The 55,327-nt window shown below is 60.2% G+C and carries 56 protein-coding genes, 2 pseudogenes and 2 riboswitches (2 of these 60 only partly in view); of the genes and pseudogenes, 31 read left to right on the forward strand and 27 right to left on the reverse strand.

What is annotated here, in order from left to right:
* From AC097N_RS07690 to AC097N_RS07730, 9 genes are all read right to left on the reverse strand, one after another.
* On the reverse strand, positions 1-376 hold the 5' end (the start) of the coding sequence (locus AC097N_RS07690; RefSeq protein WP_479580306.1) for a beta-ketoacyl-[acyl-carrier-protein] synthase family protein. 857 nt of this gene lie to the left of the window's left edge; only the first 376 of its 1,233 coding nucleotides appear in the window; its start codon is at positions 374-376; its stop codon lies beyond the left edge, outside the window.
* A complete protein-coding gene (locus AC097N_RS07695) occupies positions 373-663 on the reverse strand; it encodes an acyl carrier protein (protein ID WP_479580307.1) in 291 nt (96 codons plus the stop codon). The genes AC097N_RS07690 and AC097N_RS07695 overlap by 4 nt, the downstream gene beginning before the upstream one ends.
* 21 nt (positions 664-684) lie before the next feature.
* Positions 685-1,926, reverse strand: coding sequence for an NAD(P)/FAD-dependent oxidoreductase (locus AC097N_RS07700; RefSeq protein ID WP_479580308.1), 1,242 nt, complete (start codon positions 1,924-1,926; stop codon positions 685-687).
* Positions 1,926-2,666: a class I SAM-dependent methyltransferase gene (locus tag AC097N_RS07705; RefSeq protein ID WP_479580309.1), complete on the reverse strand. Its 741-nt coding sequence runs from the start codon at positions 2,664-2,666 to the stop codon at positions 1,926-1,928. The genes AC097N_RS07700 and AC097N_RS07705 overlap by 1 nt, the downstream gene beginning before the upstream one ends.
* Positions 2,663-3,721, reverse strand: a complete 1,059-nt coding sequence (locus AC097N_RS07710) for a type III polyketide synthase (RefSeq protein WP_479580310.1) — start codon at positions 3,719-3,721, stop codon at positions 2,663-2,665. Before AC097N_RS07710 ends, AC097N_RS07705 begins: the two co-directional genes overlap by 4 nt.
* A gap of 2 nt (positions 3,722-3,723) precedes the next feature.
* Positions 3,724-4,137 (reverse strand): hypothetical protein, encoded by a 414-nt coding sequence (locus AC097N_RS07715; protein ID WP_479580311.1) that lies wholly within the window; start codon positions 4,135-4,137, stop codon positions 3,724-3,726.
* Positions 4,138-4,238: 101 nt separating this feature from the next.
* The gene (locus AC097N_RS07720) at positions 4,239-4,760 is read right to left on the reverse strand and encodes a hypothetical protein (protein WP_479580312.1); all 522 of its coding nucleotides are present in this window, start codon (positions 4,758-4,760) and stop codon (positions 4,239-4,241) included.
* 36 nt (positions 4,761-4,796) lie between these two features.
* Entirely contained in the window at positions 4,797-5,894 is a 1,098-nt protein-coding gene (locus tag AC097N_RS07725) for a flavodoxin family protein (RefSeq protein ID WP_479580313.1), read from the reverse strand.
* Positions 5,891-6,769, reverse strand: a complete 879-nt coding sequence (locus tag AC097N_RS07730; protein WP_479580314.1) for a YihY/virulence factor BrkB family protein — start codon at positions 6,767-6,769, stop codon at positions 5,891-5,893. The genes AC097N_RS07725 and AC097N_RS07730 overlap by 4 nt, the downstream gene beginning before the upstream one ends.
* A gap of 184 nt (positions 6,770-6,953) precedes the next feature.
* Between AC097N_RS07730 and AC097N_RS07735 the strand changes: the two genes are divergently transcribed.
* The 8 genes from AC097N_RS07735 (at position 6,954) to AC097N_RS07770 (ending at position 13,468) form a co-directional block, all read left to right on the forward strand.
* Positions 6,954-7,775, forward strand: coding sequence for an alpha/beta fold hydrolase (locus AC097N_RS07735; RefSeq protein WP_479580315.1), 822 nt, complete (start codon positions 6,954-6,956; stop codon positions 7,773-7,775).
* 34 nt (positions 7,776-7,809) lie between these two features.
* On the forward strand, positions 7,810-8,136 hold the full coding sequence (locus AC097N_RS07740; RefSeq protein WP_479580316.1) for a hypothetical protein: 327 nt from the start codon (positions 7,810-7,812) through the stop codon (positions 8,134-8,136).
* Between the two features lie 30 nt (positions 8,137-8,166).
* Complete coding sequence (fumC, locus tag AC097N_RS07745) at positions 8,167-9,561, forward strand: class II fumarate hydratase (RefSeq protein ID WP_479580317.1); 1,395 nt, start codon at positions 8,167-8,169, stop codon at positions 9,559-9,561.
* Positions 9,562-9,723: 162 nt separating this feature from the next.
* A complete protein-coding gene (locus AC097N_RS07750; RefSeq protein WP_479580318.1) occupies positions 9,724-9,987 on the forward strand; it encodes a hypothetical protein in 264 nt (87 codons plus the stop codon).
* Between the two features lie 31 nt (positions 9,988-10,018).
* On the forward strand, positions 10,019-10,177 hold the full coding sequence (locus AC097N_RS07755) for a DUF3309 family protein (RefSeq protein ID WP_479580319.1): 159 nt from the start codon (positions 10,019-10,021) through the stop codon (positions 10,175-10,177).
* 13 nt (positions 10,178-10,190) lie between these two features.
* Positions 10,191-11,501, forward strand: a complete 1,311-nt coding sequence (locus tag AC097N_RS07760; protein ID WP_479580320.1) for a PQQ-dependent sugar dehydrogenase — start codon at positions 10,191-10,193, stop codon at positions 11,499-11,501.
* A gap of 122 nt (positions 11,502-11,623) precedes the next feature.
* A complete protein-coding gene (locus AC097N_RS07765) occupies positions 11,624-12,175 on the forward strand; it encodes a hypothetical protein (RefSeq protein WP_479580321.1) in 552 nt (183 codons plus the stop codon).
* 195 nt (positions 12,176-12,370) lie between these two features.
* Complete coding sequence (locus AC097N_RS07770; RefSeq protein ID WP_479580322.1) at positions 12,371-13,468, forward strand: NAD(P)-dependent alcohol dehydrogenase; 1,098 nt, start codon at positions 12,371-12,373, stop codon at positions 13,466-13,468.
* Between the two features lie 25 nt (positions 13,469-13,493).
* On the opposite strand, the gene AC097N_RS07775 is transcribed toward AC097N_RS07770, so the two are convergent.
* The gene (locus tag AC097N_RS07775; RefSeq protein ID WP_479580323.1) at positions 13,494-14,474 is read right to left on the reverse strand and encodes an SPOR domain-containing protein; all 981 of its coding nucleotides are present in this window, start codon (positions 14,472-14,474) and stop codon (positions 13,494-13,496) included.
* A 47-nt stretch (positions 14,475-14,521) separates the two neighbouring features.
* On the opposite strand from AC097N_RS07775, the gene AC097N_RS07780 reads away from it, so the two are divergent.
* The 4 genes from AC097N_RS07780 (at position 14,522) to AC097N_RS07795 (ending at position 18,939) form a co-directional block, all read left to right on the forward strand.
* Positions 14,522-14,740 carry a SlyX family protein gene (locus tag AC097N_RS07780; protein ID WP_479580324.1) on the forward strand — a complete coding sequence of 73 codons (219 nt, stop codon included), beginning with the start codon at positions 14,522-14,524 and terminating at the stop codon, positions 14,738-14,740.
* Positions 14,741-14,805: 65 nt separating this feature from the next.
* Complete coding sequence (locus tag AC097N_RS07785) at positions 14,806-16,305, forward strand: ATP-binding protein (RefSeq protein ID WP_479580325.1); 1,500 nt, start codon at positions 14,806-14,808, stop codon at positions 16,303-16,305.
* Entirely contained in the window at positions 16,302-16,988 is a 687-nt protein-coding gene (locus AC097N_RS07790) for a response regulator (RefSeq protein ID WP_479580326.1), read from the forward strand. The genes AC097N_RS07785 and AC097N_RS07790 overlap by 4 nt, the downstream gene beginning before the upstream one ends.
* A 73-nt stretch (positions 16,989-17,061) precedes the next feature.
* Positions 17,062-18,939, forward strand: a complete 1,878-nt coding sequence (locus AC097N_RS07795) for a potassium transporter Kup (protein WP_479580327.1) — start codon at positions 17,062-17,064, stop codon at positions 18,937-18,939.
* A gap of 221 nt (positions 18,940-19,160) precedes the next feature.
* Here the strand turns inward: AC097N_RS07795 and AC097N_RS07800 are convergent, their stop codons facing one another.
* Genes AC097N_RS07800 through AC097N_RS07820 form a run of 5 tightly spaced genes read right to left on the reverse strand, consistent with a single transcriptional unit; the run spans position 19,161 to position 23,643 of the window.
* Entirely contained in the window at positions 19,161-20,276 is a 1,116-nt protein-coding gene (locus tag AC097N_RS07800) for a sulfate/molybdate ABC transporter ATP-binding protein (RefSeq protein WP_479580328.1), read from the reverse strand.
* 12 nt (positions 20,277-20,288) lie between these two features.
* Entirely contained in the window at positions 20,289-21,176 is an 888-nt protein-coding gene (cysW, locus tag AC097N_RS07805; RefSeq protein ID WP_479580329.1) for a sulfate ABC transporter permease subunit CysW, read from the reverse strand.
* Positions 21,173-22,054, reverse strand: coding sequence for a sulfate ABC transporter permease subunit CysT (gene cysT / locus AC097N_RS07810; protein ID WP_479580330.1), 882 nt, complete (start codon positions 22,052-22,054; stop codon positions 21,173-21,175). The genes cysW and cysT overlap by 4 nt, the downstream gene beginning before the upstream one ends.
* On the reverse strand, positions 22,055-23,056 hold the full coding sequence (locus AC097N_RS07815; RefSeq protein ID WP_479580331.1) for a sulfate ABC transporter substrate-binding protein: 1,002 nt from the start codon (positions 23,054-23,056) through the stop codon (positions 22,055-22,057). It abuts the gene before it with no gap.
* Positions 23,053-23,643 (reverse strand): RBBP9/YdeN family alpha/beta hydrolase, encoded by a 591-nt coding sequence (locus tag AC097N_RS07820; protein WP_479580332.1) that lies wholly within the window; start codon positions 23,641-23,643, stop codon positions 23,053-23,055. The genes AC097N_RS07815 and AC097N_RS07820 overlap by 4 nt, the downstream gene beginning before the upstream one ends.
* 217 nt (positions 23,644-23,860) lie before the next feature.
* Here AC097N_RS07820 and AC097N_RS07825 point away from each other — a divergent pair, with 217 nt between their 5' ends.
* Positions 23,861-24,637 carry a ferredoxin--NADP reductase gene (locus AC097N_RS07825; RefSeq protein ID WP_479580333.1) on the forward strand — a complete coding sequence of 259 codons (777 nt, stop codon included), beginning with the start codon at positions 23,861-23,863 and terminating at the stop codon, positions 24,635-24,637.
* A 240-nt stretch (positions 24,638-24,877) separates the two neighbouring features.
* On the opposite strand, the pseudogene AC097N_RS07830 reads toward AC097N_RS07825, so the two are convergent.
* The 3 genes and pseudogenes from AC097N_RS07830 to AC097N_RS07840 all read right to left on the reverse strand — a co-directional run.
* Positions 24,878-25,237 (reverse strand): annotated as a pseudogene (locus AC097N_RS07830) (substrate-binding domain-containing protein); the annotation flags it as partial.
* Positions 25,238-25,363: 126 nt separating this feature from the next.
* Entirely contained in the window at positions 25,364-27,115 is a 1,752-nt protein-coding gene (locus AC097N_RS07835; RefSeq protein ID WP_479580334.1) for a bifunctional protein-serine/threonine kinase/phosphatase, read from the reverse strand.
* A gap of 53 nt (positions 27,116-27,168) precedes the next feature.
* Positions 27,169-28,401, reverse strand: coding sequence for a type IV pili methyl-accepting chemotaxis transducer N-terminal domain-containing protein (locus tag AC097N_RS07840; RefSeq protein ID WP_479580335.1), 1,233 nt, complete (start codon positions 28,399-28,401; stop codon positions 27,169-27,171).
* 388 nt (positions 28,402-28,789) lie between these two features.
* On the opposite strand from AC097N_RS07840, the gene nirB reads away from it, so the two are divergent.
* The 4 genes from nirB to AC097N_RS07860 all read left to right on the forward strand — a co-directional run bounded on the left by nirB (position 28,790) and on the right by AC097N_RS07860 (position 35,314).
* Positions 28,790-31,243: a nitrite reductase large subunit NirB gene (nirB, locus tag AC097N_RS07845; protein ID WP_479580336.1), complete on the forward strand. Its 2,454-nt coding sequence runs from the start codon at positions 28,790-28,792 to the stop codon at positions 31,241-31,243.
* 8 nt (positions 31,244-31,251) lie between these two features.
* A complete protein-coding gene (locus AC097N_RS07850; protein ID WP_479580337.1) occupies positions 31,252-32,037 on the forward strand; it encodes a type IV pili methyl-accepting chemotaxis transducer N-terminal domain-containing protein in 786 nt (261 codons plus the stop codon).
* Positions 32,038-32,105: 68 nt separating this feature from the next.
* A complete protein-coding gene (nirD, locus tag AC097N_RS07855; RefSeq protein ID WP_479580338.1) occupies positions 32,106-32,489 on the forward strand; it encodes a nitrite reductase small subunit NirD in 384 nt (127 codons plus the stop codon).
* A gap of 29 nt (positions 32,490-32,518) precedes the next feature.
* Positions 32,519-35,314, forward strand: coding sequence for a nitrate reductase (locus AC097N_RS07860; protein ID WP_479580339.1), 2,796 nt, complete (start codon positions 32,519-32,521; stop codon positions 35,312-35,314).
* A gap of 2 nt (positions 35,315-35,316) precedes the next feature.
* On the opposite strand, the gene AC097N_RS07865 is transcribed toward AC097N_RS07860, so the two are convergent.
* Complete coding sequence (locus AC097N_RS07865; protein ID WP_479580340.1) at positions 35,317-37,314, reverse strand: putative bifunctional diguanylate cyclase/phosphodiesterase; 1,998 nt, start codon at positions 37,312-37,314, stop codon at positions 35,317-35,319.
* A gap of 43 nt (positions 37,315-37,357) precedes the next feature.
* On the reverse strand, positions 37,358-37,837 hold the full coding sequence (locus AC097N_RS07870; protein ID WP_479580341.1) for a putative pterin-binding protein: 480 nt from the start codon (positions 37,835-37,837) through the stop codon (positions 37,358-37,360).
* 201 nt (positions 37,838-38,038) lie between these two features.
* Here AC097N_RS07870 and ybiB point away from each other — a divergent pair, with 201 nt between their 5' ends.
* Genes ybiB through AC097N_RS07885 form a run of 3 tightly spaced genes read left to right on the forward strand, consistent with a single transcriptional unit; the run spans position 38,039 to position 41,085 of the window.
* On the forward strand, positions 38,039-38,953 hold the full coding sequence (gene ybiB / locus AC097N_RS07875; RefSeq protein ID WP_479580342.1) for a DNA-binding protein YbiB: 915 nt from the start codon (positions 38,039-38,041) through the stop codon (positions 38,951-38,953).
* Positions 38,950-39,741, forward strand: a complete 792-nt coding sequence (gene cobA / locus AC097N_RS07880) for a uroporphyrinogen-III C-methyltransferase (protein ID WP_479580343.1) — start codon at positions 38,950-38,952, stop codon at positions 39,739-39,741. The genes ybiB and cobA overlap by 4 nt, the downstream gene beginning before the upstream one ends.
* Before the next feature lie 21 nt (positions 39,742-39,762).
* Complete coding sequence (locus AC097N_RS07885) at positions 39,763-41,085, forward strand: BaiN/RdsA family NAD(P)/FAD-dependent oxidoreductase (protein ID WP_479580384.1); 1,323 nt, start codon at positions 39,763-39,765, stop codon at positions 41,083-41,085.
* Here the strand turns inward: AC097N_RS07885 and AC097N_RS07890 are convergent.
* Positions 41,066-41,698: a hypothetical protein gene (locus AC097N_RS07890; RefSeq protein ID WP_479580344.1), complete on the reverse strand. Its 633-nt coding sequence runs from the start codon at positions 41,696-41,698 to the stop codon at positions 41,066-41,068. The two genes, AC097N_RS07885 and AC097N_RS07890, sit on opposite strands and share 20 nt — an antisense overlap.
* A gap of 430 nt (positions 41,699-42,128) precedes the next feature.
* On the opposite strand from AC097N_RS07890, the gene rpsU reads away from it, so the two are divergent.
* The 3 genes from rpsU to AC097N_RS07905 all read left to right on the forward strand — a co-directional run bounded on the left by rpsU (position 42,129) and on the right by AC097N_RS07905 (position 43,744).
* Positions 42,129-42,341, forward strand: a complete 213-nt coding sequence (gene rpsU, locus AC097N_RS07895) for a 30S ribosomal protein S21 (RefSeq protein WP_011465162.1) — start codon at positions 42,129-42,131, stop codon at positions 42,339-42,341.
* Positions 42,342-42,461: 120 nt separating this feature from the next.
* Entirely contained in the window at positions 42,462-42,908 is a 447-nt protein-coding gene (locus tag AC097N_RS07900; RefSeq protein ID WP_479580345.1) for a GatB/YqeY domain-containing protein, read from the forward strand.
* A 35-nt stretch (positions 42,909-42,943) separates the two neighbouring features.
* A complete protein-coding gene (locus tag AC097N_RS07905) occupies positions 42,944-43,744 on the forward strand; it encodes a spermine/spermidine synthase domain-containing protein (RefSeq protein WP_479580346.1) in 801 nt (266 codons plus the stop codon).
* On the opposite strand, the gene AC097N_RS07910 is transcribed toward AC097N_RS07905, so the two are convergent.
* Positions 43,738-44,376, reverse strand: coding sequence for a 3-oxoacid CoA-transferase subunit B (locus AC097N_RS07910; protein ID WP_479580347.1), 639 nt, complete (start codon positions 44,374-44,376; stop codon positions 43,738-43,740). The genes AC097N_RS07905 and AC097N_RS07910 overlap by 7 nt on opposite strands.
* 2 nt (positions 44,377-44,378) lie before the next feature.
* Positions 44,379-45,086: a CoA transferase subunit A gene (locus tag AC097N_RS07915; protein ID WP_479580348.1), complete on the reverse strand. Its 708-nt coding sequence runs from the start codon at positions 45,084-45,086 to the stop codon at positions 44,379-44,381.
* Positions 45,087-45,187: 101 nt separating this feature from the next.
* On the opposite strand from AC097N_RS07915, the gene AC097N_RS07920 reads away from it, so the two are divergent.
* Positions 45,188-45,730: a LuxR C-terminal-related transcriptional regulator gene (locus AC097N_RS07920; RefSeq protein WP_479580349.1), complete on the forward strand. Its 543-nt coding sequence runs from the start codon at positions 45,188-45,190 to the stop codon at positions 45,728-45,730.
* Between the two features lie 32 nt (positions 45,731-45,762).
* Entirely contained in the window at positions 45,763-46,599 is an 837-nt protein-coding gene (locus AC097N_RS07925; protein ID WP_479580350.1) for a hypothetical protein, read from the forward strand.
* Between the two features lie 10 nt (positions 46,600-46,609).
* Here AC097N_RS07925 and AC097N_RS07930 read toward each other — a convergent pair whose 3' ends face one another.
* Positions 46,610-47,020, reverse strand: a complete 411-nt coding sequence (locus AC097N_RS07930) for a carboxymuconolactone decarboxylase family protein (RefSeq protein ID WP_479580351.1) — start codon at positions 47,018-47,020, stop codon at positions 46,610-46,612.
* Between the two features lie 80 nt (positions 47,021-47,100).
* Here AC097N_RS07930 and AC097N_RS07935 point away from each other — a divergent pair, with 80 nt between their 5' ends.
* The gene (locus AC097N_RS07935) at positions 47,101-47,673 is read left to right on the forward strand and encodes a peroxidase-related enzyme (RefSeq protein ID WP_479580352.1); all 573 of its coding nucleotides are present in this window, start codon (positions 47,101-47,103) and stop codon (positions 47,671-47,673) included.
* A gap of 38 nt (positions 47,674-47,711) precedes the next feature.
* Here the strand turns inward: AC097N_RS07935 and AC097N_RS07940 are convergent, their stop codons facing one another.
* The 3 genes and pseudogenes from AC097N_RS07940 to AC097N_RS07950 form a co-directional block, all read right to left on the reverse strand.
* Positions 47,712-48,302 (reverse strand): chorismate--pyruvate lyase family protein, encoded by a 591-nt coding sequence (locus tag AC097N_RS07940; protein ID WP_479580353.1) that lies wholly within the window; start codon positions 48,300-48,302, stop codon positions 47,712-47,714.
* Positions 48,302-49,201, reverse strand: coding sequence for a DMT family transporter (locus AC097N_RS07945; RefSeq protein ID WP_479580354.1), 900 nt, complete (start codon positions 49,199-49,201; stop codon positions 48,302-48,304). Before AC097N_RS07945 ends, AC097N_RS07940 begins: the two co-directional genes overlap by 1 nt.
* Positions 49,201-49,371 (reverse strand): annotated as a pseudogene (locus tag AC097N_RS07950) (SDR family NAD(P)-dependent oxidoreductase); the annotation flags it as partial. The gene AC097N_RS07945 and the pseudogene AC097N_RS07950, both read right to left, overlap by 1 nt.
* A gap of 149 nt (positions 49,372-49,520) precedes the next feature.
* Here AC097N_RS07950 and AC097N_RS07955 point away from each other — a divergent pair.
* The 5 genes from AC097N_RS07955 to gcvP all read left to right on the forward strand — a co-directional run.
* The gene (locus AC097N_RS07955; RefSeq protein WP_479580355.1) at positions 49,521-51,212 is read left to right on the forward strand and encodes an electron transfer flavoprotein-ubiquinone oxidoreductase; all 1,692 of its coding nucleotides are present in this window, start codon (positions 49,521-49,523) and stop codon (positions 51,210-51,212) included.
* 151 nt (positions 51,213-51,363) lie between these two features.
* A complete protein-coding gene (locus tag AC097N_RS07960; protein ID WP_479580356.1) occupies positions 51,364-51,981 on the forward strand; it encodes a DUF1294 domain-containing protein in 618 nt (205 codons plus the stop codon).
* Between the two features lie 54 nt (positions 51,982-52,035).
* Positions 52,036-52,138, forward strand: a riboswitch (glycine riboswitch).
* A gap of 20 nt (positions 52,139-52,158) precedes the next feature.
* Positions 52,159-52,304: riboswitch (glycine riboswitch) on the forward strand.
* A 58-nt stretch (positions 52,305-52,362) separates the two neighbouring features.
* Positions 52,363-53,535, forward strand: a complete 1,173-nt coding sequence (gcvT, locus tag AC097N_RS07965) for a glycine cleavage system aminomethyltransferase GcvT (RefSeq protein ID WP_479580357.1) — start codon at positions 52,363-52,365, stop codon at positions 53,533-53,535.
* Positions 53,536-53,574: 39 nt separating this feature from the next.
* Positions 53,575-53,946, forward strand: coding sequence for a glycine cleavage system protein GcvH (gcvH, locus tag AC097N_RS07970; RefSeq protein WP_479580358.1), 372 nt, complete (start codon positions 53,575-53,577; stop codon positions 53,944-53,946).
* Positions 53,947-53,960: 14 nt separating this feature from the next.
* A protein-coding gene (gene gcvP, locus AC097N_RS07975) for an aminomethyl-transferring glycine dehydrogenase (RefSeq protein ID WP_479580359.1) crosses the window boundary here: on the forward strand, positions 53,961-55,327 show its 5' end (the start). 1,546 nt of this gene lie beyond the right edge of the window; the window shows 1,367 of its 2,913 coding nt (coding positions 1-1,367); the start codon lies at positions 53,961-53,963; the stop codon falls past the right edge of the window.

The following is a 55,327-nucleotide window of genomic DNA, read 5'->3' on the forward strand; positions in this document are numbered from 1 at the left end:
GATCGGAGTTGTCACCGTAGAGTGTTTTGTACCCGTCATCGTTGGATTGTGAGCCGCCCATGCCGGTGCCCACAAACACCCCTGTGCGGCTGCGGTCCATCCGGGCCAGGTCGCAGCGGGCATCGACGATGGCCTGATTGGCCGCGACCAGCGCAAACTGACTGACCCGGTCCAGCATGCGGAGCTTGGGTGGCTCAAAATAGTCCGCCCCCTCAAACTGTACGGTGGCGGCGAGCGGCGCAAGAAGCCGGTTGGAAAAAGTACGCTCAAGACGATGAATACCGGATCGGCCATGGCGCGCATTGTCAAATGCCGCCTGTGTGCTGTTCCCAAGCGGCGAGACCAGCCCCATACCGGTGACCGCAACGCGCCTCATGGCGTCAGCGATCCGGACACGGTGGCCACATCGACTTGCGGGTCAGGCCCGTGCTGGGCGAGCACCAAGGCGTCAATGAACCGAACCACATCCTCCAGCGTGGGCAGTTGCACCGGGTCGGGTGGCAGCGTCACCTTGAATTCGTCCTCGATGTTGAAGAGCAGCTCGGCAACTCCCAGCGAGTCGATGCCCAGCACATCCAGCGGCACATCAGGCGTCAATGTTTCAGGATCCAGCTTGTAGTCGCGGATCAAAATTGCGCAGAGTTTGTCGTAGGTAGTGGTCATGGGGGATCCTTTCGGTCAGTCTCACATAGGGCGCGATGCCAAGGCCAGCACACGGACATCTGCGGCGCAACGTACCTTGCCACTCCAGCGCGCGCCCACAGTCAGCAGCCCCGGCCAAAGCTGCACCGCTGACATCAGTGCGCCCGCGCCGGATGGCCACATGGCGAGATGGGCAAAGGCGGCAGCCAGTCGCAACCGGGGCGCAAACTGGCGGCGCCACTCGATAGCGTACTGGCGTCCGACATCGCGCTGCCAGGCCCTGTCGGTCCGGACTCTGGCGTGATCACCCTCGAGCAGATGGGTGCACAAGAGCCAGGCGGACTGCAAGGCCATGCTCATACCTTCGCCAATGATGGGGTGGGCTTCAGCGGCCGCATTGCCGATACGGTAAACACCGTCATCAGCGCGCAAACGAATACCCGGCTCCAGCGGACCCGCAGCCAACCACACCCCCAGACGGGTGGCGTCCAGCAAGGCCGTGCGAACACCGAGGCAAGCTTGTTTCAACATGGTTTCAACCACATCACCCGCACTCAGCCCAGGCGCAGCCCGGCGAAGGACTTCGAGGCGGTCCCGCCGAATACAGCAGGCCAGTGTGGTGACGTGATCATCGGCGACCACCATGCCGCCATAGCCGCCGTCAAACATCAGGATGGGAAGCAAACCCTCGGTCAGGGTGGCATGCAAGAAGTTGGCCTTGAACGCCAGCAGATCCGGGCCACGAGCAGCGCGCCGGTGCACCTTCCGGCTTGAAAACAGGGCCTCCCAGGAGCCGTGCGCATCAATCATCACCGGCGCATGCAAAGTCAGACTGACGTTGGAATCCATGTCGCGAACCACACAGTGCCAATCACCGGGTTCACCCTCCGCGCCTTGCGCGGACCAGGGCTGTAGCACCTGTACACCCGCCCATCGGGCCTGCGCAAGCAGCAAGGTGTCCAGCGTCTCGCGCCCTAGCGCCCTGCCCCATGGGTGGGGGTCATGGAGGGTTTGCGGCAAGCGGGCCACAAGCGTGCGTGCCCCCTGCATCAGCGCCACCTGGCGCAGTTCGGGGCCAGCGCTGGCGTCGAAGGCAGCACCAATCCCCAGTGAATCCAGCAAGGGCAGATTGCTCGCGGCCAGGCATTCGCCGCAAACTTTGCGCCTTGGGAAACGCTGCTTTTCAACCAGGGCGACAGACCAACCCGCGCGGGCCAGCAGAATGGCAGCCGACGAGCCCGCGGGGCCTGCGCCCATGATGATGGCGTCAAATGCGGTGCGCATCAGCTCACCTCAAGGCGCTCAGCGCGAAAGCAATGACTGAAAAGACCTGCCGAGTATTCCTGTATCTGCCACTCGGGGCCCTCAAAAGGCCACAAGCTGGTCAGTTCGTTCTCACAAAAACCTGCGTGCACACTCAACACCGCGTCCTCCCGCGTGACGGCATTGGCGCCCATCGCACCTATCAAATGGCTGCCCGCCAGGGCCAGCCAGTCCCTGCGGGGTTCACAGGCAAAGAAACGATCCCCATGGCGGGTGATTGCCCCCAGCAAAGCGGCCAGCTGCGGCCCCTCGAAATGGTGCACAAACAAATTGGCCACGATCAGGTCCCATGTTGCGTTGGCATCTTCATTGGGTAAGCGGCGGTCAGCGGCCGCCCAGTCCAGCACATCAGCTATTTTGATGACAGCCGTCCATCCGAGTTCCGCATACTGCGCCACGGTCACCGGGTCAACCAAGTCCAGACGGTCAAGCAGTGTGAGTTCCACCGGCGGCCACTCGGGCGCCAACGCTCGGGCCACGCCCAGCATCAGGCTGCCATCACCCGCGCCGATCTCAAGCACGCGAATCGGCCCCGCACCACGACGCTTGGCCAGCATCGCCCTGAAGGCGCGCAACAGAATGACACGGGTTCCCATGACCCGATGAACACGCCTGAGGTCGCCGCGCGAACGAATTGCTGCCAAGTCTTGCGCTGACAGTGCATCCAGCGTCTCGGCAGTCACCACCCGCGGCATCATCATTCCACCCTCAACAAGGCGCCGTGGCAGCTAAAACCAGCGCCAAACGACGACAGCCACCACCAGCCGGCGGGTGCGTCAGCGGCCAGTGCAGCCTCCAGTACAAAGTACACAAAAGCGCTCGACAAATTGCCGTATTCGCGCAACATCGCAGCGCTGTGGCGCAGGTCGTCGTGTTCAAGCTTCAACTTGCGCTCAACTGCAAGCAACACATCGCGACCTCCTGCGTGAAAAATCCACGTACTCACATCGGCGGGGGTCAAGCCAGCCCGGTCGAGGACTGTGGTCAACACACGATGCGCATAGTCTGCGGCCAACGAGGGCACCGCGCGTGTCAGGATATTTCGCAACATCCCGTCGCGCTGCTCAAACATCAGAGCCTTGCGCTCACCCGGATCAATCAACGACGTGCTGTCGCTCCACGCCACGTGTCGTCCGCCCGGTTGGCGCTGACGGGATAAAACCGCCGCACCGGCCCCGTCACCAAACAGGCAGGCGCTGATCAGGACGCCGGCGTCATTGTCAAGGTACATGGCGGCGCTACTGACCTCAACGCAAATTGAAAGTACATGCTCACAGCTATTGCTTTCAAGCAAAGCCCGCCCGAGCTGAAAATTTGGCAAGGCCGCAGCGCAGCCCTGACCCACCAGGTCAAACGCCTGCACATCGGGGCGCAGACCCAGGCCCTCGACCACATAGCCGGAAAGCCCCGGGCACAAATAACCGGTACAGGTACTGACCACCACAGCATCCATTTCTCTGGCTGCCAAGCCTGCCTGGGCGAGCGCTCGCTGCCCCGCCTTGATGGCCAGCGCCGGGGCATGCGTGCGGAATCGCCGCGCCAGCGTGTTCGGGTCAATCGCGAACACTTCATCGAGTGAATCAACGGCGAGACGGCGCGCTTCAATGCCGTTGTTGCGCTGCAATACCGTGCGGGCAATGAAGTGGGAACGGGCATCAAGTTTTGAGAACCACCCTGATTGCTGGAACGCGTCCAGACACTCCGCCTTGGTGTAGCTGGCCTCAGGTGTGGCCGTGCCAATTCCGCGAAAGTACATATTTAGCCGAGATCACTGGAGGACAAGCCACTGAGTTCCTCAATCATGAACCTGCCATAGTGCTGCCCCGAGACTGCACCTGTTTGCCGGGCCACCGATGCAACGCGTTCAGCACGCGCCTCATCAGGGGCATGAACAACCAGGAAGCTGCAGCCTTCCTCGGCACGGCTTTGGTGGACCTTGACCAAGTCAAGTTCATAACCGAAGTTGGCCAAGGGGCTGGCGTTCACCAATTCGACAGCGACCTGGGCCCTCATCTCGTCGGGCGTGTAGCGAACCAGGGCTGATTGTTCAAAACCCTGCTCCAGCAGTGCACGGGTGGCAGCGTCCAGATCGGTTGAAGCGCGGTAAGTGACGATGGTGTGCCCCACGGGCTTGAACACGCCAAAGGTGGTGGGAGGGCTGGTTTTGTCCATACGGTTCTCCTTTGAATCAACGACCGAATTTAGGAACTTGCGGCGTACTGGTCTGTTCGCTGCCGCACGCAGGCGCTGTGCCCGATTGCTCAAGACACGAATCACACGGTACGAATGTCTTTGAAAGCGCCCACTGCTTCTTGAATGACCTCGCGCGCGATAGCAGTTTCCTCCTCCGTGCGGGTTTCGGCAACCAGCACCACCTGACCGGCCACAATAGCGTCACCAATCAAGTCCGCGAACCAGCCAAACTTCTTTTCCTTGTTTTCAGCACCCGCCACTGCGCCAATGACACCGCCAAGACTGGCGCCCCAGCCCAGCATGACCAGCGGTGCCAGCAAGGGGCTGGCCACAAACAAACTGACATTGGCCGCGACCAACGCAAGCTCTGCCAGCAGGCCGACACCCGCGCCGACCGCCGTACCCACCGCACCGTCAACGAGAACATCTTTCAACACGGCGTTGCTGTTCGCATTCGGCGGCGGAGCGGGAACCGCTGAATCGTTTTCATAAATTTGCAGCTGCGCCTGGGGTATTCCACGCCCCACCAGTTTGGCCAGCGATATCTGCGCCTCATCCCTGTGTACAAAGAACCCTGTCACGTGATGTTGGTAAATTTCCATTTCCATCTTCTTCAATTAAAGGTTGATTTTTTGACATTACTTGGGGCGTGGACGGGACAAGGCGGGCTGGACGGCCTGCAGCCGACCGGCCCGCATCTCAACCACCGTCTTCAGCACGGCGCGCGCTACATTGCGTGCTTCCTCCTGAACGGCCAGGTCTTTGTCCAGCGCGTCATGGCTGGTCGCATAGGGTTCGTAGTAGCCAATGAAGCGGTCCAGCCGCGCTTGCGCACCTCCATCAATAAAACCCATCCAGTCAAGCCAGTCCGTCAGGGCCCGGCGCGACTCCTCGATACCGGCCACATCACCATGAACAATCAGGCCATAGACGCGCCCGGCCAAGTGCTTGGGGTAATCCCAGCCAGCCATTTCAAGGTCCTTGGCTTTGGCGGCCTTCTTGCCAGAGGTTGAGGTGGGGTCTGGGTTGCCGCCATCGGCACACACCAGCCGGTCGATCATCAGCTTCAATGGGCTGGGGCTTTGGTACCAATACACAGGTGTGACGATGATGACCGCATGCGCGGCAGCCCACCGCTCGTAGATTTCAGCCATCCAGTCGTTGTTTTGGTTCAACGCATGGTTGGGATAACAACTGCAGGGCCAGTGGCACAGTGGCATGGCGGTGGAGACGCAGCCCTTGCAGGGAAAAATGTTCCGCCCATATTCGGACGTGAGCAAGCTCAGGTCCAGCACGTCCACCGCCATCCCGGACGAGGTCAATACCTCGCGCGCCAACTCCAGCAGCCGATAGGTTTTGGATATCTCGCCTGGGCAGGTGCCGTCGTTGCGGGCTGAACCGCAAATCAGCAGCACACGGGAACTGCCCGCCGGGTCGGCCTGACGGGCCTGGGCGGCATCAATGCGGCTTTTTGTGGCGATCCAGTCGATCGACAAGCTGTAGTCCGGATCCGCGTAGCCCGGACCGGCCTTTTGCGTGAACGGGGCTTTTCGGCCATCAACGTAGGCATTCCATGCAATGTCTTCGAGACGCGCCAGGGAGGCGTCCTCGCCACGAAACGCAGGATCAAGGAAGGAGGCGCGAAACCGGGCACCAAATTCATCACGCAACAGATGGCCTGGCGCCTGGCCCTTGCGAACCTCAATCCCGGCGGACTGGATGGGAATGGTTTTCATGCTTGACTCCTGACAGGTTGGACAACTCTTGAACCAAATAGGTTCGCGTAAACCCAGGTGAACTCCGCACCAATGAGAAATATCTGCGCCGAGTAGTACACCCAGAGCAAGATCACCACCAGGGAACCGGCGGCGCCAAAGCCGGACACCACGCCGCTGCGGCCCACGTACAGCCCGATCAGCGACTTGCCCAGGGTAAACAGAAGCGCCGTAAAAATGGCGCCAATCCAGACGTCGCGCCACTGCACGCGGACGCGCGGCATGACCTTGTAAATCAGTGCAAACATGGCCGCCACCAACACGAAGCCGCCCACGGCATTGACCGTCGTGGCCACGGTATACCAGCCACCAAAGACCGGCTCCAGCCAACGGCCTGTGGTGGCCAGTGCCGCACTGACCACCAGCGACACGATGAGCAGGAAACCAATGGCCAGGATCATTCCAAAGGAGAGCAGGCGTGTGCGAATCAGGTTCAACCACCCACTCGACTCCACGCGGATAGGTACGCGCCAGATGCGGTCAAGTGAATCCTGTAGCTCACCAAAAACCGTTGTCGCACCGATGAATAGCAGCAGAAAGCCCATGGCCGTTGCAGCCGCACCTTCCGCCGGTTTGTGCACGCTGGTCAGCAAGTCCTGCACCGCACCAGCGCCCCGATCGCCCATCAAGGCCTGCAGCTGGGTCGTGATTTCGCCACGTGCCGCTTCCTCGCCAAAAACCAGACCGGCAACCGAAATGACGATCAACAAGAGGGGAGCGAGAGAAAACATGGTGTAGAACGCCAGGGCCGCCCCCATGCTCGGCACATAGTCATCCAACCATGATTTGGCAATCTGCTTGAGTAGCGCTCCATAGGGAGCAAGTGGGTTGGACATGGCGTTGACTTGCAATTTGACCGATGCAGTGATCATCAAAGCTCGGTTGACGCCCGTCCAGAGGGCACAAGCGCAATCGCACGTCAGACTCGGCCTACAGGGCCGTTTCCGCTTGACTGATAGACGCGTCGTCTGCCTTGCCGAATACTGATGGTCCACACCATTGAAGAAACGGGCAGACACCATGAACATCGTGACCACCAAAGACAACACCGAGCTCTACGTCAAGGATTGGGGGACCGGCCAACCGGTCATATTGATTCACGGCTGGCCCTTGTCCTCCGACAGTTGGGACGATCAAGCCATGGCGATTGCGCAGGCCGGCTACCGCACGATTGCGTACGACCGGCGTGGCTTTGGCCGTTCATCACAACCCTGGAGCGGATACGACTACGACACGCTGTCTGACGACCTGGCCGAAATCATCGAGCAAACGCAAGCCCAGGACGCAATTCTGGTGGGCTTCTCCATGGGCGGTGGCGAAGTGGCCCGCTACATGTCGCGCCACAACGGCAAGTCGGTCGTCAAGGCGGCGCTGGTGTCGTCAGTGCTGCCCTACCGCTTGAAAACGCCCGACAATCCGGCCGGTACCGAGCAGGCGGCATTTGACAAAACAGCCTTGGCACTCAACGAGGACCGTGCAAAATTCTTTACCGAATTTTTCAAGAACTTTTTTGGTGTGGGCCTGGTGTCGCACCCTGTCAGTGAAGAGCTGCTGCAATGGGCGCGCAGTGTGTCCATGCTGGCCAGCCTGAAAGCGACGCTGGCGTGCGCCAAGGCCTTCTCCAGCACCGACTTTCGCGGCGACCTTGCTGCATTCAAGGTGCCCACGCTCATCATCCATGGAACCGACGACAAGATCGTTCCGATCGACGCCTCAAGCCGTCCAACAGCCTTGGGCATTGCACAGTCCACACTCATCGAATACGACGGAGCACCCCATGGCCTTTTTGCCACCCACAAGGAACGCCTGACCAAAGACTTGCTCCATTTTTTGGGGCGATGAGATGGTCGCGATTGATTCACAACAGGAGCTAATCATGCCCACTCTGATCGGTCAAAAATACCTGCCGGCATTCGCCATCGCCATCGTCGCTTTTGCCGCAGGCTGCTCGGACTCTCGTACGCCCGTGCCGAAGATGACAGAGTCTTTACCGGCCGGCGTCATCAGCACCGAGACGCCGTCAACCGTGGTTGGCACCCCACCTGCCGGCCCCACCGCAGAGGCAACGGGGACCACCTCGGCGGTCAAGTCTGACGTCAGCAAAACCGAACAATCCTCTGCGATGCCATTGCCCGGCCAGGCGAATGATCACTCGACGCTTTCACCCGCGGCCTCACAAAAATCCGGTAGCATCAAAAAATAGTCAGTGCTACCACGAAGGAAAAAATCTGCCATGGGCCCTACTCGCACAGTGACTGACAGTTTTGGCACCATTGAGGTGCCCGCCGGGGTGCTTTGGGGAGCGCAAACCGCCCGCAGCCTGCACTTCTTTGACATCGGAGAGCAACGCATGCCGCCGCCAGTGATCCATGCCCTGGCGTGGATTAAATGGGCCGCGGCCCATGTCAACCGTGACCTCGCGTTGCTCACACCGCTGAAGGCAAACGCCATTGCAGATGCCGCAAAGCGTGTGGCCAGCGGTGAACTGGATGGAGAGTTCCCGCTGTCGGTCTGGCAGACGGGGTCTGGTACACAAAGCAATATGAATGTCAACGAGGTCATTGCCAGTTTGGCCACGCGCGCGCTGGAGGGCCATGAAGGCACAGGAAATAATATTCACCCCAATGACGACGTGAACCTGGGCCAGTCCTCCAACGACGTATTCCCTAGCGCCATGCATATCGCCGTGGCCGTGGAAACCAGGGCGCGCCTGCTGCCTGCATTGCAAGGTTTGCGCACTGCGCTCACCGCCAAAGCACAGGAATTCAAGGCCGTCGTCAAAGTGGGGCGTACCCATCTGCAAGATGCCACGCCCGTCACGCTGGGTCAGGAGTTGGGCGGATTCGACGCGCAACTGGGTTTGTGCGAAGACACGATGAGACATGCACTGGGCGCGGTGCACACACTGGCCATTGGCGGCACAGCTGTAGGCACGGGGTTGAATACCCACCCGGAGTTTGGCCGCCGGGTGTCACACGCATTGGCGAAACAACTTGAGTTGCCGCTGGTGCAGGCGGGTAATCTTTTTGCGGCGATGGCAGGCCATGAAGCGCTCGTTGCATTTCATGCCAGCCTGAGAATGCTGGCGATTGCCTTGACCAAGATCGGCAACGACATTCGCCTGATGGGCAGTGGACCGCGCGCAGGCCTGGGAGAGATCCAGCTGCCTGAAAATGAACCGGGCAGCTCCATCATGCCCGGCAAGGTGAACCCGACCCAAATCGAAGCCTTGACCATGGTGTGCGCGCAAGTGATGGGGCATGACACCGCCATCGGGTTTGCTGCCAGCCAGGGGCAATTTGAACTGAACGTTTACAAGCCACTCATCATTCTGGATACCCTGGACAGCATTCGCCTGCTGGCTGACGTCACGCGCAGTTTTACGGAGCACTGTGTGGCCGGTATCGCCGTGAACCCATCGCGCATGAGGGCTTTGCTGCAAGGCTCCCTGATGCTGGTCACCGCATTGACACCGCACATCGGCTATGACCGCGCGGCCCAAATCGCCAAGTATGCGCACCAGCACGGATGCACGTTGCGCGAAGCTGCACTGGCGCTGGGCGCGGTCACTTCAGTCCAGTTTGATACCTGGGTCGATGCACAGAAAATGCTGGGGCCACACTTGTAAAAAAATGCATTCCTATGTTCGCCATCGCACCGATAGGCTCACGGGAAAACCTTAATCTGAAGGCTTGCTGATTGCGGCGTGGTGCCCTCACCCCGTACCAGCTTGTATGCGAATGACATGGCGTCATTTGCATCCTGATTTTTTAAACTTTTAGGATTCCTCATGAAAAACACTCTGCTTATTTCAACACTTCTCGTTACGCTTGGTCTGGCCGCTTGTGACCGTCCCACAGTGGTTACTGTTCCATCCACACCCGCTGCAGTTCCTGTGCCAGGACCTGCTGGCCCCACCGGTGCAACCGGCGCGACGGGCACACAAGGCGCAACGGGTTCCCAAGGCAGTGACGGCAACACGGGCGCGACGGGCAAAACCGGTGACGGCACCACGGTGATCGTGGCGCCTCCCGCACCTGCACCGGCCAACTAAGCGTATTCAACACCACTTCAAGGAGAAAACCATGAGCATAGGCACCATCCTGTTAATCATTTTAATTTTGATGCTGATCGGCGCGTTCCCAAGCTGGCCGCACAGCCGGAGCTGGGGCTATGGACCCAGCGGCGGTCTGGGCCTGGTAGTGGTCATCATTGTCATCCTGCTCCTGACCGGGCGGCTATAGCGGGAGGGGGTTGATGCAAGCACATGTCGCGTTCATCGGCCCGTTGCTCCTGACGCTCATCGGTTGCGGCGACATGGCTGTCCTGACCGTGTCAGCCGGTACCGGACCCCAACCGGTCTTGCCCCAGCCGCGATCAACACTGATCCCGACGGTGAACATTGCGCCTGCCAAGGGTTGGCCCGCAGGCGCCACTCCGCTGGCTGCGACCGGTACCCAGGTCAGGTCTTTTGCCAGTGCTTTGGACCATCCTCGCTGGCTTTATGTGCTGCCCAATGGCGACGTGCTGGTGGCCGAGACGAACGCCCCGCCCAAACCAGAAGACGCCACGGGCATCAAGGGCTGGGTCATGGGTTTGGTCATGACATGGGCTGGCGCGGGTGTGCCCAGCGCCAACCGCATCACCCTGCTTCGAGACACCAACGGTGACGGCGTCGCCGACGTCAGAACTGCGTTGCTGGAGGGTCTGAATTCCCCGTTTGGCATGGCCCTGGTTGGCCCAGACCTGTACGTGGCGAACTCCGATGCGGTGATGAAATTCCCCTACATCGCGGGCACCACCCGCATCGAGTCCTCCGGTATCAAAGTGCTTGATTTGCCCGCAGGGCCTATCAATCACCACTGGACCAAAAACCTCATTGCGAGCCCGGATGGAAAGAAACTTTTTGTCACCGTGGGCTCCAACAGCAATGTGGCGGAACGCGGCATGGCCGTCGAGTCAGAGCGCGCTGCAATTTTGGAAGTTGATCTCAAGAGCGGTGTTCATCGCGTCTTTGCCTCCGGCCTGCGCAACCCGAATGGTCTGGCCTGGGAGCCGCAAGGTGGCGCGCTGTGGACCGTCGTGAATGAACGGGACGAGATCGGCAGCGACCTCGTGCCGGACTACCTGACATCAGTGCGCGATGGCGCCTTTTACGGTTGGCCGTACAGCTATTTCGGTCAGCATGTGGACGATCGCGTCAAACCGCCAAGACCTGATCTGGTTGCCAAGGCGGTTGCGCCCGACTATGCGCTGGGACCCCACACAGCCTCACTGGGACTGGCTTCAGCAGAAAACAATGCATTGCCCGCGGTGTTCGCCCACGGCATGTTCATCGGCCAGCATGGCTCATGGAACCGGCGGCCGCACAGTGGCTACAAAGTGATCTTTGTCCCCTTTGAAGGCGGAAAACCAGCAGGAGCACCCATTGATGTGTTGACAGGTTTTCTCAGTGAAGAAGGCCATGCCCTCGGACGGCCTGTTGGCGTCGCACTGGACAAGACAGGCGCCCTGCTCGTCGCGGATGACGTGGGCAACGTCATCTGGCGCTTGACGGGAATGCCTTGACATACGGCAATCAACAGCCTGAGCGTAGGACATCAACTACAGGAAACCGCGGCGCTGTCCGCTGTTTCAGCCACCTTGGCCGTTTCATACTTGCCTCGTCTCTTCAACCCACAAGGATTTACATGAACCAACATTTCAACCTCAAAGCATCTCTGATGGTTGCCGCCGTGATGGCATTCTCGGCAGCCCACGCAGCGACCATGACCAAGGCGGACTACAAGACTGGCAAGACCAGCATCAGCGCCACGTACAAGGCCGACAAGGCCGCTTGCGCCTCATTGTCTGGCAACACCAAAGATATCTGCCAGGAAGAAGCCAAGGCCAAAGAAAACATTGCACTTGCTGAATTGGAGTTCAACTACACCGGCAAGGCCGCAGACCAGACCAAGCTGATGAATGTCAAGGCCAAGTCCGCCTATTCAGTGGCCAAAGAAAAGTGCGACGACAAAGCAGGCAACGAAAAAGACATTTGCGTAAAAGAGGCCAAGGCCGTTGAAGTCAAGGCATTGGCTGACGCCAAGATGGGAAAACAGATTGGAGAGGCCAAAGTGGATGCCGCTGAAACCAAGACGGATGCCAACTACAAAGTGGCCGCTGAGAAATGCGACGCTCTGACTGGCGATGCCAAGTCCAGCTGCATGGCAGCAGCCAAGGTCAAATTCGGCAAGAACTAAGTTCTCCCGATTTTGACAAAAGAGGTCGGCTGATGCCGGCCTTTTTTTCAATTCATCTGATGAAGATCAAGGTACCTGAAACGGCAACACACGGTGGCATCCAATTGGTTTTAGTATCTCGGAGCCTCTGCCCACTACCCCGTTCGCAATCGGTCCACCGCGTGCTGAGCGCCCCCCATTGACCAGGAGATCCACATGACTGCCATGATGAAAGCCGCTATTTTTTTTGAGCCGGGCCGCATTGAATTGGCCGACAAGCCGATTCCGGATGTGGGGCCCAATGATGCGCTGGTGAGGATCACGACCACCACGATTTGCGGCACCGATGTGCACATTCTCAAAGGAGAGTATCCGGTAGCGAAAGGTCTGACGGTGGGCCACGAACCCGTGGGGGTGATTGAGAAACTGGGCAGTGCCGTGCAGGGCTACACCGAAGGCCAGCGCGTGATCGCCGGTGCCATCTGCCCCAACTTCAACTCTTATGCCGCTCAAGACGGCTACCCGGCACAAGATGGCAGTTATCTCGTGGCCAGAGGCCTGTGTGGCTGCCATGGCTACAAGGCCACGGCCGGCTGGCGTTTTGGGAACCTGATTGACGGCACCCAGGCCGAGTATGTCCTGGTGCCCGACGCACAGGCCAACCTCGCGCCAGTCCCCGACGGCCTGACCGACGAGCAGGTCCTGATGTGCCCCGACATCATGTCCACCGGCTTCAAAGGCGCTGAAAACGCCAACATCAGGATCGGTGACACGGTGGTAGTGTTTGCCCAGGGGCCGATTGGCCTGTGTGCCACGGCAGGCGCGCGGCTGCTGGGGGCCAGCACCATCATCGCCGTGGATGGCAACGACCATCGCCTGGGTATCTCCAAAACCATGGGTGCCGACATCACGCTCAATTTCAGGAACTGCGATGTGATCGACGAAATCATGAAACTTACCGGTGGCAAAGGCGTGGACTCCTCCATTGAAGCGCTGGGAACGCAGGCCACGTTCGAATCCGCGTTGCGGGTTCTCAAGCCCGGCGGTACGCTGTCCAGTCTGGGTGTGTATTCCGGCGACCTGACGATTCCCATGTCGGCCTTTGCGGCAGGTCTGGGTGATCACAAAATCAACACGGCCTTGTGTCCCGGTGGCAAGGAGCGCATGCGTCGGCTCATGAACGTGGTGGCATCCGGGCGGATTGACTTGGGCGTGATGGTTACGCACCATTACAAACTGGACAACATCGTCGAGGCCTACGACCTCTTCGCCCATCAGCGCGATGGCGTGTTGAAAGTGGCCATCACACCCTAGCGGTGTCAACGGAAATGAAGCACCACTAGGGCTCAAACACGACGGCATCGAGCTTGAGCGCATGTATCGTCTCGGCAGCGGCCTTGGCGTCGGCCCGTGTCTCAAAAGGACCCACCCGAACGCGGGTGCGCTTACCTTGCTTGGACTCCATTTCCTGCGTGTACGCCGCCAAACCCGCCTGTTTTAATTTTTCGTAGGCATTGCTGGCATTGGTATCCGATGCGAACAAACCCACGTTGATGTGAAACTGCTGAGGTGCCACATGCGAGTTGACCGGGGGAATGGGTTCGGGTCGTGGTGCGTTCGTTAGCACCGGTGGAGGTGCCGGTGGAGGTGCCATGGGCTCAAGCTTTTTCTGGGGCACTTCGGGCGCGGGGAGGTTAATGGCTCTCCCGACCGCCATATGGCTGGCAACACCCGGTTTCGCTGCGGTGGGCTGCAAATCGGTTTTCCAGGATGACAGATAGACACCGGCTGCGCCGCCCAGCACCGCCAGATTGAGCAACGCCAGCACAACAAAATTACGGCGCGAGCTGGCACGCTGGTTCAACATGGTGCAGGCCTCCGGCAACGTGGTGTTGGCCGCAAGCGCTTGCGCCATCTCTTTGCGACACGCTGCGTACAGCCAGGCATTGCCATAAAAACCGGGAATCACCAGGCTCAGAAAGCCCAGCGCCAGCCACAAGTCCCGTTGTGTGGCGTCAGAAAACTGGAACACCTGCCCCAGACCCACCAAAAAAAATGCTGCAACACCCCAAAGCCCCCCATAGACCAAGGCGGCCCCCCACATCTTCCGGAAAGCCATCCAGTTCAGGGTGCAGAGGCCAGCAGCCCAGTTCCAACAGGGACCAGCTTGGCCTGTGGCTTCAAATCGTTCAAAAATTGGCAGGTAGTAACCGTCATTGATCGAACCCATCGCGCCTCGGTAAAGCGCGTTGGTGGCACTCCCCTCAGAGCGGTCCAGCGAAGTGGCTGCGGGGTCAGCGATGGCGTTGGCAACAGGCATGGCTTATTTTGGCACGGGTCACGTGCGAATTCAGTTCCAATAGAGGGATGGACAACTCACCCAACACAGAACAGCGCCTGACCGATCTCGAAATCAAGGCCAGCTTTAACGAAGACCTGCTGGACAAACTGGACCAGATCATTATTCGCCAGCAGCAACAAATTGACCTCCTGACTCAGGAGATTGCCCGCCTTCGACAACCTGCCCCCAATGGCGTTACCAGCATGCCACGGGACGCCCGGGACGACATGCCGCCGCATTACTGAACGCGGTTTCAAGCTCAGATGCCTTCCTAACGCGATCCTGATGCGTCGGGTGTTAGGCTGACTTCATGATAAAGACATCCCATTTTTCGCCAATCCATCGTCCACCAGCCAGAAGCTGGGGCATCGTCTTTTATTTATTGACAGCGGCCACTGCCGGCGGCTGGTTGCTGGACCGGTATGTGTCTCTGACGAGTCATGCCATGTTCTATGTGCTGGCCGTAGTCATTGCGTCTTACAAGCTGGACTGGCTTGAATCGGTGGTCTGCGCGGTGGGCGCCGTTACCGCATTGAATTTCTTTTTTGTCCCCCAGCGCTGGACTTTCGCCGTGGACAACCAGGAGCACTTCATTGCTTTGGGCACCATGCTGGTGGTGGCTCTGGTCATCAGCCGGCTGGCAACCGGCCTCCGGCGCGAGACGGCGACCGCGCTACTGAACGAGCGCCGTGCCCGGCAATTGCAGGGCCTGGCCACCGGACTGTCCAACGCTACCACTGCCCACGAGGTGCAGGCGCTTGGACAGGCGGCGCTGGACACCGCCTTTACCGGGCCCTGCTCGTTGGTCTTATTGCAAGACGGGCACGAATTCAGGCACGACGAGCTAGCCGCGGCCGTGCAGGACGGATTGCGCTGCTGCATCAAGGAAGGCGCTGTGCTCGGACCGGGCACCGGACGCTGGCCCGGGCTGGATGCCTGGTACCTGCCGTTGGGTGACAAGGGCCAGGCATTGGGCGCGGCCTGTGTGCGCCCCGCCCTGTCGGGTGATGAAAGCGGCCGGGAACATGCCCAGGCGCTGTGTTCGCTGGTGGCGCAAGCGCTATGGCGTTTGCGCCTGACCACGTCGATGCTGCTAGCGCAAAACGAAGCACAACGCCAGCAAGTACAAGGTACATTTTTAGCGGCCATCTCGCACGATCTGCGCACGCCGCTGGCTGCCATCGTTGGCGCAGCCTCGTCACTGCAGACGCAGCGCGCCAAACTGAGCCCACAGGAGCAGGACCGGCTGCTGACCAGTATGGTCAGCGAAGCCGCTTATCTCTCGACTGTGACCGAAAACACCCTGCAGTTGGTGAGCCTCACCAACTCGGCACAGGCCCTCAAGCGGGATTGGGAGTCCATGGAAGAGATAGTAGGTTCCGTGCTGGCGCGGGTGCGCCAACGTGACCCGGAACGCCGGATCAAATCCAGCGTCCCAGAGGGCCTGCCGCTGGTGAAAGCGGACCCGGTACTGCTGGCCCAACTGGTCAGCAATCTGCTGGACAACGCGCTGAAATACAGTGCCAACGCCATTGACCTGACCGTGAGTGCTGACGCACAGGCGCTGGAGGTTTCGATCAAAGATCGGGGGGCGGGCATTTCAGAAGCCGAGCAAGAATCCATTTTCAAGCCCTACGCACGCAGCGACCAGTCAGGACAACGTGGGGCCGGTCTGGGCCTGGCGCTGTGTCGGGCAATCGCTGAGGCCCACGGTGGCAGCGTGACGCTTCGGCGGCGCCAGGGCGGAGGCTGCAATTTTGTACTCACGCTACCCATTGACACCCAGCCGCCAGCGAAGGAGTTGCCATGACCCTTCGCGTGCTGGTCGTTGAGGACGACCGTGAGATACGGGCCCTGATGCAGTCCTCCCTGTCGGTAGAGGGTTTTGAGGTACAGACAGCGGTGTCATTGAGCGAGGCCAGCGCACTGATGCGCCACAGCCCGCCCGATGTTGTCGTGCTCGACCTGGGACTGCCCGACGGAGATGGGGTCCAACTGGTGCAGGAGATACGCCAGAGCTGCGCTGTGCCCATCCTGGTGGTGTCGGCCCGTCATCAGGAAGAACAGAAGATAAAGCTGCTGGACGCAGGCGCCGACGACTACCTGACCAAGCCGTTCAGCGTGGGTGAACTGCTCGCGCGCATTCGGGTGACGCTGCGCCACCGGGGCACCGCCCTGGCGGCGGCCGTGACCGTGCATGAACTCGACGACCTGCGTATTGATCTGGCTGCCCATGTGGTGCAGCGCAATGGCCAGGAACTGCACCTCACCCCGACCGAGTTCAAGCTGCTCGCGCGTCTGGTGCGCAGTGCAGGCCGGGTGGTGACCCACCGCCAGTTGCTCACCGATGTGTGGGGCGGTGAGTTCACCGAACACACGCACTACCTTCGTCTCTACATGGCGCAACTGCGCGCGAAGATTGAGCAAGACGCCGCCGAGCCACGCCATCTCCTGACCGAAACCGGCGTCGGTTACCGGCTCGCCGTGACCTGAATCCGGCAATCCTTATGCGTTCCTGATGCGACGCAGGTGACAGTCAGCTCATCTTCACTGTCACAGGATTGCAATGCATCAAACTTCAAACCGGGAAAGCATGGCCGCACTCACGCTGGGCGCCATGGGGGTGGTCTACGGAGATATCGGTACCAGCCCCCTCTACACGATGAAAGAAATCTTCAGCCCCGCCACGGGCGTGCCACTGGACGCCGCCCACCTCATTGGTGCAGTGTCCGTCATCTTTTGGGGCTTGATGATGGTCGTCACGCTGAAGTATGTACTGCTGATTTTGCGGGCCGACAACCGAGGCGAAGGCGGCATCATGGCCTTGACGGCACTGGCTGCGCATGCCGCGGGAAAAACGGCGCAGCGGCGCACCATCCTGCTGCTGATGGGCGTTTTCGGTGCAGCCCTGTTTTATGGCGACAGCGTGATCACCCCGGCGATCTCGGTGCTCAGTGCGGTCGAAGGACTGGAGGTGGTGACCCCGGTGCTCAAACCCTACGTGCTGCCCATCTCGATTGCGGTGCTCATCGGCCTGTTTGCGGTCCAGCGTTTTGGTACCGGTGTGGTGGGCAAGATGTTCGGGCCAGTGATCATCCTCTGGTTCGGCGTGCTGACGCTGACCGGTTTGGTGGAGATCAGTCAACAGCCAGCCATTCTGGCGGCACTCAACCCCCTGAGCGGTCTGGCGTTTCTGCGCGCACAAGGCTGGCACATGTTTGTGGCCGTGGGGGCCATCGTGCTAGCGTTCACAGGGGCCGAAGCCCTGTACGCCGACATGGGGCACTTTGGCAAACGGCCCATTCAATATGCGTGGGTCGGACTCGTGTTGCCGGCGCTGGCCATCAACTACATGGGCCAGGGTGCGTTGCTGATGCGCGACCCCTCCGCACTGGAGAATCCTTTTTACCGACTCTTCCCGCAAGCCTGGCTCATCCCTGCAGTCATATTGGCCACACTGGCCACGGTCATTGCATCACAAGCGGTCATCTCCGGCGCCTATTCCATGACCAAGCAGGCGGTCCAGCTGGGCCTGCTGCCGCGCATGCAGGTGCACTACACCTCGGCCAAAGAGATGGGGCAAATCTACATGCCGGAGGTGAACTGGGTCTTGCTCGTTTCTGTCTTGCTCGCCGTGGTCGGCTTTGGCAGCTCTTCCGCGCTGGCTTCAGCCTACGGAATTGCGGTGACGGTCACCATGCTCATCACCACGGCGCTGACGTTTTTTGTCATTCGTCACGGCTGGGGCTACCCGTTGTGGGTCGCCCTGGCTGCCACCGGTGTTTTTCTCGCGCTGGACCTGTTGCTGGTTATTTCATGTTCACTCAAGTTCATGCAGGGAGGCTGGTTTCCGCTGGTGCTTGGCATGGGCATCTTCACGGTCATGGCGACGTGGCGGCGTGGCCGGCAACTGCTCATCGAGAGCATCCGCCAGGATGACCCTGAACTGCTGCCTTTCATTACGTCCCTGGCATCTGACCACGTGCACCGGGTTCCCCGTACCGCTGTCTATGCCGTCGCCAACCCGGATACCGTCCCCCAAGCCCTGATGCACAACCTGAAGCACAACCAGGTGCTTCATGAACGCAATGTGATTCTCACCGTCATTTTTCATGACGTGCCGTGGATCCCGTTTGAAGAGCGTGTGCAGGTCAACACCCTGGCGCCAGGCTTCTGGAAGGTGCAGGTGAATTACGGATTCAAAAACACACCTGACATTCCGAAGGCACTGGAGCTCTGCACCGCACACGGCTTGCCCATCAACCTGTTCGAGACGTCCTATTTTTTGAGCCGGGAAATCGTGGTGCCGACCAGAGGCAGTGGCATGGCGCATTGGCGCGAGGCCTTGTTTGCAGTGATGTCCCGCAACGCTGGCAGCGTGGCCAACTTCTTCCGGCTGCCCAACAACTGCGTCATTGAACTGGGCACACGGGTCCAGATTTGAAGACGCCCGTCGCGCGCCTAAAAATGAGCCCGGCGACCCTGCAGGCGGGCGCGTTGCAAGGCAAAGAGTTCAAGAACACCCCAGACCAGGCACGCCGGAATGGCGAGGACACGAAAAAAGGCAGCTTTGTGCAACATGAGGTGATGACCGCGAGGCCAAGAGTTGATTGCCGCCAAAGGTAGCCGCGGGACATGACAACCGTGTGTCAGCCCGCGCAACCGTTAAACGCCACTGCCCTCGTCCACAAACACCCGCGCCTTGCGCGGCGTCAGCACCAGCACTTCATCGGTCTTCAAGTCCAGCGCATGAAACTGCTGCGCCGGGATATGGGCTTCAATGATCTCCTCGCCCCCTGCGGCGGCATTCAGCGGCAACAACTCCAGACGCGCAATCGGCCCCACCACAATGGCGCGAGTCAGTTTGGCAACAATGCCTTTGGGCCGATCCGCGCTACTCGCCCCGGGCATGTAACGCTGCACGTCCAAGTCATGCGGGCGAACATAGGCGTAGGCCTTCGCATCCTGTGCAGCATGGTGCTCGGGGCTGGCCAGACGCAAGCCATGGAGGTCTTCACCAATGAGCATCTCGCCTTCATGGGCGCGGCCATGAAACAGGTTCACGTCACCCAGAAAGCCATACACAAACGGGCTGGCGGGATGGTCCCATACGTCTTGGGGTGAACCCACCTGCTCCACCTGGCCGCTGTTCATCAAAACCACGCGGTCCGCCACTTCCAGCGCTTCTTCCTGGTCATGCGTCACAAAAATACTGGTCACATGCAGGTCGTCATGCAGGCGACGCAACCAGCGGCGCAGTTCCTTGCGCACCTTGGCGTCCAGTGCACCAAAGGGCTCGTCCAGCAGCAACACCTTGGGCTCGACCGCCAGCGCACGGGCCAGGGCAATGCGCTGACGCTGGCCACCCGAGAGTTGTGCCGGGTAGCGGTCGGCCAACCAATCGAGTTGCACCAGGCCCAGCAGCTCATGCACTTTTTGCTTGATGACGGACTCCGAAGGCCGTGTCGCGCGCGGCTTCATGCGCAGACCAAAGGCCACGTTGTCAAACACACTCATGTGCCTGAAGAGTGCGTAGTGCTGGAACACAAAGCCGACGTTGCGCTCGCGCACATGCACATCGGTGGTGTCTGCGCCGCTGAACAGAATGCTGCCGGTGTCCGCCGTTTCCAGCCCGGCGATGATGCGCAGGAGTGTGGTCTTGCCGCAGCCGGAGGGCCCCAGCAAGGCCACCAGTTCACCCGAGTTGATGTCCAGCGACACGTCACGCAGCGCGTGGAAGTTGCCAAAGTCTTTGCTGACGTTGCGAATTTCAATGCTCATAATTTTTCTCGTTCAGGCCAATGGCCGTTCAGGCGGAAGTGCCGCAGCAACTTTTTGCTCACGCTCGAATTGCCACTCCACCATCGACTTGATCAACAGCGTGACCACGGCCAGCAAGGCCAGCAGCGAAGCCACCGCAAAGGCGGCCACCGACTGGTACTCGTTGTACAAAATCTCCACATGCAGCGGCATGGTGTTGGTCTGGCCGCGGATGTGGCCCGACACCACCGACACCGCGCCAAACTCGCCCATCGCCCGTGCGTTGCACAGAATCACGCCGTAGACCAGGCCCCACTTGATGTTGGGCAGCGTCACATGCCAGAAGGTTTGCCAGCCGGTGGCGCCCAGCACCATCGCGGCTTGTTCTTCCTCGGTGCCCTGCGCCTGCATCAGCGGGATCAACTCGCGGGCAATGAACGGAAAGGTCACAAACACGGTGGCCAGCACAATGCCCGGCACAGCGAACACAATTTTGATGTCATGCGCCTGCAGCCACGGCCCGAACCAGCCGTGCGCACCAAACATCAGCACATAGACCAGCCCCGCCACCACGGGGGACACCGAAAACGGCAGGTCCACCAGCGTGGTCAGAAACGCCTTGCCACGAAACTCGTACTTCGCAATGCACCAGGCAGCGGCCACGCCGAACACCAGATTCAGCGGCACGGCAATGGCGGCGGTGATGAGCGTGAGGCGGATGGCGCTCCAGGCATCGGGTTCTTTCAAGGCGGCCCAATACGCATCAAAACCTTTGCGCAGGGCTTCTGTGAACACCGCCGCCAGGGGCAGCAGCAGGAATAAAAAGATGAAGACCAGTGCGATGCCGATCAGCGTCCACTTGACCCATGTCGGCTCGGTGGTGCCGGCCCTGGCCGTGCGCAGGGTGCGTGTGTTGCTCATGACGAGGCTCCCGCGCGGCGGCGCTGCCACGCTTGCAACGCGTTGATGACCAGCAGCAGGATGAAGGAGAACATCAGCATTACCACCGCCACGGCGGTGGCCCCGGCATAGTCGTATTGCTCCAGTTTGCCGATGATGATCAGCGGGGCGATCTCGGACACCATGGGCATGTTGCCGGCAATGAAAATCACCGAACCGTATTCACCAATAGCACGGGCAAAGGCCATGGCAAAACCGGTCAGCAAGGCCGGCGCAATGGTGGGAAACACCACATACCGAAAAGTCTGCCAGCGTGTGGCACCCAGGCAGGTGGCGGCTTCTTCGAGTTCTTTCTCGGCGTCTTCGAGCACGGGTTGCACGGTGCGCACCACAAACGGCAGGCCGATGAAAATGAGCGCAATCACGATGCCATTGCGGTTGAAGGCCAGTTGAACGCCATACGGCGCCAGCACCTGCCCCACCCAGCCGTTGTCGGCCAGCAAGGCCGTGAGCGCAATACCCGCCACGGCGGTAGGCAGGGCAAACGGCAAGTCCACCAGCGCGTCAATGATTTTTTTGCCAGGAAACTGGTAGCGCACCAGCACCCACGCCACCAGCAGGCCAAACACCACATTCACCAGCGCCGCAATCAGGGACGCGCCAAAGGTCAACTGGTAAGACGCCACCACGCGCGGGCTGGCCACCGCCACCCAGAACTGCTCCCAGGTGAGCGTGAAGGTTTTGAACACCAGCGCCGAGAGCGGAATCAGCACAATCAGGCTCAGGTACAGCAGTGTGTAGCCCAGCGTCAGGTTGAAGCCGGGCAACACGCGTTTGGGTGTGCGCTTGGCCACAGAGCGGCCCGCCGCCAGCGGCGTAGAAAGAATAGCGGCCGTCATTTACTTGACGGTGTAGAGCTTGTCGAACTGACCACCGTCGTTGAAGTGCACTTTTTGCGCTTCCGCCAAAGAGCCAAAGTACTCGTTCACCGTGAACAGTTGAATGGGTTTAAACACGTTGGCGTATTTTTTGAGGATGGCCGATGAGCGGGGGCGCAGCGCGTGCTGGGCGGCAATCTCCTGCGCTTCGTCCGAGTACAGGTAATCCAGGTAAGCCTTGGCCAACTCACCCGTGCCTTTTTTGGCTACTGTACGCTCCACCACCGCCACCGGGTTTTCGGCCACGATGCTGCTCGACGGGTGAATGGCATCGACCTTGCCCGCACCAAACTCGCGGTCCACCGACACCACTTCGGACTCAAACGTCACCAGCACATCGCCAATATTGCGTTGCAAAAAGATGGTGGTGGCATCGCGCCCGCCCTTGGCGAGCACGGGCACGTTCTTGTAGAGCTTGGCCACAAACTCGGCGGCCTGCGCGTCGGTGCCGCCTTTTTTGCGCACCGAGCCCCAGGCGGCCAGGTAGGCCATGCGGCCGTTGCCGCCGGTCTTGGGGTTGACCACGATCACCTGAATGCCAGGTTTGACCAGATCGTCCCAGTCCTTGATGTTCTTGGGATTGCCGTTGCGCGTCAGAAACAACATGGTGCTGGACGTGGGCGAGGCATTGCCCGGGAAGCGCTTGGCCCAGTCTTTGGCCACCACGCCGGTGCTGGCCAGAAAGTCCACGTCGGTGGTGGTGTTCATGGTGACCACATCGGCCTCCAGCCCGTCGTTCACGGCACGGGCTTGCGCGCTGGAGCCGCCGTGGGCCTGGTCGACCTTGATGTCCTTGCCGGTGGTCTTCTTGTAATGCGCGATGAAAGCCGTGTTGTAGTCCTTGTAAAACTCACGCGCCACGTCGTACGACACGTTGAGCAAGGTGGTTTGGGCTGTTACCAAATTAGTAGCTGTCAGCGCAAGTCCAGCGAGGGCTAGCGTCACTTTTTGTTTGAATTTCATACGGTTTCCTGGAGAGAGGTTGACATAGCGATGGTGGAGTGTGCGTGCACGGAAGACAAGATGTGATTTTCACCGGTCAGGGACTGCAGCAGCGCCAGCCCCAGCGGCCAGGCACCAAAGCCGGACTCGATGTTGATGTGTCCAGCCTTTTGCAGCCGCACAAATTCGCTGCCCCAGGCCCGGGCATAGGCGCCCGCCGTGCGCACCGGACAAAAGGGGTCGTTGCTGCTGGCCACGATGATGCTGCGATACGGCAAAGCCTGATAGGGCACGGGAGCAAAGTCGGCCAGCACGCCCCGGCGTTCGGGATCGGCGGGGGCGACCAGCAGCGCACCCTGGATGCGTGCCGTCGCCTCCGGCGGCAAATGCGTGGTGGCGATGCAGCCCAGGCTGTGGGCGACCACCACCACCGGGTTGTCCTGTTCAAGAATGGTTCGGGTGATGGACGCCACCCAGGCGCTGCGTGACGGCGCAAGCCAGTCGTCCTGCTGCACCCGCACGGTACCCGGCAACTGCTCTGCCCACAGGCTTTGCCAGTGGCCGGGGCCGGAGTCACGCCAGCCGGGAACGATGAGAATATGTGCCATGAACCAGATTGTGTGAGCCCCTCTTTAGATATCAAAATACTTATTTTTAATTTATTAATACGAATAAATGCATAAATAATTTCAACGATCCCACTTTTAGGCGCGTCCCAACGGGTGTCTTTGGGAACGCAAATTGGGCCTACAAAAGTAAAACCGCGCGGGGGTTTTACACTTGAGGGCTTTTTTGTTGCTATTTTGATTTTTTGCAAGGCCAGCCATGAGTGCATTTCTAGAAGAAACCGTTTTAAGCGTCCACCACTGGACCGACCGCCTGTTCAGCTTCACCACCACGCGGGACCCGGCCTTGCGCTTCTCCAACGGGCACTTCACGATGATTGGCCTGCGCCAGGAAAACGGCAAACCCCTGCTGCGCGCGTACAGCATCGTCAGCCCCAACTACGAAGAGCATCTGGAGTTTTTGAGCATCAAGGTGCAGGACGGTCCGCTGACCTCGCGTCTGCAACACATCAAGGTGGGCGACAAGATTGTGGTGGGCAAGAAGCCCACCGGCACGCTGCTCATTGACTACCTCTTGCCCGGCAAGAACCTGTACCTGTTGGGCACCGGCACCGGTGTGGCACCGTTTTTGAGCGTGGCGCGTGACCCGGCCACCTATGAAAAATTCGAGAAGGTCATCCTGGTACACGGCGTGCGCGAAGTGGCCGAACTGGCCTACCACGACTACTTCATGCACGAGCTGCCTGACCATGAGTTCCTGGGCGAGATAGTGACTAGGCAGCTGCTGTATTACCCCACCGTGACCCGCGAGCCTTTCCGCAACCAGGGCCGCATGACCGACCTGCTGGAGACCGGCAAACTCGAAGCCGACCTGGGCCTGCCCAAGCTGGACCCCGCCCACGACCGCGTGATGCTGTGCGGCAGCCCCTCCATGCTGCGCGACCTGAAACACATGCTGGAAAAGCGTGGCTTCATGGAAGGCAACACCACCAAGCCGGGCGATTTCGTGATCGAACGGGCGTTTGCCGAGCAGTAAACAAAGTCCCCCGGCGACTCACCGGGGCGCATAACAAGCGCAGTCTGCTATCTTAAAGATAGCAGACTGCGCTTGTTTTATATAGGCTACAGCCTATTTCTTTAAATAGATCTGATCAAAACTGCCGCCATCGGCAAAGTGGTCTTTGTCCGCCTTGGTCCAGCCGCCAAACGCTTGTTCGATGGTGAACAGGTGAGCTTGGGCAGTTGCTTGACGTACTTGGCCTGTGCTTTTTCAGAGATCGTGCGGTAGAAGTTTTTGCCAGTCCGCCGGAATCCAGCCTCCGTTCTTGTATAACGCGTCCACGTCACCGGCGAGCGCCAGCGCGACCACGTCGGCCTCCAGTCCGTCAATCACCGAGCGGGCTTGTTTTCCAGAGCCGCCATGGGATTGTTTGATGCTCACGTCCTGGCCGGTCTTGGCCTTCCAGTGTTTGGCAAACGCCGCGTTGAACTCTGAGTACAGCTCCCGTGTGGGGTCGTAAGAGACGTTGAGCAGGCTCACGGCCTGTTGAGCGGCTGCGCCCAGGCTGGCGCCTATCAGCGTGGCGGCCAACGTGGCCTTCAGAAAGAGGGACGAGAAACGGCGGCGGGTGGACATGAAAGACTCCTTGAATTCACTGCAAAGTTGCGATGGAGTGAATTCTGGAAGTCTTCTCTTAAAACTGAAACTACTTATTTATCAGTTTTTAATTAAAAAAACATCTATAGATGTCGTTCATCAGACCTACTTCGGCAAAAAGAGCAGCCAGTAGATCAGCATGAAGTTGAACAGCACCGACACCGCCAAGCCCACTTTCCACAAGACGGTGGGGTCGCGCTGCATCAAAGGTGTGGCCTGCGGGGCGTTCAAGGGACGCGAAGCGCCCCGCTCCAGGGCCAACACAAATTCCTCGGCGGTCTCAAACCGGTTGCGCTTGTCGCGCGCCACTGCCTTGAGCACCACGTGGTCCAGCCAGATGGGGACCTCCGGGTTGTGGCGACTGGGGGGCGTGGGGTCGCGGTAGTAGCGCCCCACCTGATGCGGCAATACATCGCCGTAAGGCAATTTACCGGTCAGCAGCTGATACAGGGTCACGCCCATGGCAAACAGGTCGCTCTGCGCATCAGGCAACTCCTGTGCTTCGTCGCTCACCGCGGCGCCCGCCTTGCCATTGAACCCCCATTGCTCCGGATTGACATAGCTGGGTGTGCCTGCGTGCAGCGCCCGCATGGACTTGGGCTCGCGCCCGCTCAACGCCACACCGAGGTCCAGAATGCGCAGCACCCCGTCATCGCCCTGGTGCAGGTTGGCGGGTTTGATGTCGCGGTGAATCACGCCCTGGCGGTGCAGGCGCCCCAGCGCCTTGAGGACCTGCATGCTGGCCGTCAGCACCTGGGGCAGGTTGAACTTGTGCTTGCGGTCCAGGATTTGCTGCAGCGTCTCACCACCATGCCAGTCGTACAGCACATAAAACGCGCTGCGGCTCCGTCCTGTGGGCAAGGCTTCATGGATCTGCACCAGATTGTCAGCCGCGCGCGACGACTGCATGCGCTTGGCCAGCCAGGCCTCGTGCGCCAGCATGGCGCGCTCCTCCTGGTCATGCGCGCGGGCCGGGTTCAGGGTCTTGAGGGCAAAGAGGCTTTGTGTCTTCGGGTCACGCACCTGGTAGAGCACATTGATGCCGTTGTCCGCCACGGGCGCGGTCACCAGCAAGCCGTCAAGGCTCTCACCCACTTTGAGGCGCGCCGGAATGGGCAGGTTCTGGGCCACCCGGTTTTCGTCCTGCAAGGTGGCGTCCACCACACCCAGTACACGGACGACCAGCGCCGTGACGTTGTCGCGGCTGCCCGCCTTGAGGGCGGCATCCACCATCACCTCACTGGCCACCTGGGCACTCACCTGATCGGCCAGGGCGGTTAAGCGACTGTCCGACAACTCGCCGTGCACGCCATCCGTCAGCAAGATGAACACGTCGCCCACTTGCAAGTCGCCCTGCACATAATCCACCACCAGGCGGTCCTCGGCGCCAACCGCGCGCAGCAACTGGTGTTTGAAATCGGGGTGATTCACGACATGATCGTGGGTCATCTGCACGGTTTGGCCACCACGCACCAAATAGGCACGCGAATCACCCACATGCGCCAGCGCATACGACTGCCCCCGCAGCACCAAAGCGGTGAGCGTGGTCATGCCCATGGCGGGCTGGCGACGCTGGTTGATGCCGGACAGCCATGCGTTTTGCGCTGAAATGATGCGGTCCAGCGCCACGGTGGTGTCCCAGGTCTGGGGCGTGCCGTAGTAGTCCCGCAGCAGGCTGATGACGGTGGTTTGCGCCGCCTCCTTGCCCATGCCGCCCCGGCTGACGCCATCGGCCACCGCGGCAATCGCGCCCATGTCCTCGGACCCGGCCTCCGGCAGCATGGCTGCGCAAAAGTCTTCGTTGGTTTCTTTGCTTCCCGCAGACGAGGTGAAGCCAATGTCTAGTTCAAATGCCATGCACCAAGACAAGCAAGATCAATGCCCAATATTGGTGCACCACATGGGGGCGATCAGCCCACCAGCATCTGCATGCTGCGCTCGTAGTAGCCCGACAACTGCTCAAACACATCGAGCAGCGTTTCGCTGGCAAGGGCCACGCGCTCTTGCCCGGCGAGTTGGCGCGCATCGGCGGCACCTGCCAGCATCTCTTGCCAGCCCACCGCGGCCGCATCCAGCGCGCCCCGGATGTCCTTGGTGCTCAGGGGAATCGTGTTGAGGTAACGCAGCGTCTGCTCAAACTCGGTCTGCGACTCCGCCATGCCCACCTCACTGCGCTGGACCGAGGCGGCATCTCCCAGCACGCCGAGCAAGGCGTATTTGGCAAAACGCTGGGACAGCATGCGCTGGCGCCCCGCCATGTTGAGCACATGCAGGGGCGCCACTGATCCGGCATTCTCCAGCGTGCCGGTGAGGCGCTCCGCTTCGCGCAGCAGCAATTCGGCCAGTTCGTCCATGTGCTCGATCTGATCGCCCCGGGGTTCACCCTGCAAGGCCTGTTTCAGGCGCGTCCAGGTCAGCAGGACCTGCCCCAGCAAATCGCCAAAGGTGGGCTTGGAGATATTTTTGCCCAACAACGTGAGGTTGCCTTCAATGCGCAGCATGGAGTCTTTCAGCAGCTCCTTCTGGTTGCTGACCTGAACCCCGGCCAGCTGCAGCAGGTACAGCTTGATCAGCCGCTGGGACAGCATGCGCAGTTGGCCGGCGCGGTTCACCGATTCGGCAAAACGGGCCGAGTGGATGATGTGCTGCGACACCTGCCCCAGCCGCTGGTTGCTGTGCATGGAGGCGGTGCGCAGCATCTGGAACGCATCGTCATCCGACACTTGGCGTGCATGCATGAGGATGCCCTTGGCACGGTCCACCAGCCGGCGCTCCTCGAAGCGGCTGGAGACGTCCTGCAATTCATCGCGCAGGGCCTGCTCACGCCGGAACCGGGCCTGCGCCAGATGAATCAAGGGACGAAGCCGGTTGGCGCCATAGCCATTGACCACATAGGCATGGATTCCTGATTCCGTGGCCCGCGTGATGTTGTCGGCGTCGCTGTCGCTGGTGAACATGATGACGGGGCGTGGCGAGGTCTCGGCAATCACCTGTGTGGCCTTGAACAAGGCCTCATCCGGCAAGGGCTCGTCACAGATCACCAGATCTGGTGCATGGCGCATCACATCGCGCACCAATTTATTGCGTTCATTCACCACGCACAGCACCTGAATACCTGCGGCCTCCAAGTCGGCAGCCAACATGGGCGAGCCCTTGGTGCCGTTTAAAAATACCAACGCGCTTGTCATAAAAACCAATGATTTTGAAGGGGAAATGGGCGTAGCACACGCAAGTCGCGCACCAGGCTCCGGGCTAGGTTGACAAATTCAAATTGCGGCTCCCGATCATATGGCACAAGTTTTGCATGGGTGTGGATGGGCGTAACGAAGCGTCCGACCTTGGCCACTGCGCCGCGGGATCTGCGCATAACGACGTGCGTACTGTATTTGGAGGACACCCTGCGTGCCTCGCACCGGCTTGACAGCCGCGGCATCTGTTTTCCCCCGCCTCATCCTGGTGCAGTTGCACCTTGCTTGCCAACACTGGCATGAGGCTTGCACTCAATCAAGTGAATCAATCTGGAGTAGCGCAATGAAGAAATCAAAACTGGTGATGGTCGGCAACGGCATGGCAGGGGTTCGCACCCTGGAGGAATTACTCAAAGTTTCGCCCGAGCTTTATGACATCACGGTGTTCGGCGCCGAGCCCCACCCCAACTACAACCGCATTCTGCTGTCCCCGGTGCTGGCCGGCGAGCAGACGCTCGACGAGATCGTGCTGAATTCGTGGGACTGGTACAAAGACAACAACATCACCCTGCACGCAGGCTGGAAAGTCACCGAAGTCGACCGCGCTCGCCGCCTGGTTCATGCCGAGAACGCCGCTGGCGAAAAAATCAGCACGGAATATGACCGGTTACTGATGTGCACGGGCTCCAACCCCTTCATCCTGCCCGTTCCTGGCAAAGACCTGGAAGGTGTCATCGCCTACCGAGACATTGCGGACACCAACGCCATGATCGATGCGGCCGTCAAATACAAACACGCCGTCGTCATTGGTGGTGGGCTGTTGGGTCTGGAAGCGGCCAACGGCCTGATGCTGCGTGGCATGACGGTCAGTGTGGTGCACGTCATGCCCACCCTGATGGAGCGCCAGCTCGACAGCGTGGCCGGCAAGCTGCTGCAAAAGTCGCTGGAAGAACGCGGCCTGAACTTCCTGATGGGCGCCCAGACGCAAGAGCTGGTGGGCGGAGGCGGTGACAGCGGTCAACGCGTCACAGCGATCAAGTTCAAGGATGGCACAGAAGTAGCGGCTGACCTGGTGGTCATGGCCGTGGGTATTCGCCCCAACACGCAACTGGCCGAAAGCATGCGCCTGCATTGCAACAAGGGCATTGTGGTGAACGACACCATGCAAACCATCACCGACGCCCGCATTTACTCGGTGGGCGAATGCGCGGCGCACCGCGGCATTGCCTACGGTCTGGTGGCGCCTTTGTTTGAGCAGGCCAAAGTGGCCGCCAACCACCTGGCGCAGTTCGGCATTGGCCGTTACCAGGGCTCGCTCACGTCGACCAAACTCAAGGTCACCGGCATTGACCTGTTCAGCGCCGGCGAGTTCATGGGTGGCGAAGGCTGCGAAGAAATCGTGATGAGTGACCCGTTTGGCGGTGTCTACAAAAAGCTGGTAATCAAGGACGACAAGCTCATTGGCGCCTGCATGTACGGCGACACGGTGGATGGCAGCTGGTACTTCAAGCTGCTGCGGGACGGCCGCTCGATTGCCGACATCCGCGACAAGCTGATGTTTGGCGAGTCCAACATTGGTGATGTGGGCCATGAGGGCCACAGCAAGGCAGCCACCATGCCCGACGATGCCGAAGTGTGCGGCTGCAACGGCGTGAACAAGGGCACCATCTGCAAAGCCATTCGTGACAAAGGCCTGTTCACCCTGGACGAGGTGCGCAAGCACACCAAAGCCAGCGCGTCGTGCGGCTCGTGCACCGGCCTGGTGGAACAGATTTTGATGTTCACTGCGGGTGGCGACTACTCGGCCACGCCCAAGACCAAGGCCATGTGCGCCTGTACCGATCATGGCCATCAGGCCGTGCGTGAAGCGATTGTGACCAACAAGTACCTCACCATCAGCGCCGTGCAAAAAGGCATGGGCTGGAAGACACCCAGTGGCTGCGCGAGCTGCCGCCCGGCCCTGAACTATTACCTGATCAGCAGCTGGCCCAAGGAAGCCAAGGACGACCCACAAAGCCGCTTCATCAACGAGCGCAGCCACGCCAACATCCAGAAGGACGGCACCTACTCGGTCATTCCCCGCATGTGGGGCGGCGAGACCACGGCCGACGAGTTGCGCCGCATTGCCGACGCCGCCGACAAGTACAAGGTGCCCACCATCAAGGTCACCGGCGGCCAGCGCATTGACTTGCTGGGCGTGAAAAAGGAAGACCTGGTCGGCATCTGGAAAGACATCGGCATGCCCAGCGGCCACGCCTACGCCAAGGCCTTGCGCACGGTCAAGACCTGCGTGGGCAGCGAGTGGTGTCGCATGGGTACCCAGGACAGCACCCAGATGGGCAAGGACCTGGAGCGCGCCATGTGGCGCATGTATGCCCCGCACAAGGTCAAATTTGCCGTCTCGGGCTGCCCGCGCAACTGCGCCGAAGCCGGAATCAAGGACGTTGGCATCATTGGCGTGGACAGTGGCTGGGAGATGTATGTGGCGGGTAACGGCGGCATCAAGACCGAGGTCGCCCACTTTCTGGTCAAGGTCAAAACGCCGGAAGAAGTGCTGGAGTACACCGGCGCTTTCTGCGAGCTGTACCGCCAGGAAGGCTGGTACCTGGAGCGCACGGTGCACTACGTGAACCGTGTGGGCCTGGACTACGTCAAGAAGAAAATTCTGGAAGACCACGAAGGCCGCAAGACGCTGTGGGCCAACCTGCAGTTTGCCCTGGACGGCGAGCCCGACCCATGGTTCGACTTCAAGGATGCGCAAGTGGACACCCGCCAGTTCGAAGCCATCGGCAAGTGACATCCGGCATGCTGCACAGACGAAACTTTGTCGCCCTGGCTGCCGGTTGGCCGCTGTTGCAGGCACATGCCCAGGTCGTCGACCTGAGCGATGCCATCAACAAGGCGGGCCGTCAGCGCATGCTGAGCCAACGCATGGGCAAGGCCTGGCTGGCGCTGGTGCATGGCATCGAAGTGGGAACTGCGCAACGGGTGCTGGACAAGTCCATGGCCCAGTTTGACCGGCAGCTGGTGGAACTCAAGGCTTATGCCCCGAATGTGGCCGTGCTGGACACCTACAGCCAACTGGACGCGGCCTGGATCGACTACAAAATGGCCCTGGTGGGCACGGTCCCCTTGAAGGAGCGCGCCGGCAAGGTGCTGCAACTCGACGCCCGGGTATTGGCATTGGCTCACAAAGGCACGCTCCAGTATGAAGCCGCCATGGGCAAGCCCCTGGGCAAGCTGGTCAACACCGCGGGACGCCAGCGCATGCTGTCGCAACGAATGGCCAAGTTTTACCTCGCAGCCAAGCTGCCTGTGGACGCCTCACTGGCCGTCGCTGAAATCGGCAAGGCCCGCGGTGAGTTCATCACGGCCATGGCAACACTGCGGACCGCCCCTGAAGCCACGGACCGGATTCGTAATGAATTGCAGTTGGCCGATGGCCAATGGGTCTTTTTTGATGCAGCCCTGCAAAAACTGCAGGAAGGACAAAGCCGCAGCAGGGCTATGTCAGAAGTATTTGTCGCAAGTGAAAACTTGCTCAGCGTGATGGACAGCGTCACTGAGTTGTACTCGGTGATCAAAGTCTGATTTTATTGACGAAAACTGCCTCCAGCCCATATAGGACGGGCGGGAGCAGCTATCAAAGGAGTAGCAAAATGAGTGAATGGACCCCAATCTGCCGTGTTGATGACATCCCCGTTCTGGGCTCGCGTCGTGTCGCACGGGCACAAGGGCTTGACGTGGCGGTGTTCCGCAACGACAGCAACGAAGTGTTCGCCCTGCTGGACCGCTGCCCGCACAAAGGCGGCCCCTTGTCACAAGGCATTGTGTTTGGCACCAGCGTGGCCTGCCCGCTGCACAACTGGACCATCGGCCTGTGCACCGGCCAGGCAGCTGCACCCGATGAAGGCTGCACGCCCAGCTTTGCCGTGAAGGTGGAAGACAACCAGGTGTTCCTGGACGCCACCGAACTGGCCAGCCACGCCACTGACCTGACCCGCCCCATCGCCGGCCCGATCCGTCGCGCCACCTGCGCCTGAGTTCCTGAACCCTTCGTGAAAGACCGGACATGATTGAGACGAAATCCACCTGCCCCTACTGCGGTGTGGGCTGCGGTGTGATCATCGAGTCCCACGGCAGCCAGATCACCGGCGTGCGGGGTGACCCGGCGCACCCGGCCAATTTCGGACGCCTGTGCACCAAGGGTTCCACGCTGGCCCAGACCGCCAGCGCCAACGTGACCCAGCAAACCCGCCTGCTGCAACCGATGCAGCGCCTGCAGCGGGATGCCCCGCTGGCCCCCACCGGCTGGCACCACGCGCTGGATTTTGCAGCCGACCGGTTTGCTGACATCATCACCGAGCATGGCCCGGACGCCGTGGGGTTTTACGTTTCGGGGCAGCTGTTGACCGAAGACTATTACGTCTTCAACAAGCTCGCCAAGGGCCTGATTGGCACCAACAACATCGACACCAACTCGCGTCTGTGCATGAGCAGCGCCGTGGCGGGCTACAAAAAGACGCTGGGCGCCGATGCCCCGCCGGCCTGTTATGACGACGTCAAACACGCCGCCACCATTTTCATCGTCGGCTCCAACACGGCCTATGCCCACCCCATTCTGTTTCGGCGGATTGAAGACGCCAAAAAGGCCAACCCGGCACTGAAGATCATTTTGTGCGACCCCCGTCGCACGGACACGGCCGAGATTGCCGACCTGTTCCTGCCGATCCAGCCCGGCACCGATGTGATGCTGTTCAACGGCATGCTGCACATCATGATGTGGGAGGGCTGGACCAACCCGACTTTCATCGCCGAACACACCAGCGGCTTTGACGAACTCAAGGCCACGGTGCGTGACTACACGCCTGACCTGGTGTCGCAAATCTGCGGTATTTCCAAAGAAGATTTGCTGCAAGCCGCCCGCCTGTTTGCCACCTCGCCCGCCACGCTCAGCCTGTATTGCCAGGGCCTGAACCAGTCCAGCAGCGGCACAGCCAAGAACGCGGCACTGATCAACCTGCACCTCGCCACCGGCCAGATTGGCATGCCCGGTGCCGGACCGTTTTCACTCACCGGCCAACCCAATGCCATGGGCGGACGCGAAGTGGGCGGACTGGCCAACCTGCTCAGCGCCCACCGCGACATGGCCAACCCGGCCCATCGTGCTGAAGTGGCCGCTTTGTGGGGCGTGGCTGACGTGCCGTCCAAGCCCGGCAAGACGGCTGTGGAAGTGTTCCAGGCCGCCGCCGACGGTGAAATCAAGGCGCTGTGGATTGCCTGCACCAATCCCGCGCAAAGCATGCCGGACCAGGCCACCGTGCGCCGCGCCCTGGAGCGGGCAGAGTTTGTGGTTGTGCAAGAGGCTTTTTCGACCACCACCACCTGCAACTACGCCGACCTGCTGCTGCCCGCCACCACCTGGGGCGAAAAGGAAGGCACCGTCACCAACAGTGAACGCCGCATCTCGCGGGTGCGCGCTGCCGTGGCCGCACCCGGCGAGACGCGCCATGACTGGGCCATCGTGGTCGACTTCGCCAGGCGCCTGGAGGCCCGGTTGCCCGGTGCACCGTCCCTGTTTGCGTACGACACGGCTGAATCCATCTGGCTGGAGCACCGCGAATCCACCCGCGGACGCGACCTGGACATCACCGGCATGTCGTACGCCATGCTCGAACAGTCACCCCAGCAGTGGCCGCTCAAGGAAGGCGAAACCACGGGCAAGGCCCGCCTGTATGAAGACGGCGTTTTTCCGACCGCGGATGGCCGGGCGCGCTTCGCCAACACCGTTTACAAGCCCGTGGCAGAGCCGCGTGAATCGCGCTACCCGTTTTCACTCACCACCGGGCGCCTGCGCGACCAATGGCACGGCATGAGCCGTACCGGCACGCTGGGCCGTCTGTTTGGCCATGTGCGCGAACCCGTCTTGCAAATGAACCCGCAAGACCTGGCCCGCCGCCTCATCAAGGACGGCGACCTGGTTCACGTCACCAGCAAACGCGGCTCGATTCTGGTGCCCGTGCAGGCCTGTGACCAACTGGGCATGAGCCAGGTCTTCATGGCCATGCACTGGGGTGAAGAGTTTCTGAGCGGCGTCAGTTCCACAGGCCAACGCCTCACCGGCGTGAACGCGCTGACGACCTCGGCCTACTGCCCGGACTCCAAACAGCCCGAATTCAAACACGCCGCCGTCAAGGTGCTGAAGGCCGAACTGCCCTGGACCCTGCTGGGCGTGGCCTGGCTGCCCGCCGAGCGCATGTTGGCGGCCCGTACCGAACTGCAGGCGCTGATGAGCCGGTTCCCGTTTGCCAGTTGCGTGCCCTTCTCCAACAACACGCCAGCGGACGAGCCTTTGCGCGAGCGCAGCGGCGTGCTGTTCAGGGCGGCCAGCCATGAGGCACCACCCGACGAATTACTGCAAACAATTGAAGGCATCCTGAACCTGGCTGGCCCTGACGTGGTGCGTTATGCCGACAAAAAACGGGGGCAGCGACGCGCAGTGAATCTGGTGCGTGGCGCCAAGGAGACGACACTGGAAGGCTTCATGCTGGCTGGCGACACCAGCGCCCAAAGCTGGATCACCACGCTGCTGCAGGACGAACTGCCAGCACAGGCCTATGGCCGTGCGTTGCTCGTACCCGGCTCCAAACCACCGGTTCAGGTGGTGTCGCGTGGCAAACCCATCTGTGCCTGCTTCAATGTGACCGATGTCGCCATTGACGCCGAACTGCAGAGTTGCCGCGGCACCCCGGACCAGCGCTTGGCGTCCCTTCAAGGCGCCCTGAAATGCGGGACCAACTGTGGATCATGCGTGCCGGAATTGAAGAAAATGATCCGCTCCCACAAGCTGGAGACGACCGCCGCCTGAGTTCAGGCGGTCACGGAACCCAGGGCCAACAGGCCATCCAGCGGCTCAGGCCGGTGGTGCAGATAGCCCTGGGCATAGTCCACACCCAATTCAAGCAACACCGCTTCCACGGCCTCGTTCTCCACCCACTCCGCCACCGTTTCCATGTGTGTGGCGCGGGCGAGTTGGGCCATGCTTTGCACGCTGACCCGGTCCACCGGGTCGGTCAGCAGGTTGCGCATGAACTGGCCGTCAATTTTCAGCACATCGGCCGGCAACGTCTTGAGATAGCCAAACGACGACATGCCGCTGCCAAAATCGTCCAGCGCGATGCGCGCACCGCGTTGCCGTAAGGCGTTGAAGAAGATTACCGATTCGTGCAGATTGGTGATGGCCGAGGTCTCGGTCACCTCAAAACACACCTTGCGAAAGTCGATGGAAAGCCGATCCATCATCGCCAATACATCCGTATGGAATTCTGTATCCCCCACCGACTGTCCGGAGAGGTTGATGGACAAACTGGCAAGATGGTGAAGGTCTTGCTCGTGCAACACCATCCATTCAAAAACCGTGCGCAAGACCCAGCGATCCATGCGGCTGGCCAGAAAGAAACGCTCGGCCACGGGTACAAACTCACCGGGCGACACCCGCCGCCCATCGCCATCAACCATGCGCAGCAACACTTCACCACGCACGCCGCCAAGGCCGACCTTGCCGGGTTGGATGGGCACAATGCGCTGCCAATGCAACTCAAAACGCCCTTCGTCCAGGGCCTCTTCAATGCGCTGCGCCCACTGCGTTTCACCTTTTTTCGCCAGCACACCCGAGTCGTTGTCCTCGTAGGCATGCACGCGGTTGCGTCCGGTGTGCTTGGCCACATAGCAGGCTGAATCGGCAGCCTGCATGATGGCGGCCGTTGAGGGCCACTTGCCATGCACTTGCACCCAACCAATGCTGGCACCAATGTGGAAACGATGCCCCTCGTGTTCGAACCGGTAGTCATCCACGGAACGACGAATCTGCTCTGCCACCTGGGCCGCCTTGGCGGCGTTGCAGTGCGCCAGAATGACGCCAAACTCATCCCCTCCGAGCCGCCCGAACGTGTCCGTTGAACGCATGCAACGGCCAATAACCTGCACCACGTCACGCAGCACCTGATCACCCGCATTGTGGCCACAGGTGTCGTTGACGATCTTGAAACGGTCCAGGTCGACGAACATCACGGCATGCTCCGAGCCCAGGTTGCGCGACAGATCCAGCACGCGGCCCAGGTGCTTTTCGAATTCAAACCGGTTGACCAGATTGGTCAGGCCATCGTGCGAGGCGCGATGGCTGGCCTCCTGATGCAGGGACTCCAACACCAGTTGTCGCCGCCCCGCCATCGCCAGCTGGCTCAAGAAAAACATGCCAAAACCCACCGTCATCACCAGCAGAAAGACCGACGTCATGCCGGCATAAACGCCAAACTGCCGGACATCGCTGAGGGTCTGGCTCGATCGCATGGACTGCACGGCATGCGCATCCAGCAACACCTTGTGAACACTGGTACGCAAAGGGATGCTGTCCCGCAACAAAGACTGCAATACACTGAAATCAGGGGCTTGGGGACTCTTCTCCAGGTAGGGATCGGTCTTCTCGAGATAAGACCGCGATTGGGTGTAGGCTTGACTGAAGGCCTCATGCCCCGCCATGATCTCCCGACTCCGACTGGTCTCGAACAGCAGCACCTGGCTGGCAAACATATTGTATTGATCGCTGGCCTGCGCCAGCAGCGCGGACTTGTCTTTCTGGGCAAGCGCTTCACGCAGCGCATCCTGGTAGCGGATCAGCTGCAACTCCAGTACATAGAACTCCCACACAAAGTTGTCACGCCCTTGTGACGAACCACGCGTGACCCGCTCCACCTGCTGGTACTGAAACCAGGCGAGGCCGGCGACCGTGACCAAAATGAACACACCCAGCCCCAACAACAAGCGGCGAACAGGCAACTTGATTCCAGCATACAAACCATGAATCTTCATGGCTTACTTTGGGCAAGACAAGATGGGCCAGGCAAACTACACCTTACTCAACAACAATTTTTGTGAGTTGCCAGATAGAGCGCGAATAGTAGGTATCGTTTTTGAGTTTGGGTTTGCTGTCAAAAGGGTAGATCATGAACAGTGGCCCTCTGGTGCGAATCGTCAACTCGGCGCCATCCGCCCGACGGGCCAGCACGGGGCCGAATTCGGCGGCATCGTCAAAAGGCACTTTGATTTCATAATCATTGAGCGCCTTCATACGCAGCACCTTGCCTTTTGCCCCAACCGCATTCAAAACGTTTTGCAGTGAGGGGCCTGAAAAAGCAACCGAATTCTTATGCCACGGTGTTGTGGTCGAAAACTGGTTGACCTTCAAGGCGTCCAGCATGGCAGCGTCGAACTCGGCGAATTCGCCCGCGTTGCGCTGGCTGATCTGCCCACCAATGCTCAAAATCACCGGCCCTGTGGGCTTGGCAAGTATTTGAGCACCCGCCACACCTGACAAGGCAGCAAGCAGCCCCATTGAGACCCCGATTCGCCGCACTGCCCCAAGAGTTAATTTCATAGGACCACCCATTTTTATTTGTTACCGTTATCTTCGTCAATTTAGCCACCGACTTGAAGAAAATGCAATGCAACCCGTATGGCCCGTTGATTGCGCCATATGCCCGAACTTCGCGCCACATATAACCAAGGGTAATCAGCACTGACCGACAATCGCACCATGAGCATCAGCCACTACATCAAAGTTATCGGGCGCGGCAAGGACGGAGCGCGCTCTTTGTCGCGAGAGCAGGCCACGGATCTGTTTGGCCAGGTGCTGGACGGGGCTGTCACGGATCTCGAAATCGGCGCGTTTTGCCTGGCCATGCGCATCAAGGGCGAAACTCCAGCCGAAATGGCTGGTTTTCTGGACGCCACGGCCGCCCGCCTGCACAAAATACCGACGCAAGGATGCACCACCGTGGTGCTTCCCAGCTACAACGGTGCACGCAAACTGCCCGTGCTCACGCCCCTGCTGGCCTTGTTGCTGGCGCGTGAGGGTCTGCCTGTGGTGGTGCACGGCACGGCGACCGAGTCCACCCGAATTTCTGCACAAAATGTACTCCTTGCCCTTGGCATACCTTCGCAGGAAGCTATTGAAACAATAGCACCCGGAACCGTTCAGTTTGTGCCCACCGGCCTGTTATGCCCTGGCCTGCAGCGCCTTCTGGATGTGCGCCGGGTGGTCGGTTTGCGCAATCCGGCGCACAGTCTGGTCAAGCTGATGAACCCCTGCGACGGGCCCGCCGTGGTGGTGGGCAGCTACACCCACCCTGAATACGCCGCTTCCATGACCGCCACCTTCAGCCTGATCGAGGCAACCGCCCTGCTGTTGCGGGGCACCGAAGGCGAGCCCGTGGCCGACCCGCGCCGCACCCCGGCCATGGACGCCTTCGCCGATGGCCAGGTAACCCGCGTGCAAGAGGCCCAAGGCGGCTCGCTGGCCAGCGTACCGGGCTTGCCAGCCCCGGACATGCAAAGCACCGCCACCTGGATTCAGGCCGTATTGGACGGGCGTGCGCCCGTACCGACCCCGATTGCCTTGCAGGTGGCACACATCGTGCATCTGTCAGGCCAAACGAGGACGACTTCATGACACACCACACCACACCGCCTAACATCCAGGGGACCTGCACCTTGGTCGGAGCCGGCCCAGGCGACCCCGAACTGTTGACCATCAAGGCCCTGAAGGCCATCCAGACGGCAACCGTCCTGCTCGTGGACGATCTGGTGAGCGACGCCATCGTGGCACTGGCATCGCCAACGGCACGCATCATCCATGTCGGCAAGCGCGGTGGGTGCAAATCGACACCGCAGGCGTTCATTGAAAAACTGATCATCATGGCCGTTCGTGAAGGTGAAAACGTGGTCCGCCTCAAAGGTGGCGACCCGTTTGTTTTTGGACGTGGCGGTGAAGAGGTCGAACACCTGCAGGCCTCGGGTATTTCTGTCAATGTGGTCAACGGCATCACGGCCGGTCTGGCCGCCGTGACCTCGCTGGGCGTGCCCTTGACCCACCGCGAACATGCGCACGGCGTGGTGTTTGTCACCGGCCATGCCAAACCGGGCTCCGCCGGGACCGACTGGAAAGCGTTGGCAGCCACGGCGCACAGCGCCCGGCTCACGCTGGTCATTTACATGGGCGTCAGTGGCGCCGCCAGCATCCAGAACCAATTGCTTGAAGGCCTGCCTGCCAACACGCCCGTGGCCATCATCCAGAGCGCCAGCCTGCCCCACCAACGCCACGCCGTGTGCACGCTGGCCGAACTGCAACGCACCATCACACGCGAAAAGCTGATGAGCCCCAGTGTCATCGTCGTGGGTGACGTGATGCAAGGTCTGTTGGCGCTTCAACAGCCACTGGGACTGTCCCTGCAGGCTTGACCGCCGGCAGGCCGGATCGCGCTGACAGGGCCCTGGCGCACCCGCGTTGCCCCTTGCGCCCAGGTGGCTGCGTCTAAACTCCCGCCCATGCAAAAATTTGATGTTGTGATCATCGGCGCGGGTGCCGCAGGTTTGTTCTGTGCCGGTGTGGCTGGCCAATTGGGTCTGAAGGTGCTGTTGATCGATCACGGCGAGAAGGTGGCTGAAAAAATCCGCATCTCCGGCGGTGGCCGATGTAACTTCACCAACCGCGACACAGGCCCGGCCAATTTTTTGGGGGACAACCCCCGGTTCTGTCGTTCAGCCCTGTCGCGGTACACGCCGCGCGACTTTGTCGCACTGCTGCAAAAACACCAGATTCCATTCCACGAGAAACACAAGGGCCAGCTGTTTTGCGACCGCTCGGCCGAAGACATCATTCAGATGCTGCTGGCCGAATGTGCGGCAGGGGGCGTCACCCGCTGGCAGCCCTGCAGCGTGAAGTCAATAAAGTTTATGGCCTCCAGCCCTTATGGAGCTGTCGCAAGCAGCTATGCAATAGATAGCAGTCAAGGCATCATCCATTGTGCATCGGTCGTGGTCGCGAGCGGAGGCCTGTCGATTCCCAAAATTGGTGCAACCGACTTGGGCTACCGCATCGCCCGTCAGTTCGACCTGCCGGTGATTGCGCCCCGCCCCGCCCTGGTCCCCCTGACATTTGATACCGATGCCTGGGCCCCGTTTTCGCAACTCTCAGGTTTATCCTTGCCAGTTCAAATCGAGACTGGCGACAAAAAAATAAAAGCAAGCTTCCTGGAAGACCTGCTTTTCACCCACCGGGGATTGAGCGGTCCCGGCGTACTGCAAATCTCAAGCTACTGGCAAGACGGCACACCCATCCGCCTCAATCTGGCGCCGGAAAGCAACATCGCGCAGCAACTCAGCCACGCCAAAGCCACGTCCCGAAAACTGATTGCGAACGAACTGGCCGCGATGGTGCCTTCCCGGCTGGCCGACACCTGGGTCGCACAGGGTGCCGCGCTGGGCCACAACTGGCAGCGGCCGGTGAACGAGGCGACCGACAAAGCACTGGCGGCATTGGCAGAACGACTGACACGCTGGGAACTCATGCCCACCGGGACCGAAGGCTACAAAAAAGCCGAAGTCACCGCTGGTGGTGTGGACACCAAAGTGCTTTCCGGGCAAACCATGGAATCAAGCCAACCGGGTCTGTACTTCATTGGCGAAGTGGTGGACGTGACCGGGTGGCTGGGTGGCTACAACTTCCAGTGGGCATGGGCCAGCGGCTTTGCGTGCGCGCAAGGCCTTGCCGCCAAACTCAAGCCTAGGGATACTGCTTCTTGATGAACCGCTTGTCGCCGGTCGACATGCGCGTGTTGAACTTGGTGGGCTTGCCACCCTTGATCAGCGCCCCGTCAAACTGGTAGAGCATGATGGAATTGGGGTCATAGGTCGACGCATTGGGCTGGTCCACCGAATATTTGCCAACCACATTGTTGTCGGTCTCTTCTTTGCTCCAGTTGTTGGGTGGCCCACCAAAGTAGGCGTAGACCGACGGCAGGTTCCACTTTATGCCGCCCTTGGGGTTCTGGTGTTCATGAATGGCACCCAACGCGTGCCCAAACTCGTGCACCACCACGCGTTCGTACTCCGTGTCGTCGGTGTCATCCCTGAGCCAGCCGAAATTCCTGGTGGGTTCGGCCTTGGGAATACCCAGGCAATCGGTCCCGATATAAGACCACGAACGCGTATCCGCCACAAAGGAGATCCGAATGTGGGCCGTGTTCTTGCTCGCCGCAAAATTGAACTTGAGGTTGGCAAACGCTGACCACTTCACGGCATGCGCCTTGACACGCGCTTTTTGCGTTGCCGAACCGTCCATGAAATACACCCCCAAGGTCTTGCCATCGCTCCATTTCTTGCCGGCTTGCACAGCCATTTTGGCGGGTGCCGCCATGGAAGACGCACCAAAAAGCCGTTACCGGGCGGGCACGGGCGGCGGGGCATTCTGGCTGGTTTCCTTGATGGCCGCCTGCGCAACAAGAATCTTCTGCGAGCCGGTCAGAATGCGCTCACAACATATGTGGATCATGGGTTTGCCTTTGGGCGACGCAGGTTTTTTGGTGGAGATTGCAGGTAGGCAGCCCGGGAAGTCATGGCGGGAGGACACACCAGCGGACCACTGCGAAATTTGGCACTCAATTCGCATTGAAGTCAATTGCACAGAGCACTTTGAATCTGGCGCAAGAAACGCTATAATCCTAGGCTTTGCTGGCAAACCCCCGCTGCCTGATCAACTTTTAAGCGGGGAACATCGCTGTACGTGGCGTGTGGGGCTCGATCTCCCCTCATGACCGGCGTCGGCACATTTTGGATAACATTACGTAATGACAACGATCCGTGTAAAAGAAAACGAACCCTTTGACGTAGCCCTGCGTCGCTTCAAGCGCACCATTGAAAAGCTCGGCCTTTTGACTGATTTGCGCGCGCGCGAATTCTACGAAAAGCCAACCGCTGAGCGCAAGCGCAAGAAGGCTGCTGCCGTCAAGCGCAACTACAAGCGTATCCGCGCCATGCAGTTGCCTAAAAAGATGTACTGATCCAGTACGCCTTGCAAGGCTCTTGAGGCCTCAAAAAAAGCTCACCGGGGACGCTCAGGTGGGCTTTTTTTATTTCAGCACCTCTTTCATTCCCAATGCACACATCAAGGAACTAACCCAATGTCACTCAAAGACCAGATCACCGAAGACATGAAAAATGCCATGCGCGCCAAAGACAGTGAGCGCCTGGGAACCATACGCCTGCTGCTGGCCGCGGCCAAGCAAAAAGAGGTCGATGAGCGCGTGGTGCTGGACGACGTGGCCATGGTTGCCATTGTTGACAAGCTCATCAAGCAGCGCAAAGACTCGATCGCCGCGTTCACCCAAGCTGATCGCATGGATCTGGCAGACAAGGAAGCCTCTGAAGTCAAGGTGCTGGAGGCTTACCTGCCGCAACGTCTGAGCGCCGAAGAAGTCAGCGCTGAAGTACGCGCCATCGTCGCCGAGCTTGGCGCCACCGGCCCTGGCGACATGGGCAAGGTCATGGGTGCGGTCAAGACACGTCTGGCCGGCAAGGCAGACATGGGCCAGGTGTCGGCAGCCGTCAAGGCGGCGCTGGCTGGCTAAGGCATCACCCACGGCATCCTGGCGGGTTTCAAACGATGACCCCTGCCGGGAACCCGTCCAGACCCACATCTGACAAGGTCAACGGGGCGATCGCTTGCGACGCCCCGTTTGTGTTTTCAGCCGACGGGTACAAGTCCCTGTACTTCACGCTGGACCAATTGCAAAGCCGCATGAAGAACGGCTGCCCCAGTGAGCTGGCGGTGGACTACACCCGCACCATGATGGGATTTTTGCTATTCAATCAGCAACCGGTCAACATGGCGATGATTGGGTTGGGCGGCGGCTCACTGCTCAAGTTTTGTTACCTGCATTTGCCCACGACGCACTTCACGGCGATTGAAATTAATCCGGATGTCATTGCCCTGCGCCATGAATTTGAAGTGCCTGAAGACCCCGAGCGCATCGACATCGTCTGCGCGGACGGCGCCAGCTTTATCGCCCATAAATCGCTGGCGTATGACGTGCTGCTGGTGGATGGATTCGACCACCAGGGCCAGGCAAAGCAGCTGTGTTCCCAAAGGTTTTACGAGGAGTGCTTTGGCGCCCTCACACCGCAAGGCATTTTGGTGGTCAACCGCCATCACGATGACGCAGATCACGCGGTGGTGGCCAGACGGATCCAGCACGCGTTTGATGGCAACGTCTTTGAAGTGGCCTCGCAGGAGAAGAGCAACAGCATCTTTTTTGCCTGCAAGACACCCCGCCTGTCAGTCGACGCGTGGCGGGAAAAACTGCGGGCCGCTGACCCGCTGAAAAACCTGGACCCGGTATTGCGCGCTCAACTCCAGACTGAGTTTGCGCGCATCACCTGGGCCTTGACCCAAGCCGCCTATTGAAGCGGCACACCGGTCTTGGCCTGCAATTCCTCACGGGTCACGCCGGGGGCCATCTCCACCACCTTCAGGCCGAGCGGTGTCACGTCCAGCACCGCCAGGTCGGTGATGATGCGGTCCACGACACCCACACCCGTCAGCGGCAAAGTGCAGCTGGGCAGTATCTTCAGATCAATGGTGCCATCCTTCTTCTTGGCCACGTGCTCCATCAAAACGACCACGCTCTTGACACCGCCTACCAGGTCCATCGCGCCGCCCATGCCCTTGACCATCTTGCCGGGGATCATCCAGTTGGCCAGGTCGCCTTTTTCGCTGACCTGCATGGCACCCAGGATGCTCAGGTTGATCTTGCCGCCACGGATCATGGCAAAGCTGTCGTGGCTGCCAAAAATGCTGGAGCCGGGGATGGTGGTCACGGTTTGTTTGCCCGCATTGATCAGGTCCGCATCAACCTCGTCTTCGGTGGGAAACGGGCCGATACCAAGCATGCCGTTCTCGCTTTGCAACCAGACTTCGATGTCCGGGTTGACAAAGTTGGCCACCAGCGTGGGCAAGCCAATGCCCAGATTGACGTAAAAACCGTCCTTTAATTCCTGTGCAGCCTTGGCTGCCATTTGGTCGTGTGTCCAGGCCATGATCAGACTCCTGCTTTCTCGGTGATGGTTCGTTTCTCGATGCGCTTTTCAGGGTTCGCATTGAGCACAAGGCGGTGTACGTAAATGCCTGCCAAATGCACGGCATCGGGATCGAAGGTACCCGTTTCAACAATCTCCTCGACCTCCACCACGGTGATCTTGCCGGCCATGGCCACGGCGGGGTTGAAGTTGCGTGCCGTGCGCCTGAAGATCAAATTGCCGCTCTTGTCAGCCTTCCAGGCCTTGACCAGGGACACCTCAGGCAGCAACGCGCGCTCCATGATGTAGACATGCCCATCGAACTCGCGACTCTCCTTGCCTTCCGCCACCAGCGTACCGACACCGGTGCGGGTGTAAAACGCCGGGATGCCGGCACCACCGGCGCGCAGCTTTTCGGCCAGCGTGCCCTGCGGCGTGAACTCTAGCTGCAGCTCGCCTGCGAGGTATTGGCGCTCGAACTCCTTGTTCTCACCCACGTAGCTGGAGATCATTTTCTTGATCTGCCGGGTCTCCAGGAGCTTGCCCAAACCAAAGCCGTCGACACCCGCGTTGTTGGAGATGACCGTGAGGTCTTTAACACCACTGTCGCGCAAGGCGTCAATCAGCGCCTCGGGAATGCCACACAGGCCAAAGCCGCCTACCGCCATGAGCTGGCCGTCACTGACGATGCCTTGCAGCGCGGCGCTCGCGCTTGGGTAAATCTTGTTCACGGGTCGATCTCCTTCAAACAAATAATGGCATTACGATACTACCTAAGCGCATACGTAGTTTTTCGTAAAGTACAAACCCTAACAGGGATCGCAAAAATCACATGGATATCGACTACCGACTGGCCTTTGATCAAGCCCCCGTGGGCCTGGCGCTTTCGCGCAATCGCACGATGGTGGACTGCAACCGCTACCTGTGCGAGATGTTTGGCGCCTCACACGAACTGCTGGTGGGCCAATCGTTTCAGGTCTTGTACCCCAGCGTCATTGAGTTTGAACGAACCGGCCTGCGCATCGAACCCATTCTGAACCGCAATGGCACTTATGCGGACGACCGCATCATGAAGCGCGCCAGTGGCGAAACCTTCTGGTGCCATGTCACGGGCCGCGCACTCAACAAGGCCGATCCGCATGAGGCGGGCATCTGGACCTTTGATGACCTGAGTTCGCGCCGCCCGGTCAAGGCGGAGCTGACGGCCCGTGAGCGTGAGGTTGCCGCTCACCTGATGGATGGTCTGACCAGCAAAGAGATTGGCAAAACACTCGACATCAGCCACCGTACGGTGGAAATTTACCGCGCCCGGCTCATGCGCAAGTACAAAGCGTCCAACACGGGGGACCTGGTCCACAAATTAATGGCGGGTTAGCGTTTATAGTGAATGCCGAAACAGCATCATGTATGGACAATTCCATTGATCATCGGCATCTCGTCTTAAAAATCACGTTCGTCCTGGCTTTGACCTGCGGCGTGCCGGGGTTAGCCGTCGCGGCACCGACAACGAACGCAGTCTCCGGGCTCGCCCTGGAGCCCCATGACGAAACAATCAACTTACCCGTATTCACCGAAGCGCCAGCCACTGAACCGCGGGAACCCCGCGCCACCAACACCCCCAACATCACTGCGCCGAACCTTCAGAACTTCGGGTTGACCCCCACGCCAGGCGCTGCACCGCGCATGGCCGCGGATGTCCCATTGGGGCATGAAATCGGCAACTCCATCAAGGAAACGCTTCGTCCCCTGCACGACGACCTGGCCCAGACCGGCATTCTGAACGCGGTCCGCAACATGGAATCCGAGCTCGGTCTGCGCAAAAACCATGAATTCAAGGAACGGGCCGACGGCGACCTTTCGTCCGACGACCGGAATGGCAACGAACCCAGAGCCACCTCCTGGGGAAATTACGGCGACGCCTCCAACACGGCCGGGCGGCCCCGGACCGAAGCCGAGGTCAAGGAGGAGCAACTGCGGGCCTCCATCATGTTGGAGCAACTGATTGATGAACTCACCCCTTGGGCCGCGGCAGCTGTAGCCATTTATCTCCTGGGGTATGGCATCAAGCTATTGCGGGCCCACAAACGCGCCAAAGCGGCGCGCCGACGTTCGCGCAACAGCAGGCGCAGTCGTCACAAACGACTTTCACCTCAACCCGCCGAAGACACTCAGGCTCAAGCCCTGTCATCTGATACGGCGGAAGCGGGGAATAACGACACCACGGTTGAAGGCACACGGCCATAACAGGCCACCCTCACACCTGGCCACCCACCACGTCATTGGCGGTGCGAAACGCCTCCACGGCAGCGGGCACGCCGCAATACACCGTGGCATGCAGCAGCACTTCCTGAATTTCAGCGGCGGTGGCGCCATTGTTCAATGCCCCGCGCACATGGCCCTTCAGTTCGTTTTGCTTGCCCAGCGCCGTGAGCATGGCCACGGTGATCAGGCTGCGGGTTTTCAGGTCAAGGCCCGGGCGCTGCCATACATCGCCCCAGGCGGCACGGGTAATGTGGTCCTGAATCGGTTGGGTGAAAGGCGTGGCGTTGGCAAACGCGGTGGCCACAAAGTCTTCGCCCATCACCTGCTTGCGCATGGCCAGACCCTGGTCATAGGCCGATGCGTCGGAAGTAACGATAAGTGGGTTTGTGTTGGCAGCAGTCATACGGTCTCCAGTGAAGGTGCCATGTTAGCGGCGACAGCCTGTATTCTTCCATCCCTATTGACCACATCAAAGGATTCACCATGCCCCGCTACCCTGCCCCCGAACTCAAAGACCTGCCCGACGACATTCGCGCCAAAGTGCTGGAGGTGCAGGAAAAAGCCGGGTTTGTGCCCCATGTATTTCTGGCGCTGGCCCGCCGTCCGGCCGAGTGGCGGGCCTTTTTTGCCTACCACGATGCCTTGATGCTCAAGAAAGACTCGGGCCTGAGCAAGGGTGACCGCGAGATGATCGTCACCACCACCAGCGCGGCCAACAAGTGCCTGTACTGCGTGGTGGCGCACGGTGCGATTCTGCGCATCTACGAGAAAAAGCCGCTGGTCGCTGACCAGGTGGCGGTGAACTACCGCAAGGCGGACATCACACCGCGCCAAAGTGCCATGCTGGACTTTGCGATGAAAGTATGCCTCAAATCCGACGAGATCATTGAGGCCGACTTTGCCGCCCTGCAAGCCCACGGTTTCACCGACGAAGACGCCTGGGACATTGCCGCCATCACCGCGTTCTTTGGCCTCTCCAACCGCATGGCCTCGTTCAGCAACATGATGCCCAACCCCGAGTTTTATACGATGGGGCGGGCACCGAAGGTCAAATAAGCCTCAGCTGAGCAGCCCCTGCAACGGGCATTCGATCTTCATGGTTTTTTCCTCAATAGACGAGTGGGCGCGCTGACGCGCCGTGAAACCGGCCAAGCCCAGGGCTGCTGTGGCGATGCAAATACTTCCATCACCAGCAAGGGCGCGCCACCGCGGGTGAAAACAGAACGGCGCGCAGGCAAGGCCCCCAAGGCCAAGGCCCCGCCCCCCGCCTGCTGCCAGCCGTGGGCCACCTGGTGCCGCCAACGGCTGGAGGGCTTCAGCCCGGTAAACGCCAGCGGCGAGCGTGAGATGCCCTGGCGTGTGAACAGCACATCGGCCAAGGGCCGCAGACCCAGCCCGCGAATCGCACGCCAAGGCCCGTGCGAGGCGGCATACGGCGTCACGCTGCGGGCAAACACCACAGCCAGACCATCAACCCGCAGCACCACCTCACGCACATAACCGGCCTGGACCTGGGGCAACCCAAGCGCACGCGACTCATCCGGGGAAAGTGCCTGACGCCCCTGAGCGAGCAACTGAACGCTGAAAACCTGACCCGCTGCAGCCAGGCGCGCACTGAGCGAGCCGTTCGCGCCCACCCAGGCCCGTGCTGGGCCACGGCAAGGGTTTTGGGTCGTCCAGCCCATCAGCGATGCGCCCGGATGGAGGCCAGAATGCCCAGCGTGAACAGCACCGCCGCCACCCCTTGTGACGGGCTCGGCCAGGTGCCGTCCCACACAAAAGAATAAAAAAGCGCAAAGAGTGTCTCGCTGACAATCAATTGACCACACAGGCTGACACTCAGTCGTTGACTGGCCACGTTCCACAAAATGCTAGCCAGCCAGGCTGAGCCCACGCCAGTTGCTATACAAACAATAGCTAACTCCGCACGGTTATCAAGGGCCAGAAGCTCTTTTGCATCAGAACCCGCCAGCAACCACAGTATCAGGGCCCCCACGCCGGTGGCGATGCCGATCCAGTTGGTCCATTCGGCGGCACTGACCTCGGGATGCCGCTTGAGCCAGGCCGCATTCAGAATAGCAAAGGCAGTCCAGCACATCATGGCCACCGTGGCCAGCAGCACGCCCCACCAGAACTGCGAGCCACCATGCCCCGGCGCGACGTCCCCCGCCGGGATGGCATTCATCATGAGCACCAGACCCGCTGACGTCAGTACCAGCCCGGGCAACAAGGAGGACCATTTCAAACCCACCGGCTTGCCCAGCAACATGACCCAAAGCGGAATGGTGCCAATGATGAGCGTGGGCACCTCGGTCCCCGCGCGGTGAATGGCCAGGGCCAGCAGCAGGTAGTAACCGGTTGCACCCACCAGGCTCAAGCCCAGGGCCGTCAAGGCCTGGGGCACCGTGGGCCACTGGTGTGAGCGCCAAGTGACGGCCATCATCAGCGCCGCGACGGCGCCATAACTCACAAACCGGCCAGCCGTCAGGTCAACCGATGACAAACCCGGCGTCACGCGCGGCACCACAAAAACGAGACCCCACAAGGCGCCAGCCGCCAAACCGGCCGCGATCCCCCTCAGCATCCAAACCCAATCAGCACGGCGTCCAGGTCCTTGCGCTTGTCCATCCGGCGACTCGCCAGCACCACGACAGCACCGGCGCGTGCCAATGTTCTGGCAAACTCGGCACCCCAACCGCTGGATGCGCCGGTCACAAAAGCCAGGCGGCCCGAAGGATCGATGCTGTAAACCATAAGAGAATCTCCACTGAACAGGTATTGACCCCTCAGGGCCATCGGGTCACCGAATAAAATCCGCAGAACAATTGACATTGCCCTTGGCGCATGGTGTGACGACCAGGCACCGCCCTATTATCAAGCGACCCCCTCAAACGAGACACACGATGACAAACCAGGAAATCTTGACCCAGTTCGGCCCCCGTGAAGCGATGGAATACGACGTGGTCGTGGTCGGCGGCGGCCCCGGTGGCCTGGCCACGGCCATCCGCCTCAAGCAGTTGGCCGCTGAAAAAGGAACCGACCTCTCGATCGTGGTGCTCGAAAAAGGCTCCGAGCCCGGCGCCCACATCTTGTCGGGCGCCATCATGGACCCCAAGGCCCTGACCGAACTGATTCCCGACTGGAAACAACGCGGTGCGCCGCTGAACCAACCGGTGACCGACGACGCCTATGTTTTCCTGGGTGAGAAATCGGGTTTTCGTGTGCCCAACATGGTGCTGCCGCCCTTCGCGCACAACCACGGCAACTACATCATCAGCCTGGGTGCGGTGACCCAATGGCTGGCCGAGCAGGCGGAAGCGCTGGGCGTTGAAATCTTCCCCGGCTTCACCGCCGCTGAAGTGCTCTACAACGACGACGGTTCCGTCAAAGGCGTCGCCACCGGCAACATGGGTGTGGGCAAAGACGGCGAACCGATGGAGAGCTTCCAGCTGGGTATGGAGCTGCTGGGCAAGTACACCGTTTTTGCCGAAGGCGCACGCGGTCACCTGGGCAAGCAACTGATTGCCAGGTACAAACTGGACGAAGGGCGTGACCCGCAAAGCTTTGGCCTCGGCATCAAAGAGTTGTGGGAGATTGACCCCAGCCGCCACAAGCCTGGCTTTGTGATGCACACCGCCGGCTGGCCCATGGAAAGCGACACCTACGGCGGCGCCTTTCTGTACCACATGGAAGGCAACAAGGTTGCCGTGGGCTTTGTCACCGGCTTGGGCTACAGCAACCCGTACCTGAGCCCGTTTGAAGAATTCCAGCGCTGGAAGACCCACCCCAACGTGCGCTACTACTTCGAGAACGACAAAGGCGAAGTCACAGCCAAGCGCCTGTCCTATGGCGCACGCGCCATCAATGCCAGTGGCATCAATGCCCTGCCCAAGACCGTATTCCCCGGTGGCTGCCTGATCGGCTGCAATGCGGGTTACCTGAACGTGGGACGCATCAAAGGCAGCCACGCTGCCATCAAGACCGGCATGCTGGCCGCTGAAGCGGCCTATGACGCCGTGGTCGCAGGACGCCAGCACGACGAACTGAGTGCCTACCCCGAAGCGTTCGAGAAGAGCTGGCTGCACACCGAGCTCAACAAAGACCGCAACTTCAAAAACTGGTTCAAGCACGGCCTGACCGTGGGCACCCTCATGAACGGGTTTGAGCAATTCGTCCTGCGCGGCAACATCCCCTGGACGATTCGCCGCGACAAGCCGGACCACGCCTACCTGAAGCCCGCAGCCGAGTGCAAACCCATCATTTATCCCAAGCCGGACGGCAAACTCACCTTTGACCGCCTCTCCAGCGTGTTCATCAGCAACACCAACCATGAAGAACAGCAGCCTTCGCATTTGACGCTGAAAGATGCATCGGTTCCCGTGTCGATCAACCTAGCCAAATATGCCGGCCCGGAAGCCCGCTACTGCCCGGCGGGCGTGTACGAGTTCGTGAAGAACGACGACAACACGGACCGCCTGCAGATCAACGCGCAGAACTGTGTGCACTGCAAGACCTGCGACATCAAGGACCCGACGCAGAACATTGTGTGGGTGACGCCGGAGGGCGGCGGGGGGCCGAATTACGCGGGGATGTGACGCGAGATTACTGGTAAATAAAACGGGGCCATTTGGCCCCGTTTTGTTTTCTGTTTGATGGATTTCCAAGACATTCTGGAATGTCTATGTAGAGCGACTCATACAGTTTCGCCTCTTAAAATTTGTGTGTCACACATCACTTTTAATTTATATGCGATTCGAAGGTATTGTCAAATCCTGGAACGAAGACCGTGCATTCGGCTTCATCGAAACCGCCCAAGGCGGACAGGAAATATTTCTACACACCACAGCCCTCCCGGCTCGTGCGGGTCGTCCCTCGTTGAATCAACGCGTGACATTTGAGGTTGAACTCAACCGCGAAGGCAAAAAGCGCGCAAAGAATGTTCAACTTCAAAGTGCGAGTCAGGCCATTCGACCTCGCGTCCGAAATAGAACGGCCGAATGGGGCGGTGCTACGCTATTTGCCGTTCCGGCCTTCATGGCTTTCTATTTGGTTTTGGCTGTTTTCTGGCCAATACCGCGTATGGTCGCGACCGCGTATCTGCTCCTCAGTGTCGCTTGCTTTATTGCATACGCCGCCGACAAGTCAGCCGCGGCAACAGGCCGATGGCGAACGAAAGAGAGTTCGCTGTTGATGCTGGGCCTTATCGGAGGTTGGCCCGGTGGAATCATTGCGCAACAGTTTTTGCGTCACAAATCCACCAAGGCATCGTTTCGCTCGGCATTTTGGGGCACTGTTTTACTCAATGTCATGGGATTCGCTGCCTTAAGCTCACCATGGTTGGGTGGCTGGTTGCTATTGAAGTAAGTCCGAGCGAACAAGAGAGCCTGTCTTACCCCCTCCGCCCACCTCGTTTAGAATCCCATCCGGTCAGGAGAGAGTTTTCCCCGAGAAGACCGCCGAAGGCGCAGGACCGCTGATTGCAGCAGTCTGAACGCTCAGGCAAAAGGACTGACCAACGTTGAATGGCCGAAGGGCCTTTGACGAAACCCCACTGGAGAGAGGTTGCTTGCCCACACATGGCCAGCAGCCCACCGAAGGAGCAACCCGCAGTCTGCGCACCTTTTGCCTGGCAACAGGTGCACGCAGGCCCGGCGAATCTCTCAGGTAAAGCGGACAGCGGGGGCAGCACTTGGCGTACGCAGCTTGCGGGCGCCGAGTTTTTGACTTGCCCTCCGAGAAACCGCCATGTCCCAGACCTCCGCGCCCCCTGCTTCCGCCCTGTTGACCACACCCCTCAACGCCTTGCACCTGGAGCTGGGCGCCCGCATGGTGCCGTTTGCCGGTTACGCCATGCCGGTGCAATACCCCAGCGGCCTGATGGCCGAACACCACCACACGCGCACTGCCGCCGGTCTGTTTGACGTCTCCCACATGGGCCAGTTGCGTCTGGTCGGGCCCGACGCTGCAGCCGCCCTGGAAAGCCTGATGCCCGTGGACGTGATCGACCTGGCGGTGGGCAAGCAGCGCTATGGTCTGCTGCTCAATGAGGACGGCGGCATCATCGACGACCTGATGTTCTTCAACCGGGGCAACAACGAGATTTTTGTCATCGTCAACGGCGCCTGCAAGGTGGGTGACATCGCCCACATTCAGGCCCACATCGGCACGCGCTGCCAGGTCATTCCGATGCCGGAGATGGCGCTGCTGGCGCTGCAAGGCCCGCAGGCGGTAACAGCCCTCTCGCGCCTGGCGCCCGGCGTGGAGAAGCTGGTGTTCATGACCGGAGGCAACTTCGCGGTAGACACCGGCACGCAGAAATTTGACGTATTTTTGACGCGCAGCGGCTACACCGGCGAAGACGGGTTTGAGATTTCCGTCCACAACGACCACGCCGACGCGCTGGCCCGCGCCCTGCTGGCACAAGCCGAAGTCAAACCGGTGGGTCTGGGTGCCCGCAACTCGTTGCGCCTGGAGGCGGGTCTGTGCCTGTACGGCAATGACATCGACACCACCACCACCCCCGTGGAAGCCAGCCTGAACTGGGCCATGCAGAAGATGCGCCGCACCGGTGGCGCCCGCGCAGGCGGCTTCCCGGGCGCTACAAAAATACTAGCAGCTCTCGTAGATAGTACGGGGGCTACAGGCCTAAAAGGCACTAAAAAGCGTGTGGGCCTGATGGCACTGGAGCGCATTCCTGTGCGCGACCACACCGAGCTGCAAGACACCCAAGGCAACAAGATTGGCGAAGTCACCAGCGGCCTGCTGGGGCCCACCATCGACAAGCCGGTGGCCATGGGCTACGTGGCGTCCGAGTTCGCCGTGCCGGGTGTGAAAATCAACGCCATCGTGCGTGGCAAACCGGTGCCCATGGAAGTGGTCGCCATGCCGTTTGTACCCACACGGTATTACCGCGGTTAAGTTTTAAATTTCTTTGACATCTCATTTTTGGAGAACCCCATGACGATCAAGTACACCCCCGACCACGAATGGCTCAAGATTGATGGCGACACCGCCACCGTGGGCATCACCCACCACGCGCAAGACGCCCTCGGCGATGTGGTGTTTGTGGACCTGCCCGAAGTGGGCGCCACCTTTGCCGCCAAGGACATCGCCGGTGTGGTGGAGTCGGTGAAAGCTGCGGCCGACGTGTACATGCCCGTGACCGGTGAAATCACCGAGGTGAACGAGGCCCTGCGCGCCGACCCGGCCCTGGCCAACTCCGACCCGCTGGGCGCGGGCTGGTTCTTCAAGGTCAAACTGGCCAACCCCGCCGAGCTGGACGCCCTGATGGACGAAACCGGCTACACCAGTTTTTCTGCCAACGCCTGATTTAGGAAATTTTCATGTTGATGCAATCCGCCAAACCCTTGAGCGAGCTGGAAAACGCTTCTGAATTTTTGGCCCGCCACATTGGCGTGGACGAAGCCGATGAGGTCTTGATGCTGCAGGTCGTGGGGTCAAGCTCACGGCGCGAGCTGATTGACGGCATCGTGCCGCGCTCGATTGCGCGCCACAGCCAGATGGCCATTCCTGCGGCCATCACCGAGGCCGCAGCGCTGGCCGAACTGAAGGCGATTGCATCGAAGAACAAAATTTTCAAAAACTACATCGGCCAGGGCTATTACGACACCCACACGCCCGGCGTGATTCTGCGCAACATTCTGGAAAACCCGGCCTGGTACACCGCTTACACGCCCTACCAGGCCGAGATCAGCCAGGGCCGCATGGAGGCGTTGGTGAACTTCCAGACCATGATCACCGACCTGACCGGCATGCCCATGGCCAATGCCTCGATGCTGGACGAAGCCACGGCCGCCGCCGAAGCCATGACGCTGGCCAAGCGCAGCGTCAAGAGCAAAAGCAAGACCTTCATCGTGGCCGGCGACTGCCATCCGCAAACGATTGAGGTCATTCAGACCCGCGCCGCGCCCTTGGGCATTGAAGTACTCATCGCTATGTCGGGCCCCGAGTGGAATGACCTGCTGGCCAACCGCGATTACTTTGCGGTGCTGGCGCAATACCCGTCCACCAGCGGGCGAGTTGACGACCTGCGTGCTGATGTGGCAACGGTCCACGCCAAACAGGCCGCTTTCATCGTGGCCGCCGACCTGCTGGCGCTTACCCTGCTGGTGCCGCCCGGCGAGTGGAATGCCGACATCGTAGTGGGCACCACCCAGCGCTTTGGCATGCCCCTGTGCAACGGCGGCCCACACGCCGCTTACCTGGCGTGCCGTGATGAATTCAAACGCTCCATGCCCGGCCGTCTGGTGGGTGTGAGCGTGGACTCGCATGGCAACCCCACTTACCGGCTGGCGCTGCAAACGCGCGAACAACACATTCGCCGCGAGAAGGCCACCTCCAACATCTGCACCGCACAGGTGTTGCCCGCCGTCGTGGCCAGCATGTACGCGGTCTACCACGGCCCGCAGGGTCTGAAGCGCATCGCCCAGCGCGTGGCCGCCTTCACCGCCATCCTGGCCCGCGGCCTGACACAAATGGGCTGCACGCTGAGCCACACCAGTGCTTTTGACACGCTCACGGTCAAAACCGGAGATGCTACTAATTCAATAGCTGCCCGCGCACAGGCGGCGGGGGCTAACCTGCGTATTTACTTCAAAGAGTACCTCTGTATCTCGCTGGACGAGACCACCACGCGTGCCGACATCGAGCAGGTTTGGAGCTTTTTCGCCAAAGACTGCCAGGCCCTGCC

The organism is Rhodoferax sp. LS1R11 (assembly GCF_056521395.1).

What these genes read in the sequence shown, in the direction of transcription:
- AC097N_RS07695 (WP_479580307.1), bottom strand. Translation starts at nt 663, where the DNA reads ATGACCACTACCTACGACAAACTCTGCGCAATTTTGATCCGCGACTAC.
- AC097N_RS07700 (WP_479580308.1), bottom strand. Translation starts at nt 1,926, where the DNA reads ATGCGCACCGCATTTGACGCCATCATCATGGGCGCAGGCCCCGCGGGC.
- AC097N_RS07705 (WP_479580309.1), bottom strand. Translation starts at nt 2,666, where the DNA reads ATGATGATGCCGCGGGTGGTGACTGCCGAGACGCTGGATGCACTGTCA.
- AC097N_RS07710 (WP_479580310.1), bottom strand. Translation starts at nt 3,721, where the DNA reads ATGTACTTTCGCGGAATTGGCACGGCCACACCTGAGGCCAGCTACACC.
- AC097N_RS07715 (WP_479580311.1), bottom strand. Translation starts at nt 4,137, where the DNA reads ATGGACAAAACCAGCCCTCCCACCACCTTTGGCGTGTTCAAGCCCGTG.
- AC097N_RS07720 (WP_479580312.1), bottom strand. Translation starts at nt 4,760, where the DNA reads ATGGAAATTTACCAACATCACGTGACAGGGTTCTTTGTACACAGGGAT.
- AC097N_RS07725 (WP_479580313.1), bottom strand. Translation starts at nt 5,894, where the DNA reads ATGAAAACCATTCCCATCCAGTCCGCCGGGATTGAGGTTCGCAAGGGC.
- AC097N_RS07730 (WP_479580314.1), bottom strand. Translation starts at nt 6,769, where the DNA reads ATGTCCAACCCACTTGCTCCCTATGGAGCGCTACTCAAGCAGATTGCC.
- AC097N_RS07735 (WP_479580315.1), top strand. Translation starts at nt 6,954, where the DNA reads ATGAACATCGTGACCACCAAAGACAACACCGAGCTCTACGTCAAGGAT.
- AC097N_RS07740 (WP_479580316.1), top strand. Translation starts at nt 7,810, where the DNA reads ATGCCCACTCTGATCGGTCAAAAATACCTGCCGGCATTCGCCATCGCC.
- fumC (WP_479580317.1), top strand. Translation starts at nt 8,167, where the DNA reads ATGGGCCCTACTCGCACAGTGACTGACAGTTTTGGCACCATTGAGGTG.
- AC097N_RS07750 (WP_479580318.1), top strand. Translation starts at nt 9,724, where the DNA reads ATGAAAAACACTCTGCTTATTTCAACACTTCTCGTTACGCTTGGTCTG.
- AC097N_RS07755 (WP_479580319.1), top strand. Translation starts at nt 10,019, where the DNA reads ATGAGCATAGGCACCATCCTGTTAATCATTTTAATTTTGATGCTGATC.
- AC097N_RS07760 (WP_479580320.1), top strand. Translation starts at nt 10,191, where the DNA reads ATGCAAGCACATGTCGCGTTCATCGGCCCGTTGCTCCTGACGCTCATC.
- AC097N_RS07765 (WP_479580321.1), top strand. Translation starts at nt 11,624, where the DNA reads ATGAACCAACATTTCAACCTCAAAGCATCTCTGATGGTTGCCGCCGTG.
- AC097N_RS07770 (WP_479580322.1), top strand. Translation starts at nt 12,371, where the DNA reads ATGACTGCCATGATGAAAGCCGCTATTTTTTTTGAGCCGGGCCGCATT.
- AC097N_RS07775 (WP_479580323.1), bottom strand. Translation starts at nt 14,474, where the DNA reads ATGCCTGTTGCCAACGCCATCGCTGACCCCGCAGCCACTTCGCTGGAC.
- AC097N_RS07780 (WP_479580324.1), top strand. Translation starts at nt 14,522, where the DNA reads ATGGACAACTCACCCAACACAGAACAGCGCCTGACCGATCTCGAAATC.
- AC097N_RS07785 (WP_479580325.1), top strand. Translation starts at nt 14,806, where the DNA reads ATGATAAAGACATCCCATTTTTCGCCAATCCATCGTCCACCAGCCAGA.
- AC097N_RS07790 (WP_479580326.1), top strand. Translation starts at nt 16,302, where the DNA reads ATGACCCTTCGCGTGCTGGTCGTTGAGGACGACCGTGAGATACGGGCC.
- AC097N_RS07795 (WP_479580327.1), top strand. Translation starts at nt 17,062, where the DNA reads ATGCATCAAACTTCAAACCGGGAAAGCATGGCCGCACTCACGCTGGGC.
- AC097N_RS07800 (WP_479580328.1), bottom strand. Translation starts at nt 20,276, where the DNA reads ATGAGCATTGAAATTCGCAACGTCAGCAAAGACTTTGGCAACTTCCAC.
- cysW (WP_479580329.1), bottom strand. Translation starts at nt 21,176, where the DNA reads ATGAGCAACACACGCACCCTGCGCACGGCCAGGGCCGGCACCACCGAG.
- cysT (WP_479580330.1), bottom strand. Translation starts at nt 22,054, where the DNA reads ATGACGGCCGCTATTCTTTCTACGCCGCTGGCGGCGGGCCGCTCTGTG.
- AC097N_RS07815 (WP_479580331.1), bottom strand. Translation starts at nt 23,056, where the DNA reads ATGAAATTCAAACAAAAAGTGACGCTAGCCCTCGCTGGACTTGCGCTG.
- AC097N_RS07820 (WP_479580332.1), bottom strand. Translation starts at nt 23,643, where the DNA reads ATGGCACATATTCTCATCGTTCCCGGCTGGCGTGACTCCGGCCCCGGC.
- AC097N_RS07825 (WP_479580333.1), top strand. Translation starts at nt 23,861, where the DNA reads ATGAGTGCATTTCTAGAAGAAACCGTTTTAAGCGTCCACCACTGGACC.
- AC097N_RS07835 (WP_479580334.1), bottom strand. Translation starts at nt 27,115, where the DNA reads ATGGCATTTGAACTAGACATTGGCTTCACCTCGTCTGCGGGAAGCAAA.
- AC097N_RS07840 (WP_479580335.1), bottom strand. Translation starts at nt 28,401, where the DNA reads ATGTTGGCTGCCGACTTGGAGGCCGCAGGTATTCAGGTGCTGTGCGTG.
- nirB (WP_479580336.1), top strand. Translation starts at nt 28,790, where the DNA reads ATGAAGAAATCAAAACTGGTGATGGTCGGCAACGGCATGGCAGGGGTT.
- AC097N_RS07850 (WP_479580337.1), top strand. Translation starts at nt 31,252, where the DNA reads ATGCTGCACAGACGAAACTTTGTCGCCCTGGCTGCCGGTTGGCCGCTG.
- nirD (WP_479580338.1), top strand. Translation starts at nt 32,106, where the DNA reads ATGAGTGAATGGACCCCAATCTGCCGTGTTGATGACATCCCCGTTCTG.
- AC097N_RS07860 (WP_479580339.1), top strand. Translation starts at nt 32,519, where the DNA reads ATGATTGAGACGAAATCCACCTGCCCCTACTGCGGTGTGGGCTGCGGT.
- AC097N_RS07865 (WP_479580340.1), bottom strand. Translation starts at nt 37,314, where the DNA reads ATGAAGATTCATGGTTTGTATGCTGGAATCAAGTTGCCTGTTCGCCGC.
- AC097N_RS07870 (WP_479580341.1), bottom strand. Translation starts at nt 37,837, where the DNA reads ATGGGGCTGCTTGCTGCCTTGTCAGGTGTGGCGGGTGCTCAAATACTT.
- ybiB (WP_479580342.1), top strand. Translation starts at nt 38,039, where the DNA reads ATGAGCATCAGCCACTACATCAAAGTTATCGGGCGCGGCAAGGACGGA.
- cobA (WP_479580343.1), top strand. Translation starts at nt 38,950, where the DNA reads ATGACACACCACACCACACCGCCTAACATCCAGGGGACCTGCACCTTG.
- AC097N_RS07890 (WP_479580344.1), bottom strand. Translation starts at nt 41,698, where the DNA reads ATGGCGGCACCCGCCAAAATGGCTGTGCAAGCCGGCAAGAAATGGAGC.
- rpsU (WP_011465162.1), top strand. Translation starts at nt 42,129, where the DNA reads ATGACAACGATCCGTGTAAAAGAAAACGAACCCTTTGACGTAGCCCTG.
- AC097N_RS07900 (WP_479580345.1), top strand. Translation starts at nt 42,462, where the DNA reads ATGTCACTCAAAGACCAGATCACCGAAGACATGAAAAATGCCATGCGC.
- AC097N_RS07905 (WP_479580346.1), top strand. Translation starts at nt 42,944, where the DNA reads ATGACCCCTGCCGGGAACCCGTCCAGACCCACATCTGACAAGGTCAAC.
- AC097N_RS07910 (WP_479580347.1), bottom strand. Translation starts at nt 44,376, where the DNA reads ATGGCCTGGACACACGACCAAATGGCAGCCAAGGCTGCACAGGAATTA.
- AC097N_RS07920 (WP_479580349.1), top strand. Translation starts at nt 45,188, where the DNA reads ATGGATATCGACTACCGACTGGCCTTTGATCAAGCCCCCGTGGGCCTG.
- AC097N_RS07925 (WP_479580350.1), top strand. Translation starts at nt 45,763, where the DNA reads ATGGACAATTCCATTGATCATCGGCATCTCGTCTTAAAAATCACGTTC.
- AC097N_RS07930 (WP_479580351.1), bottom strand. Translation starts at nt 47,020, where the DNA reads ATGACTGCTGCCAACACAAACCCACTTATCGTTACTTCCGACGCATCG.
- AC097N_RS07935 (WP_479580352.1), top strand. Translation starts at nt 47,101, where the DNA reads ATGCCCCGCTACCCTGCCCCCGAACTCAAAGACCTGCCCGACGACATT.
- AC097N_RS07940 (WP_479580353.1), bottom strand. Translation starts at nt 48,302, where the DNA reads ATGGGCTGGACGACCCAAAACCCTTGCCGTGGCCCAGCACGGGCCTGG.
- AC097N_RS07945 (WP_479580354.1), bottom strand. Translation starts at nt 49,201, where the DNA reads ATGCTGAGGGGGATCGCGGCCGGTTTGGCGGCTGGCGCCTTGTGGGGT.
- AC097N_RS07955 (WP_479580355.1), top strand. Translation starts at nt 49,521, where the DNA reads ATGACAAACCAGGAAATCTTGACCCAGTTCGGCCCCCGTGAAGCGATG.
- AC097N_RS07960 (WP_479580356.1), top strand. Translation starts at nt 51,364, where the DNA reads ATGCGATTCGAAGGTATTGTCAAATCCTGGAACGAAGACCGTGCATTC.
- gcvT (WP_479580357.1), top strand. Translation starts at nt 52,363, where the DNA reads ATGTCCCAGACCTCCGCGCCCCCTGCTTCCGCCCTGTTGACCACACCC.
- gcvH (WP_479580358.1), top strand. Translation starts at nt 53,575, where the DNA reads ATGACGATCAAGTACACCCCCGACCACGAATGGCTCAAGATTGATGGC.